At 56.6% G+C, this 47,245-nt stretch carries 46 protein-coding genes and 1 tRNA gene; 26 read left to right on the forward strand and 21 right to left on the reverse strand.

Features of this window, described 5'->3' with window-relative positions:
- Positions 1-287: 287 nt before the first annotated feature.
- The 4 genes from Q0O33_RS07085 to tldD form a co-directional block, all read right to left on the reverse strand.
- Complete coding sequence (locus tag Q0O33_RS07085; protein ID WP_295497693.1) at positions 288-1,778, reverse strand: ammonium transporter; 1,491 nt, start codon at positions 1,776-1,778, stop codon at positions 288-290.
- A 31-nt stretch (positions 1,779-1,809) separates the two neighbouring features.
- Positions 1,810-2,148 (reverse strand): P-II family nitrogen regulator, encoded by a 339-nt coding sequence (locus Q0O33_RS07090; RefSeq protein ID WP_295445030.1) that lies wholly within the window; start codon positions 2,146-2,148, stop codon positions 1,810-1,812.
- 170 nt (positions 2,149-2,318) lie between these two features.
- Complete coding sequence (locus Q0O33_RS07095) at positions 2,319-3,023, reverse strand: endonuclease/exonuclease/phosphatase family protein (RefSeq protein ID WP_295497695.1); 705 nt, start codon at positions 3,021-3,023, stop codon at positions 2,319-2,321.
- Between the two features lie 56 nt (positions 3,024-3,079).
- Positions 3,080-4,507 carry a metalloprotease TldD gene (gene tldD / locus Q0O33_RS07100; RefSeq protein WP_295497697.1) on the reverse strand — a complete coding sequence of 476 codons (1,428 nt, stop codon included), beginning with the start codon at positions 4,505-4,507 and terminating at the stop codon, positions 3,080-3,082.
- A gap of 144 nt (positions 4,508-4,651) precedes the next feature.
- On the opposite strand from tldD, the gene tgt reads away from it, so the two are divergent.
- The 7 genes from tgt to Q0O33_RS07135 all read left to right on the forward strand — a co-directional run bounded on the left by tgt (position 4,652) and on the right by Q0O33_RS07135 (position 11,808).
- On the forward strand, positions 4,652-5,779 hold the full coding sequence (tgt, locus tag Q0O33_RS07105) for a tRNA guanosine(34) transglycosylase Tgt (protein ID WP_295497699.1): 1,128 nt from the start codon (positions 4,652-4,654) through the stop codon (positions 5,777-5,779).
- Entirely contained in the window at positions 5,776-8,466 is a 2,691-nt protein-coding gene (gene glnE, locus Q0O33_RS07110; protein WP_295497701.1) for a bifunctional [glutamate--ammonia ligase]-adenylyl-L-tyrosine phosphorylase/[glutamate--ammonia-ligase] adenylyltransferase, read from the forward strand. Before tgt ends, glnE begins: the two co-directional genes overlap by 4 nt.
- Before the next feature lie 13 nt (positions 8,467-8,479).
- The gene (locus tag Q0O33_RS07115) at positions 8,480-8,938 is read left to right on the forward strand and encodes a peroxiredoxin (RefSeq protein WP_295497703.1); all 459 of its coding nucleotides are present in this window, start codon (positions 8,480-8,482) and stop codon (positions 8,936-8,938) included.
- Between the two features lie 322 nt (positions 8,939-9,260).
- Positions 9,261-9,992 (forward strand): M23 family metallopeptidase, encoded by a 732-nt coding sequence (locus Q0O33_RS07120; RefSeq protein ID WP_295497705.1) that lies wholly within the window; start codon positions 9,261-9,263, stop codon positions 9,990-9,992.
- 108 nt (positions 9,993-10,100) lie between these two features.
- The gene (locus tag Q0O33_RS07125; RefSeq protein WP_295497707.1) at positions 10,101-10,436 is read left to right on the forward strand and encodes an iron-sulfur cluster assembly accessory protein; all 336 of its coding nucleotides are present in this window, start codon (positions 10,101-10,103) and stop codon (positions 10,434-10,436) included.
- Between the two features lie 183 nt (positions 10,437-10,619).
- Entirely contained in the window at positions 10,620-11,393 is a 774-nt protein-coding gene (gene xth, locus Q0O33_RS07130; protein WP_295497709.1) for an exodeoxyribonuclease III, read from the forward strand.
- A 64-nt stretch (positions 11,394-11,457) separates the two neighbouring features.
- Positions 11,458-11,808 (forward strand): hypothetical protein, encoded by a 351-nt coding sequence (locus Q0O33_RS07135; protein ID WP_295497711.1) that lies wholly within the window; start codon positions 11,458-11,460, stop codon positions 11,806-11,808.
- On the opposite strand, the gene Q0O33_RS07140 is transcribed toward Q0O33_RS07135, so the two are convergent.
- Positions 11,805-12,422 carry a TetR/AcrR family transcriptional regulator gene (locus Q0O33_RS07140; protein ID WP_295497713.1) on the reverse strand — a complete coding sequence of 206 codons (618 nt, stop codon included), beginning with the start codon at positions 12,420-12,422 and terminating at the stop codon, positions 11,805-11,807. The two genes, Q0O33_RS07135 and Q0O33_RS07140, sit on opposite strands and share 4 nt — an antisense overlap.
- Between Q0O33_RS07140 and guaA the strand changes: the two genes are divergently transcribed.
- The 8 genes from guaA (at position 12,402) to der (ending at position 20,209) form a co-directional block, all read left to right on the forward strand.
- Complete coding sequence (gene guaA, locus Q0O33_RS07145) at positions 12,402-13,976, forward strand: glutamine-hydrolyzing GMP synthase (RefSeq protein ID WP_295497715.1); 1,575 nt, start codon at positions 12,402-12,404, stop codon at positions 13,974-13,976. The two genes, Q0O33_RS07140 and guaA, sit on opposite strands and share 21 nt — an antisense overlap.
- Positions 13,977-13,989: 13 nt before the next feature.
- Entirely contained in the window at positions 13,990-14,199 is a 210-nt protein-coding gene (locus Q0O33_RS07150) for a DUF2805 domain-containing protein (protein ID WP_295497717.1), read from the forward strand.
- Positions 14,200-14,227: 28 nt separating this feature from the next.
- Positions 14,228-14,581 (forward strand): ArsC family reductase, encoded by a 354-nt coding sequence (locus tag Q0O33_RS07155; protein ID WP_295497719.1) that lies wholly within the window; start codon positions 14,228-14,230, stop codon positions 14,579-14,581.
- Positions 14,582-14,606: 25 nt separating this feature from the next.
- Positions 14,607-15,674 (forward strand): glycerophosphodiester phosphodiesterase, encoded by a 1,068-nt coding sequence (locus tag Q0O33_RS07160; RefSeq protein WP_295497721.1) that lies wholly within the window; start codon positions 14,607-14,609, stop codon positions 15,672-15,674.
- 55 nt (positions 15,675-15,729) lie between these two features.
- On the forward strand, positions 15,730-16,596 hold the full coding sequence (gene panB, locus Q0O33_RS07165) for a 3-methyl-2-oxobutanoate hydroxymethyltransferase (protein WP_295497723.1): 867 nt from the start codon (positions 15,730-15,732) through the stop codon (positions 16,594-16,596).
- 77 nt (positions 16,597-16,673) lie between these two features.
- Complete coding sequence (locus tag Q0O33_RS07170; RefSeq protein WP_295497725.1) at positions 16,674-17,438, forward strand: tetratricopeptide repeat protein; 765 nt, start codon at positions 16,674-16,676, stop codon at positions 17,436-17,438.
- The gene (locus Q0O33_RS07175; RefSeq protein WP_295497727.1) at positions 17,435-18,784 is read left to right on the forward strand and encodes a PQQ-binding-like beta-propeller repeat protein; all 1,350 of its coding nucleotides are present in this window, start codon (positions 17,435-17,437) and stop codon (positions 18,782-18,784) included. Before Q0O33_RS07170 ends, Q0O33_RS07175 begins: the two co-directional genes overlap by 4 nt.
- Before the next feature lie 21 nt (positions 18,785-18,805).
- Positions 18,806-20,209 (forward strand): ribosome biogenesis GTPase Der, encoded by a 1,404-nt coding sequence (gene der / locus Q0O33_RS07180; RefSeq protein ID WP_295497729.1) that lies wholly within the window; start codon positions 18,806-18,808, stop codon positions 20,207-20,209.
- Between the two features lie 18 nt (positions 20,210-20,227).
- Here the strand turns inward: der and bfr are convergent, their stop codons facing one another.
- From bfr to Q0O33_RS07195, 3 genes are all read right to left on the reverse strand, one after another.
- Positions 20,228-20,707 carry a bacterioferritin gene (bfr, locus tag Q0O33_RS07185; protein WP_295497731.1) on the reverse strand — a complete coding sequence of 160 codons (480 nt, stop codon included), beginning with the start codon at positions 20,705-20,707 and terminating at the stop codon, positions 20,228-20,230.
- A 100-nt stretch (positions 20,708-20,807) separates the two neighbouring features.
- Positions 20,808-20,978 (reverse strand): (2Fe-2S)-binding protein, encoded by a 171-nt coding sequence (locus Q0O33_RS07190; RefSeq protein ID WP_295497733.1) that lies wholly within the window; start codon positions 20,976-20,978, stop codon positions 20,808-20,810.
- A 54-nt stretch (positions 20,979-21,032) separates the two neighbouring features.
- On the reverse strand, positions 21,033-22,262 hold the full coding sequence (locus tag Q0O33_RS07195; protein ID WP_295497735.1) for a DUF418 domain-containing protein: 1,230 nt from the start codon (positions 22,260-22,262) through the stop codon (positions 21,033-21,035).
- Between the two features lie 127 nt (positions 22,263-22,389).
- On the opposite strand from Q0O33_RS07195, the gene Q0O33_RS07200 reads away from it, so the two are divergent.
- Positions 22,390-23,166, forward strand: a complete 777-nt coding sequence (locus Q0O33_RS07200; RefSeq protein WP_295497736.1) for a Coq4 family protein — start codon at positions 22,390-22,392, stop codon at positions 23,164-23,166.
- A gap of 45 nt (positions 23,167-23,211) precedes the next feature.
- Here Q0O33_RS07200 and purL read toward each other — a convergent pair whose 3' ends face one another.
- The 4 genes from purL to Q0O33_RS07220 all read right to left on the reverse strand — a co-directional run bounded on the left by purL (position 23,212) and on the right by Q0O33_RS07220 (position 29,351).
- Positions 23,212-25,410, reverse strand: a complete 2,199-nt coding sequence (gene purL / locus Q0O33_RS07205; protein ID WP_295497738.1) for a phosphoribosylformylglycinamidine synthase subunit PurL — start codon at positions 25,408-25,410, stop codon at positions 23,212-23,214.
- A 725-nt stretch (positions 25,411-26,135) separates the two neighbouring features.
- Positions 26,136-26,930, reverse strand: a complete 795-nt coding sequence (locus Q0O33_RS07210; RefSeq protein ID WP_295497740.1) for an SDR family NAD(P)-dependent oxidoreductase — start codon at positions 26,928-26,930, stop codon at positions 26,136-26,138.
- Positions 26,931-26,943: 13 nt separating this feature from the next.
- The gene (locus Q0O33_RS07215) at positions 26,944-28,080 is read right to left on the reverse strand and encodes an acyl-CoA dehydrogenase family protein (protein ID WP_295497742.1); all 1,137 of its coding nucleotides are present in this window, start codon (positions 28,078-28,080) and stop codon (positions 26,944-26,946) included.
- Positions 28,081-28,190: 110 nt separating this feature from the next.
- Positions 28,191-29,351, reverse strand: a complete 1,161-nt coding sequence (locus Q0O33_RS07220) for an acyl-CoA dehydrogenase family protein (protein ID WP_295497744.1) — start codon at positions 29,349-29,351, stop codon at positions 28,191-28,193.
- A gap of 211 nt (positions 29,352-29,562) precedes the next feature.
- Here Q0O33_RS07220 and Q0O33_RS07225 point away from each other — a divergent pair, with 211 nt between their 5' ends.
- From Q0O33_RS07225 to Q0O33_RS07255, 7 genes are read left to right on the forward strand one after another with little or no spacing between them, the layout of a single operon-like run.
- Positions 29,563-30,978 (forward strand): MFS transporter, encoded by a 1,416-nt coding sequence (locus tag Q0O33_RS07225; RefSeq protein ID WP_295497746.1) that lies wholly within the window; start codon positions 29,563-29,565, stop codon positions 30,976-30,978.
- A 32-nt stretch (positions 30,979-31,010) separates the two neighbouring features.
- Entirely contained in the window at positions 31,011-32,294 is a 1,284-nt protein-coding gene (locus tag Q0O33_RS07230; protein WP_295497748.1) for an acyl-CoA dehydrogenase family protein, read from the forward strand.
- Positions 32,291-33,379 (forward strand): Zn-dependent alcohol dehydrogenase, encoded by a 1,089-nt coding sequence (locus Q0O33_RS07235; RefSeq protein WP_295497750.1) that lies wholly within the window; start codon positions 32,291-32,293, stop codon positions 33,377-33,379. Before Q0O33_RS07230 ends, Q0O33_RS07235 begins: the two co-directional genes overlap by 4 nt.
- Positions 33,376-34,458 carry a phosphotransferase family protein gene (locus Q0O33_RS07240; RefSeq protein WP_295497753.1) on the forward strand — a complete coding sequence of 361 codons (1,083 nt, stop codon included), beginning with the start codon at positions 33,376-33,378 and terminating at the stop codon, positions 34,456-34,458. Before Q0O33_RS07235 ends, Q0O33_RS07240 begins: the two co-directional genes overlap by 4 nt.
- 23 nt (positions 34,459-34,481) lie before the next feature.
- Positions 34,482-35,264, forward strand: a complete 783-nt coding sequence (locus tag Q0O33_RS07245; protein WP_295497755.1) for an SDR family oxidoreductase — start codon at positions 34,482-34,484, stop codon at positions 35,262-35,264.
- Positions 35,264-36,058: an SDR family oxidoreductase gene (locus Q0O33_RS07250; protein ID WP_295497757.1), complete on the forward strand. Its 795-nt coding sequence runs from the start codon at positions 35,264-35,266 to the stop codon at positions 36,056-36,058. Before Q0O33_RS07245 ends, Q0O33_RS07250 begins: the two co-directional genes overlap by 1 nt.
- Entirely contained in the window at positions 36,055-37,245 is a 1,191-nt protein-coding gene (locus Q0O33_RS07255) for a serine hydrolase domain-containing protein (protein ID WP_295497759.1), read from the forward strand. The genes Q0O33_RS07250 and Q0O33_RS07255 overlap by 4 nt, the downstream gene beginning before the upstream one ends.
- A gap of 156 nt (positions 37,246-37,401) precedes the next feature.
- Here the strand turns inward: Q0O33_RS07255 and Q0O33_RS07260 are convergent, their stop codons facing one another.
- The 4 genes from Q0O33_RS07260 to bla all read right to left on the reverse strand — a co-directional run bounded on the left by Q0O33_RS07260 (position 37,402) and on the right by bla (position 40,928).
- Complete coding sequence (locus tag Q0O33_RS07260; RefSeq protein ID WP_295497761.1) at positions 37,402-38,304, reverse strand: DMT family transporter; 903 nt, start codon at positions 38,302-38,304, stop codon at positions 37,402-37,404.
- Positions 38,305-38,306: 2 nt separating this feature from the next.
- Entirely contained in the window at positions 38,307-38,792 is a 486-nt protein-coding gene (locus Q0O33_RS07265; RefSeq protein ID WP_295497763.1) for a GNAT family N-acetyltransferase, read from the reverse strand.
- Complete coding sequence (gene ispG, locus Q0O33_RS07270) at positions 38,789-39,928, reverse strand: flavodoxin-dependent (E)-4-hydroxy-3-methylbut-2-enyl-diphosphate synthase (RefSeq protein ID WP_295497778.1); 1,140 nt, start codon at positions 39,926-39,928, stop codon at positions 38,789-38,791. Before ispG ends, Q0O33_RS07265 begins: the two co-directional genes overlap by 4 nt.
- Before the next feature lie 76 nt (positions 39,929-40,004).
- Positions 40,005-40,928 carry a class A beta-lactamase gene (gene bla / locus Q0O33_RS07275; RefSeq protein ID WP_295497765.1) on the reverse strand — a complete coding sequence of 308 codons (924 nt, stop codon included), beginning with the start codon at positions 40,926-40,928 and terminating at the stop codon, positions 40,005-40,007.
- Positions 40,929-41,022: 94 nt separating this feature from the next.
- On the opposite strand from bla, the gene Q0O33_RS07280 reads away from it, so the two are divergent.
- On the forward strand, positions 41,023-41,859 hold the full coding sequence (locus tag Q0O33_RS07280) for a S1/P1 nuclease (RefSeq protein WP_295497767.1): 837 nt from the start codon (positions 41,023-41,025) through the stop codon (positions 41,857-41,859).
- 3 nt (positions 41,860-41,862) lie between these two features.
- Here Q0O33_RS07280 and Q0O33_RS07285 read toward each other — a convergent pair whose 3' ends face one another.
- Genes Q0O33_RS07285 through Q0O33_RS07295 form a run of 3 tightly spaced genes read right to left on the reverse strand, consistent with a single transcriptional unit; the run spans position 41,863 to position 43,315 of the window.
- Positions 41,863-42,204 carry a hypothetical protein gene (locus tag Q0O33_RS07285; protein WP_295497769.1) on the reverse strand — a complete coding sequence of 114 codons (342 nt, stop codon included), beginning with the start codon at positions 42,202-42,204 and terminating at the stop codon, positions 41,863-41,865.
- Position 42,205: 1 nt separating this feature from the next.
- Positions 42,206-42,406 (reverse strand): toxin-antitoxin system HicB family antitoxin, encoded by a 201-nt coding sequence (locus tag Q0O33_RS07290; protein ID WP_295497770.1) that lies wholly within the window; start codon positions 42,404-42,406, stop codon positions 42,206-42,208.
- A gap of 9 nt (positions 42,407-42,415) precedes the next feature.
- A complete protein-coding gene (locus Q0O33_RS07295; protein WP_295497772.1) occupies positions 42,416-43,315 on the reverse strand; it encodes an SPFH domain-containing protein in 900 nt (299 codons plus the stop codon).
- 249 nt (positions 43,316-43,564) lie between these two features.
- Here Q0O33_RS07295 and Q0O33_RS10720 point away from each other — a divergent pair, with 249 nt between their 5' ends.
- Entirely contained in the window at positions 43,565-43,705 is a 141-nt protein-coding gene (locus Q0O33_RS10720) for a hypothetical protein (RefSeq protein WP_366048415.1), read from the forward strand.
- Between the two features lie 49 nt (positions 43,706-43,754).
- Positions 43,755-43,830, forward strand: a tRNA-Val gene (locus Q0O33_RS07305).
- Positions 43,831-44,097: 267 nt separating this feature from the next.
- On the opposite strand, the gene Q0O33_RS07310 is transcribed toward Q0O33_RS07305, so the two are convergent.
- The gene (locus tag Q0O33_RS07310) at positions 44,098-46,098 is read right to left on the reverse strand and encodes a 3-hydroxyacyl-CoA dehydrogenase NAD-binding domain-containing protein (protein WP_295497774.1); all 2,001 of its coding nucleotides are present in this window, start codon (positions 46,096-46,098) and stop codon (positions 44,098-44,100) included.
- Between the two features lie 131 nt (positions 46,099-46,229).
- Entirely contained in the window at positions 46,230-47,111 is an 882-nt protein-coding gene (gene mmsB / locus Q0O33_RS07315) for a 3-hydroxyisobutyrate dehydrogenase (protein WP_295497776.1), read from the reverse strand.
- Positions 47,112-47,245: the final 134 nt, after the last annotated feature.

Raw genomic sequence — 47,245 nt, forward strand, 5'->3', positions numbered from 1 at the left:
GGCCCTTTTAAAAGGCAGAAGCAAACACCCTATCGCGCCGGCCGTGCCAGCATGTTTCCACGCCAGCGTTCCCATCATCCCGACCCACGTTCTAGACCGCAGCCTGCATGACGCGAATCAGATAACCTATCTGGTTATTTGTAGGAAAGCAGTTTTTGCGCGGCGCATGAAAAAGGCCCGAACCATTGCGGGTCCGGGCCATGAGTTGGATGTTCGCGGGAGGAACATCGGGAGGCGGCGGGGCGTAAAAGGAGAGGAGAGAACGCCCCGCCGCCAAGTCGTAAAACTCAATAGTTGTAAGCCCGCTCACCATGCTCGGTGATGTCGAGGCCTTCACGCTCGGCGTCTTCGGTTGGACGAAGGCCAGTGGTGAATTTCAATCCGTAGAACAGAACAGCGGAAACTATAGCGGTCCACAAAACTGTGGTCCCCACAGCCCAAAGCTGGGTGATGACTTGGCCAGCCATATCATATTCGCCGGGGATCGCCGGGAACACAGTATAGTCGATCCAACCCTGACCGCCCAAGGCCGGATCCGCCACAATGCCGACGCCAATTGCACCGACAATACCGCCAATGCCGTGGACGCCAAAGACGTCTAGCGTATCGTCATAGCCAAGCTTGTTCTTCACATAAGCGACGAACACATAGCACAGGCCCGATGCCGCAAAGCCAAGCAGGATGGAGGTCATGGGCGCAGCAAATCCGCTGGCCGGCGTAATGGCGACAAGGCCCGCAACGGCGCCGGTGACTGCGCCCAGCAAGGATGGCTTACCATGGTGGAATTGTTCAATCAGGCACCATGCCACCGCAGCCGCAGCCGTCGCAACAAAAGTGTTAATGAACGCCAGAGCGGCCAGGCCATTGGCTTCCAAATTGGAACCAGCGTTAAAGCCGAACCAGCCCACCCACAAAAGCGACGCGCCAATCATCGTCATCGTCATCGAATGTGGCGGTGTGGCTTCTTTGCCATGGCCAACGCGCTTGCCGATGATAAGGCAGCCGACAAGCCCCGCGATACCCGCGTTGATGTGCACGACAGTACCGCCCGCAAAATCCAGCGCGCCCCAGCCCCACAACAGGCCCATATCCGTTGGTGCGTCGACCAAGAAGTCGGGCCCTGCCCAATACCAAACCATATGCGCGATCGGGAAATAAGCGAATGTTAGCCACAAAACCGTGAAGATCATCAACGGTGTGAACTTGATCCGCTCTGCAAATGCGCCAACGATCAACGCCGGCGTGATGCAGGCAAAGGTCATCTGGAACACCACAAAGGCATATTCGGGGATGTAGACATTGTTGCTAAACGTCGCCGCATATGTCGTCGCATCGACCCCTTGCAGAAATAGCTTAGAGAAGCCGCCAATGAAGGCATTGCCGCTGGTGAAGGACAGGCTGTAGCCATAAGTGACCCAGACAAGCGCTGCGACCGACACGATCATGAATACCTGCATTAACAGGCTCAACATATTCTTTGTGCGGACAAGGCCGCCGTAAAATAATGCCAAGGCTGGGATCGACATCAGCAGTACCAAAGCGGAGCTGATCAGCATCCAGGTCGTATCGCCCTTGTCGACCATGCCAGCCATTTGTTCGACCGTTGGGGCCTTAATCGGGCCGTCGGCAACAGCGGCTATGGTCGCAACTTCCGCCACAGCAGCGCCAGCCGCCGCCGCGCCGTCGGCTGCTTTCTCTACAGCCTCCTGCGCAAAGGAGGGCAAGGCGGCGAACATTGTCGCCCCCGCCGCGCCCAAAAATTTCAGTGTCTTTGACATTATCTGGTTCCCCTAGCTTGATGTGATCGCGTCAAAGCGCGGTTTCGTTGGTATCGCCGGTGCGGATGCGTAAGGCACCCGCAAGATCGAATTCGAAAATTTTGCCATCGCCAATCGCGCCCGTTTCGGCGGCATGCTGAATGGCCTCAATGACCGCAGGGGCTTGATCAGACGCGCATGCGACCTCAATCTTTACCTTGGGCACCATATTGGTTGCATATTCGGCCCCACGGTAGATTTCGGTCTGACCCTTTTGCCGACCAAAACCCTTAACCTCGGTCACGGTCATGCCCGACACGCCCAGCGCCGTCAGCGCCTCGCGAACCGGATCCAGCTTGTGCGGTTTAATCACGGCGATAATATATTTCATGCAGAACCCCCTGATGTTATTGCAGTGCAATATGCAAACGCCGTGCCAGAACGCGAAAATAACGCAAAAGCGACGGTCTTGGAGCATTTGGGTCATAATGCCGCGCGCCGCGGACATGATATATGCCTATTATTTAATCAGTGTTTTTTGACTGCTTAATAATTAGGCAATTAACCAATCTGCATGCTGGCCCATATCGGCAGATGATCCGACGCCTGTTTCGACAAGGCCGAAATATGACAATCGGCAGCGGTGACCGTGACCTCATGGCTGACAATGATGCGGTCAAGACATGCCACGGGGCGCGACGTGTGAAAGCTTTTGGGCGTTTGCACCAATCGGTGATGGTGAAAGGCCAACTCGCTCAGCGCGCCTTTGTCCGACCATTGGTTGAAATCACCCATCATGACCGTGGGCATATGTCGCGGGCTGGCATCAATGGCGGCCAATAAAGCGCGAATTTGCTTACGCCGCCACAGGCCCGACAAGTCAAGATGCACACCAATCACGCGCAAGCTATGCCCGTTTACGGACAGTTCCGCCATCACTGCGCCGCGCGGTTCCAGCGTGGGCATGTCGATGGGCTGGGCATGACGCACCTCAATGCCCTTGCGCAATAATATCGCATTGCCGTGCCAGCCAATGGCGGCGGGGCGAAAGTTCAACGGCACGGGCACATAAGGCGAATCCGCCTCCAGCATCGCCAAGGGTATCGCGCTGACGCGCGCGCCAAAGCGGCGGTCCACCTCTTGCAACGCAACGATATCCGCGTCGATTTCATTGAGCACTGACAGTATGCGCGCCGGATTGCGGCGTTGATCCAACCCCACCGCCTTGCGGATATTATAGGTCGCAACCTTGAACGCGTGGCTCATATCCGGATCATAGTGTTGGTCCGGCCATAGAGGTTTGCGGGCCGCATAAGCACCGATTAACCAGCCGTCCCGCCCACCGTCAACGCGCTGACCAATGTGGTGGGTTGCCCGACACCCGCAGGCACGCTTTGCCCCGCCTTACCGCAGACGCCAACGCCTTCATCCAGCGCCATGTCATTGCCAAGGCCAATGACCTTATTAAGCGCAGTTGGGCCATCGCCAATCAACGTCGCGCCCTTGATCGGGTCGCCCAGCTTGCCGTTCTTGACCAAATAGGCCTCGGTGCAGCTAAATACGAATTTGCCCGACACAATGTCCACCTGCCCACCGCCAAAGCTTTTGGCGAAAATGCCATTTTTGACGCGGCTCAGCAGTTCGGCGGGATCATCATTGCCGCTGCGCATGAAGGTGTTGGTCATGCGCGGCATCGGGGCATGGGCGAAACTTTCCCGGCGGCCATTGCCTGTGGGCTCCACGCCCATCAGGCGGGCATTCATGCGGTCCTGCATATAGGCGCGCAATATGCCGTCTTCGATCAGGACATTTTCCTGAGTCGGCGTGCCTTCGTCATCAATCGACAGGGAACCGCGCCGGTTTTGCATCGTGCCGTCATCGACCACTGTAACGCCGGGCGCGGCGACGCGCTGCCCGATTTTACCGGAGAATGCGCTGCTACCCTTGCGGTTGAAATCACCCTCCAGGCCATGGCCAACTGCCTCATGCAGCAAGACGCCCGGCCAGCCAGGCCCAAGCAACACGGTCATTTCACCAGCAGGTGCCGCGACCGAACGCAAATTGGTCAGCGCCTGCGCCAATGCGACGTCAATCGCATGTTCCCATTCCTGTTCTTCAAATAATTTGTCGTACAGATAGCGCCCGCCAAAACCGTAGTTTCCGGTTTCGCGGCGTTCGCCATCTTGCGCGACGATGCCAACATTGAGACGCACCAAGGGCCGGACATCAGTGGCGACAAAGCCATCGGCGCGGACGATTTCGACGACGCTCCAGCTACCCGACAGGCTGACGCTGACTTGCGCGACACGCGGGTCACGCGCACGCGCGGCGGCGTCGATTTGTTGGCACAGAGCCACCTTTTGCGCGAAAGGCACCAGCTCCAACGGGTTGCCATCGGTGTATAAATGCCGGTTGTTCTGGCGCGGTGGCGGCGCGGGTTGATCCTTAGTGGGATCAAGCAGCTTCAACGTCTCACCCGCACGGCGGATTGCGGCCTCGCTCATGTCATTGGCGTGGCTGAACCCTGTCATCTCGCCCGAAACGCCGCGCAAGCCGAAACCCGATCCGGTCGAATAATCCGCCATTTTCAGACGGCCATCGTCAAAACCAAAGCTCTCGGTCGCGCTATATTGAAGGTAAAGCTCGCCATCATCGCAGGCTTTCAACGCATCCCGTGTAATGCGCTGCGCCGCGTCGGGGTCCAGCAGGCCAGGTTGGTAAAGATAAGAACGTGGGTCTGTATAAGTCATGGCACCTATATGGGCTGGTGCGGCGGCGGTTGAAAGGGCAATTTGTATATTTGCACACCAATTCCTTCCCAGATGGTATCAAACACAATCCGCCACCCCGAAGGCAGGAATGACAAATCGGTTATCAGCCCCTAAAGCCTCCCCATGACCAAGCGATTCCAGTTTTCGATTTCCGCCAAGGATGGCAAAGCCCGCACAGGCAGCATTCAAATGCTGCGCGGCGAAATTCGTACGCCGGCCTTTATGCCCGTGGGCACCGCCGCCACGGTTAAGGCGATGCGCCCTGCCGAAGTGCGGGCGACGGGTGCGGACATCATATTGGGCAATACCTATCATCTGATGCTGCGTCCGGGCGCGGAGCGGGTGGCGCGATTGGGCGGCTTGCATCAATTTTCGGGCTGGGACCGGCCGATCCTGACCGATAGCGGCGGGTATCAGGTGATGAGCCTGTCGGCCTTACGCAAAATCACCGAAGAGGGCGTATCATTCCAAAGCCATTTGGACGGGTCGAAACATATGCTGTCACCCGAACGCTCCATGGAAATTCAGCGTCTATTGGGGTCCGACATCGTCATGGCGTTTGACGAATGTCCCGCCAATGGCGTGTCGCGGGACGAAGCCATCAAATCAATGGAGCTTTCGATGCGCTGGGCCAAAAGATCACGCGACGGCTTTGACAGCGGCGGCGAACATGCAGCGCGCGCGGCTTTGTTCGGCATTCAACAAGGGTCATTGGACGAAGAATTGCGCAAGCGGTCCGCCGATGCGCTGATCGACATTGGCTTTGACGGTTATGCCATAGGCGGCCTTGCGGTGGGTGAAGGGCAAGAGGCGATGTTCGGTTGTCTCGATTATGCGCCTGACCAATTGCCCGCCGACCGGCCACGCTATTTGATGGGCGTTGGCAAGCCCGACGATTTAGTCGGCGCGGTGGAGCGCGGTATCGATATGTTCGATTGCGTGCTGCCGACCCGTTCTGGCCGCAATGGGCAAGCCTTTACCCATCATGGCCCCATCAACATCCGCAACGCCAAATTTGCCGAAGACCAAGGGCCGATTGATGACCGCTGCACGTGCCCCGTATGCGCCACATGGACGCGGGCTTATGTCCATCATTTGATCCGTTCGGGCGAGATATTGGGCGCGATGCTGATGACGCAGCACAATCTGCATTATTACCAGATGCTGATGGCCGACATGCGCGCGGCCATTTCGGAAGGACGCTTTGCCTCGTTCGCGCACGATTTCCGGCGGGATTATCTCAAAGCATGAGCGCTGCGTCGATCAACGATGCACTGAAACGCGCGCAAACCCATAGCCCGTTCTTGGCTGGCCTGATGGATCGTAACGCGGACCTTATGCCGCTCATCCACGCGGGCGATTTTGACGCGGCGCTCGCAAACGCCCTCGCCCGCAGCGCTGTGTCTGTTGGCACGGCATTGCGGAAGCAGCGCCAAGGCGTTGCGCTTGTGACGGCCATCGCCGACCTTGCCGGAATTTGGGACCTGACGCGCGTGACGCGCATCCTCTCCGACTTTGCTGACCATGCGCTCGATCAAGCTATCGCCGCCGCGATTGAAGAACGCTTGCCGGGTGCGCCAAACCAAGGCTTTGCTGTCATCGCATTGGGCAAGCATGGCGGGCGGGAGTTAAATTATTCGTCGGATATTGACCCGATATTCCTGTTCGACCCCAAAACCCTGCCCCACCGCGAACGCGATGATGTGGCGGAGGCAGCGGTGCGTTATGGCAGGCGGGTGATTGAACTGCTCTCCGCGCTGGACGGGGATGGTTATGTCTTTCGCGTCGACATGCGGTTGCGTCCGTCGCCGGAAGTCAGCCCTATCGTTCTGCCGGTGGAGGCAGCTATCGGCTATTATGAATCGTCCGCCTTGGCGTGGGAGCAAGCGGCCTTCATCCGGTCACGGGTCAGCGCAGGCGACCGCGCGTTGGGCGATTATTTCCTAAATGCTATACAGCCGTTCATCTGGCGCAAATCGCTCGATTTTGGGCAGTTGAAGAATATCACCGCGATGACCGCGCAAATCCGCGACCATTATGCCAAGGGGCAGAAAATGGGCCTCGGCTTTGATCTGAAACGTGGTCATGGCGGCATAAGGGAATGCGAATTTTTTGCCCAAGCGCATCAGCTTATCCATGGTGGCCGCGACCCTGTGTTGCGAATCGCAGACACGCGTGCGGCCTTATCGGTGCTGGCAGCGGCTGGACCGATCAGCGCGCAAGAGGCGGAGATCTTGTCCTCGGCTTATACCCAGTTGCGGATGTTCGAACATCGCTTGCAAATGCACAGCGACCGGCAAACGCATGAGATACCCGCCAATCGCGACACCGCCGATGCTGTTGCGCGATTACATGGCCTAGCCGATGCCGACGCGTTGATTGCGGCGATTGCGCCGATCACGGCGCAGGTGGCAGCCATCTATGACCGCATGGTCGATGCAGGGGGTAGCGAGGGGCCGCGTTTGGCGGACGAAGGTCTACCGCTGGAGGAACAGCTCACTGATCTCGGCTATGCCGACCCTGCCGCTGTGATGCAGCGATTGGCCCGATGGCGCAGCGGCAAAATCCGCGCGATTCGTAGCCCATCGGCGCGCGATGCCTTTGAGGCCGTGTTGCCCGCGATCATGGCGGCATTGGCGCAAGCACCCGATTCGGACCGCGCCATCGCCCGTTTCGACAATATGATTGAGGCGATGCCCAGCGCGATAAACGTCTTCCGCTTGCTGGAGGCGCGACCCGGCCTTGTGCAACTGGTCGCGGATATCTTAAGCTACGCGCCGACTTTGGCCGACGATCTGGGCCGTCAAAGCCGCTATCTCGATGCGTTGATTGATACCAGCGCCATGCATTTGCCCGGCGACGTATCGGCATTGCAGGACGCGATGCAGCGCCGGATTGGCACCGCCGATTATCAATCCACCCTCGACATCGTCCGCGATTATGTCGGCGAAAAACGCTTTGCGCTGGGCGTGCAGTTGATTGAGGGACGCAGCGATGCGCTCGACATATCCCGTAGCTATGCCCATCTGGCCGAAGCATCTTTGCAGATGTTGACGGCCGCAACAGTGACCGAATTTGAAAAAGCACATGGCACAATAAAGGGCAGCGAACTCATCATTCTCGCTTTAGGCAGGCTGGGTGGTGAAGCGTTAACGCACGCATCGGACTTAGACATCATCCTGCTGTTCACGGGCAACCATCTGGCAGAATCGGATGGGCCGCGCAGTCTTGGCGCAACGCAATATTTCAACCGGCTGGCGCAACGGGTGATTGCGGCAATGTCCGTGGCAACCGCTTCGGGTGCCTTATATGAGATTGATACACGCCTTCGGCCATCGGGTGCAGATGGGCTATTGTGCGCGTCGGTCAAAAGCTTCGATCAATATCAACGCGAGAACGCATGGACGTGGGAGCATATGGCGCTCACTCGGGCACGCGTACTTTTTGGATCAGCCGGCGCGCGCGGCCAAGTCGCCGACATCATCCGCGATGTTTTGCATACACCGCGCGACACCGAGAAGTTGCGCCAGGATATTGCAACGATGCGCAAGGACATGGCCGCGCACAAGCCGCCAAAAGGTGCGCTGGATGTAAAGCTGTTGCCCGGCGGATTGGTAGATATGGAGTTCATCATCCACGCGCTGCAGTTGGAAACGCATGATGGCATGCAACCCCAGCTTGGCTCCGCGATTGATGCGTTGGTCGCAGCGGGGCACCTGCACGCTGACTTTGTCAAAGCCTTTGCCTTGATGGCGCGGTTGTTGGTCATGGTGCGCCTGATCGCGCCGGATTGCGCAGCGCCGCCCGAGGCGGCACAAAAGCTGATTGCGCACAGCTTAGGCTTTGACGATTGTGATGGATTGATGGACGCACTTAGGGATTATCGCGGGGTTGTCATGACCCAATGGCAGAGCCTATTTGGCCCACGCGATTTTTGAAAAGGAACGACACATGACCGATGTTAACGACACGCTGCCCAACGTGACCGTCGCCGATAGCGCAGGCAATCCGGTCAATCTGGCCGAGCTTTCCGGGCCGTTCGTGCTCTATTTCTACCCTAAGGCGGACACGCCCGGTTGCACCAATGAGGCGAAGGATTTTACAGAATTAGCAGCTGAATTTGCGGCGCTGAACTGCCCCATTTACGGCATGTCAAAGGACAAGCCTGCGAAGCTCGCCAAATTTGCCGCGAAATATGCGCTAAAGGTTGATTTGCTATCGGACGAAGCGAGTGATGCCACTGAACAAATGGGCGCTTGGGTCGAAAAATCCATGTACGGCAAACTCTATATGGGCATTGACCGGTCGACCTATCTGGTCGGTAAGGACAGCAAAGTGGCGCAGGTCTGGCGCAAGGTGAAGGTCAAAGACCATGCAGCGGAAGTCTTGGCTGCGGCGAAGGCTTTATAGGGTCACGCCCCCGAAAGGGACTTCGAACATGCAGCACGCATAAGCCGAATCCCTTTCATCACCTGCGGCGCGGCCGGAACAAATCGGCGCTGGCCGCGTTAAAAACATCGATAAACCGTCATTTTGTCAGGCGCCATAGCCTCAATTCAACGACTCAACGCGTTTGAGCGGCGGCTTGTCCCGCGATTATTCCACAGAACTTGCATTCATGTGAGCCATCGGACACCACCCTTTTATTAAGAAGTGGGCAGATTATCTGCCTTGGGTAATTTCGGGGCTGCGCCAAAATCGGTGCGGATCGCAACAAAAGGTAACGAAACACATGGTATCCAGCGCTTTGGCTTCGTGCCAATCACTGATCCTGAAAGCTGCCTCTGCGATTGGCATCTTGGTCGCTGTTGCCGCCGCAACGCCTGCTGTTGCAAATTCGTCCGCCGCTTCCTCCGACACTTTCCGCATTTCCCCCGAAGATTTGAAGGCAAACCAAACCGCGCTCGGCGTTTCGGACCCTGAATTTCGCGCATTGAACGACAGCTGGGGCAGCATCAACGGTGCCGTTAACAAGGTTGTCGTTGCCGTTCCTTCGATCAACCCTGTTGAGACCATGAAATTCTCCAGCGGTTTCGGCTTTCGTAATGCCCCCACACGTGGCGCCAGCCGCAACCATAAGGGCATCGACATTCCTGGTCCTGTGGGCACGCCCATTTTTGCGACCGAAGACGGCATCATCGGCCGCGCCGAATGGGTTGGTGGCTATGGCAAATTTGTTGAAGTCAACCATGGCAACGCGGTGCAGACCCGTTATGGCCATTTGTCGGCGATGAACGTGACCCCCGGCCAACGCATCCGCAAGGGCGACATTTTGGGCTATATGGGTTCAACTGGTCGCTCCACCGGAAGCCATCTGCATTATGAAGTGCGCATCGCTGGTGAAGCGATCAACCCAATTGCCTTCCTCGCTCCACAGCCATCAGACCCAACTGGCGCAAAATTCTTGCTTGCCTCAAAAACTGCTGATAGCAAAGCCATTGGCGGTCCTGCTGAAGGTGAGTAAGCGGACAGGCTAACGCATCACCTTTGGGAGAGGGTGTAATCTTGGGGGCTGGCATGGGATACTTTGCCGCCCCTTTTCTTTATGTGCGGCATGGCCTACATGAGCTTTATGACCGATACTGAAGTCATCTCGATGACCCCCAACGCCGCGCGCCGCGTGGCCGAAATTGCCACCAAATTGGGCAAAGATCCTGTGCTGCGCCTGTCGGTTGAAGGGGGCGGCTGTTCGGGCTTTCAATATCGCTTTGGTTTGGCCGACTCGATTGAGGCCGACGACATTCAAGCGCAAGGTGACGGTGCATCGCTGGTTATCGATCCCATGAGCCTTGATCTCGTGCGCGGGTCTGCTGTGGACTTCGTAGAATCGCTTGGCGGCAAAAGCTTCAAGGTGACCAACCCGCAAGCCCAAGCGGGTTGTGGCTGCGGATCCAGCTTTTCAGTTTAGGCGGGCGTGGCCCATTAACGCCACAGTTAACTCCACACACAACTTCACCCTGAACTCGTTTCAGGGTCCATTTCGCCGATCAGCTCAGGTCTTTGCTGCACAATGGATGCTGAAACAAGTTCAGCATGACGTAAGGGTGAGAAAGTAGGTTCAGTGTGAAAGCGTATTGCGCTACGAGGCCTCATGCGTATTGCGACTTACAATATTAACGGCGTCAAGGCGCGCCTGCCCCGATTGCTCGAATGGCTGGAGGAAACGCAGCCCGACATTGCCTGTTTGCAAGAGGTGAAGTCGCAAGATGAGGGCTTTCCCATCGCCGACTTTGAACGCGCTGGCTATGGCGCGATCTGGCATGGGCAAAAATCGTTCAATGGCGTCGCCATCCTCGCCAAAGGCGCGCAACCGATTGAGGCGCAGCGCACTTTGCCCGGCGATCCCTTGGACGAGCATGCCCGTTATTTGGAGGCCGATATTTTTGGCATCCGCGTCGCGAGCATTTATTTGCCCAATGGCAACCCGCAACCCGGCCCCAAATTTGACTATAAGCTGGCATGGATGCAGCGGTTATTTGCCCGAGGGGCAGAATTGCTGGCGGCGGAAATCCCTATGGTTCTGGCAGGTGACTATAATGTCATCCCACATGCACATGATATCTGGGCGCCGGCTGCGATGTTGGACGATGCGCTGCGTCAGCCTGAGAGCATAGCCGCCTATCGCGCATTGCTTGGTCAAGGCTGGACCGATGCGCTCGCCACACATTATCCGCATGGCGGCGTGTGGACCTTCTGGGATTTTCAGGCCGGCGCATGGCAACGCGACCATGGCTTTCGCATCGACCATCTGTTGTTAAGCCCCGCCATAGCCGACCGCCTCCATAGCTGCGGCGTCGACAAGGAGCATCGCGGACGGGAAAAGGCGAGCGACCATGCCCCGACTTGGGTGGAACTGGCAGATTAAAACGGATATTGTAGCACTCGCTACATTTTCTTATAAGGACGCTTCCAGATTTAGGAGCCGAACCATGACTTTGTTCCGTATATTTCTTGTCACCATCATTGCCGTTATCGGTGCCTACACCGGCATTGTCATCACGAACCATGGCATGGGGCTATATCCAATATTTTTCGGCGACATTGCGGATATGACATGGCGCGGGCAGTTTAACCTCGACTTTTTGGGCTTCCTTATCATGTCTGGCGCCTGGGTCGCGTGGCGGCATGCATTTTCGGTGGGCGGTCTAATTTTGGGATTTGCGGCGTTCAACCTTGGCGCACCGTTTTTGGCGGCTTACCTGCTTGTCGAAAGCATCCGAAATAAAGGCGACAGCGCCGCCATTTTATTGGGCAAAGCACGGGCCGCAAACCGGCGTTAAAGCGCCTTGGCGTTTACGTCATCCAACCCAATGCTTTTCAGAAACAGCATGCCTTCCATGCTGACCAGCAGGCGCGCGGCATCTACTTCCAGTTGCTCCGCGCTGTCCGCTTTTAACTGCATTTTGCCCCAGTCCAGAAAACCACGGCCAATCTGTTCGCCGACGCCACGATAAAAGGCATCCCCCATCGCCGCACGCGCCGCAACCTGAAGCCAGATGCGCATATACGGCCATAACGCGTCCTCAAACAAAAGCGCGGATAATTGGCGGCGCAGTTCCTCCAGCGGCAATGGCGCAGACGCGGTCCGTTCGGACATCAGCGCCACCAACCGCGCCGAAATTTGCTCTAGCACCGCGGTGATAATCTCCGCCTTGTCGGTAAAATAATAGAGCAGCATCCGGTCGCTCGTCCCCGCCGCCTTAGCCAATGGACGCAGGCTCGCCGCCGACAATCCCTCTGTCAGGACATAATCGGTCAATCGCTGGATAATCTCCGCGCGGCGGGTGTCGTTTTTGGTCACGCGCACAGCATAGCGCGTCAAAGGCAAAGGTGGCAACTGGACAGCACGCGCCAGTATCTCTATCGGCAGACCATGCCAGAATCCAAAACACAAGCGCGCCCTTCGGACTCCATCCTGATCATCGATTTCGGATCGCAAGTCACACAGCTTATCGCCCGCCGCGTGCGTGAAGCCGGCGTCTATTCCGAAATCGCCCCATTCAATAATGCCGAGGCGGCGTTCGCGCGGATGCAGCCAAAGGGCATCATCTTGTCGGGTGGCCCAGCGTCCACCACGCAGGCCGGCTCGCCGCGCGCGCCGCAAGTCGTGTTCGACAGCGGCCTCCCCATTCTTGGCATTTGCTATGGCCAGCAAACGATGATGATGCAGCTCGGCGGTCATGTTAGCGAAGGTGATGGGGGCGAATTTGGCCGTGCGTTTATTGAGGTCGAAAAACCTTGCGCCTTGTTCGATGGCCTTTGGCAGACGGACGAAAAGCATCAGGTATGGATGAGCCATGGCGACAAGGTGACCAGCCTTGCCCCGGGCTTTGAAGTTGTCGCCACCAGCGATGGCGCGCCTTATGCCTTTATCGCCGACGAAGCGCGGCAATATTATGGCATTCAATTCCACCCCGAAGTCGTGCACACCCCCGATGGGGCAAAGCTGATCTCCAACTTTGTGCATAAGGTCTGCGGGCTGGCTGGCGATTGGACGATGGCGGAATTCCGCGCAACGAAAATCGCCGAGATCCGCGCGCAGGTCGGCTCCGGCCGCGTTATTTGCGGTCTTTCGGGCGGCGTCGATAGCTCGGTCGCCGCGATCCTGATACATGAAGCCATTGGCGATCAACTCACCTGCGTCTTCGTCGACCATGGCTTGCTGCGCATGAACGAACGCGCACAGGTCGAAACGCTGTTTCGCGACCATTATAATATCCCGCTTGTTGTTGTGGACGCCGAAGAACGCTTTATGGCGGGCCTATCCGGCGTCACGGACCCCGAAAAGAAACGCAAATTCATCGGCGGCGAATTCATCAACGTCTTTGAAGAAGAAGCGAAGAAAATCGGCGGCGCGGATTTCTTGGCGCAAGGCACGCTCTACCCCGATGTGATCGAAAGCGTCAGCTTCACCGGCGGGCCATCGGTCACGATCAAAAGCCACCATAATGTCGGCGGCTTGCCCGCGCGGATGAATATGCAACTGGTCGAACCCTTGCGCGAATTGTTCAAGGATGAAGTCCGCGTTCTGGGCCGTGAGCTTGGCCTGAACGACCAGTTCGTCGGCCGCCACCCCTTCCCTGGCCCTGGCCTTGCGATCCGCATTCCGGGCGAAGTGACCAAGGAACGTTGCGACGTGTTGCGCAAGGCGGACGCGGTCTATCTCGAAGAAATCCGCAATGCGGGTCTATATGACGCGATTTGGCAGGCATTCGCCGTTCTCCTCCCCGTCCGCACCGTGGGCGTGATGGGCGATGGCCGCACCTATGACAATGTTTGCGCCTTGCGCGCGGTGACCTCCAGCGACGGCATGACGGCGGACATTTATCCGTTCGAAAGTGCCTTCCTAAGCCGTGTCTCTACGCGCATCATCAATGAGGTGAAGGGCATCAACCGCGTGGTGTATGATTACACGTCGAAGCCACCCGGAACGATTGAGTGGGAATAAGCGGTAAACCGAAATGCCTAGCCCGCTGTCACCCGCGCAGATAAGCGAGATCGTCGAAATGGCGCTGTCCGACCATATCAGCTTCACCCAGATTTCGGCGCAGCACGGAGTCACGCCCGACGAGATTAAAGTCATCATGCGCACCGAATTAAAAACCGGAAGCTATCGCGCATGGCGCAAGCGTGTCCGCGATTTCGGTGACCGACGCGCGCATTATAAATGATATCCATGGCACATAACGGACCCAGCAAATGACCTTAACTCTCTACGGCATCCCCAATTGCGACACTGTCAAAAAGGCACGCAATTATCTTGAGGCGCGCGGCCTGAGCTATCAGTTCCACGATTATAAAAAGGCGGGGGTGACGGCGGCGGACTTGGAACGCTGGAGCGACGTTGTTGGCTGGGAAAAGCTGCTCAACAAGGCGGGCACCACGTTTAAGAAGCTGTCCGATGCCGATAAGGCCGACATAGATGCGGCCAAGGCGATTGCGTTGATGGTCGCCAACCCGTCGATGATCAAACGGCCGGTAGTTGAGGGCAGCAAGACTTTGCTCGTCGGCTTTAATCCAACCGAATGGGACGCGCTTTTGTCGCAGAATTGAAACGTCGCGGGAGCAAAGGGGCATTATGAGACACCTACACACCCTCTTGATCGCCACCCTCTTATTGTCGCCCTTCTCCATTTCGGAAAGCCACGCCATGGAACAACCGCTTGAAGGCAACGTCATCGTCATCGCCCATCGCGGCGCGAGTGGCGAGCGGCCCGAACATACGCTGGCCAGCTACCGCCTCGCGATTGAACAGGGCGCCGATTATATTGAGCCGGACTTGGTGCTGACCAAGGATGGCGTTTTGGTCGCGCGGCATGAGAATGAGATTTCGGAAACCACCGACGTTGCGGACAAGGCGAAATTTGCCGACCGCAAAACCACCAAGACCATTGATGGCCAGAAAATAACGGGCTGGTTTACCGAAGACTTTACCCTCGCCGAATTGAAGACGCTGCGCGCGAAAGAACGTCTGCCGCAATTGCGTAAGGCCAACATGGCCTTTGACGGGCAGTTTGAGATACCGACCTTTGACGAAGTCCTGGCGCTGGCCAAAGAGGCAAGCGGCACGACGGGTCGGACGATTGGCGTCTATCCTGAAACCAAGCATCCCAGCTATTTCACCGCTATTGGCTTGCCGCATGAGGGCCCGTTATTGGCAGCGCTCGCCAAATATGGCCATGTCGCAAAAAGCGCGCCTGTGTTCATTCAATCGTTCGAGGTCGATAATCTGAAGGCTTTGCGACCCAAGACGAAATTGCGCCTGATCCAGCTGATGGCGGAAACAGGCAGCCCGCCCGACCGCAGCGACCTGACCTATGCCGCGATGGCGACGGCAGAGGGTTTGAAAATTGTCGCAACTTATGCCGATGGCATCGGCCCCAATAAGGCACTCGTCATCCCGCGCACTGTACTCGGTAATCTGGGCGATCCGACGCCCCTTGTCGCGGATGCACATAAGGTCGGTCTTGCGGTCCACCCCTGGACATTCCGCCGCGAAAATTACTTCCTGCCATTGGCCCAAAAATCCGGCATCGATCCGCATGGGACAGGCGATTTGGACACAGAGATAAAAGCCTTCTTGGCCACCGGTGTCGACGGCATTTTCAGCGACAATGTGACAGAGGCGGTCGCAGCGCGTCAATAAGGCGGGGACTCTATTTGCTTTTGCCCACGGCGTTTAGCGGCTAAGCCATTGCGCTATGTCTACACATCCTAAAACGCTCACTTTCGATACCTCCACCAGCCGTGCGAACCCGACGCCGTCGCCTATGAAGCGCCTGACGGTGCCGCGCATCCGGCAGCAAAAGGGCAAGGAACCGCTGGTGATGTTGACGGCCTATACTGTCCGCATGGCGCAGTTGATGGACCCGCATTGCGACATGCTGCTGGTTGGTGATTCGCTGGGGCAAGTGATTTACGGCCTGCCGCACACGGTTGCGGTGACGATGGAAATGATGGCGGCGCATGGCGCGGCGGTTGTGCGCGGCAGCTATCACGCCGCTGTCATCGTCGATATGCCCTTTGGCTCCTATGAAGCCTCGCCGGAGCAGGCATTTGTTAACGCATCGCGGCTATTGAAAGAAACCGGCGCGGCAGCGGTGAAGCTAGAGGGCGGCAAAGTGCTCGCGCCCACGGTGGAATTCCTGACCTCCCGCGGCATTCCGGTGATGGCGCATGTGGGGTTGACCCCACAGGCAGTGAACATATTGGGCGGCTATGGCGTGCGCGGCAAAAGCCCGGAAGAAGCGAAATCGATTGTCGATGATGCGGTTGCCATGTCGGACGCGGGTGCTTTTGCGATGGTTATTGAAGGCGTGCTGGAACATATCGCCATCGAAATCACGCAGAAAATCGTCTGCCCAACCATTGGTATTGGCGCATCGGCACAATGCGACGGCCAAGTATTGGTGGCCGAAGACATGCTGGGCCTGTTTGACCGCGTGCCGAAATTCGTCAAAAAATTCGGTGAGATGGGTGTTGGCGTCGAAGACGCCGTGCGCGCTTATGCCGCTGGCGTCCGTGACCGCAGCTTCCCCGGACCCGACCAGCTGTATCAGCCTGTATAAAGCAGGCTGGCCTATCGGTCCGAGTCGGGCTAAGGACGGCTCTAACCAGTTTTGACTAAACAAATTCGGAGGCCCTTTTGGCTTTGACACCGACTGAAAAGCCCGCGGATAAAGACCGGAGCGGCAGTGACGAGGCATTTTTGCGTGAGGTGGACGATGCCGTCCGCGCAAGTGACCTCAGCAGTTTTTGGACACGTTATGGCCGCTGGCTTGTGGCGGCGGTGGCGGCCGGGCTTTTGGCTTTTGCTGGCTGGATCGTCTATCAGAACCAAGTGCAGGCCGCCGCAGACTTACAAAGCGAAGAATTTGTCGACGCGATGGACAAGTTGCGCGCCGGGCAAGAAAAAGAGGCGCGCGCCAAATTGGCAGTGCTCGCCAAAGCCGATCAAGCCGGATATCGCGCGATGGCGCAATTGGTGGAGGCAAATCTTCTGGGCGAAGATGGCGAAACCAAGAAGGCCATTGCCATTTATGCAAAGGTTGCAGGCGACGACAGCCTACCACAGACGTTCCGCGATCTGGCCCTTATCCGCCAAGTGAGCGCAGAGTTTGATGCGATCCCGCCGCAGCAAGTGATCGACCGGCTGAAGCCCTTGGCCACCGCTGGCCACCCTTTTTTCGGCAGCGCAGGCGAATTAACCGCCTTAGCCTATATGAAAATGGGTAAGGACAATTTGGCTGGCCCCATTTTTGCGCAGATCGCAAAGCAGGAAGACGCGCCGCAAACCTTGCGCAGCCGTGCACAGCAAATGGCAGGTGCGCTTGGTATTGATACCGTTCAGCTTGACGCAAACCGCAATGCGACATCGAAGGCTGGCGCTACCGCGGCCAAAGGAGAGTGACTTTGAAGACCCTATCCAAATTGCTTCTGGCGCTCGCCGTGACAACTTCGCTTGGTGGCTGCGCCGTCCTTGACGGTGTGCGTGGTGATGCCGGTAAGAAAAACAACACACCAACCGTCGGCGCACGCGTTAGCATCTTGGGTACAGAGCGTGACACCGAAGTCGATGCGTCCTTGGTGGATGTAGCCGTCACCTTACCGCCCGCGTCGGTTAACGAAGCATGGGCACAGCCCGGCGGTAATGCATCAAAATCGCCCGGCCATGTCGCACTTGGTCAAAACCTGACGCGCATTTGGACCGCAGATGTAACCGGCGCCAACCCGCGCGCACGCCTTGCAGCGAGCCCGGTGATGAGCGATGGCCGCGTCTATGTGGTCGACACCACCGCCCGCGTTACGGCATTTGATGCGAACACGGGCGCACAAATATGGTCGAACGCGCTTGAGGTTGACAGCGACGGCAAGCCTTCCCGTTATGGTGGCGGCGTGAGTGCCACCAGCAACAATGTTTTTGCCACCAATGGCGTCGGCGATGTCGCCGCGCTTGCGGCGGACACTGGCGCGCTTGTGTGGAAAAAGCGGCCAGCTGGCCCATTGCGTGGTGCCCCGACATTGTCCAACGGCAACCTATATGTGATGACGCAGGACAACCAGATTTACGCGCTGCGCCAAAGCGATGGTGAGCCACAATGGAAAGAAGCCGGTCCTGTGGCGGCATCGGGCATATTCGGCGTTGGCGCCCCTGCCGCGGCGCAAGGCACGGTCATCGCTGGCTATTCCAGTGGTGAGCTGGCCGCCTATCGCTATGAAAATGGCCGCAGCCTGTGGAATGATACCTTGTCGCGCACCGCGATGTCGACATCGGTGTCGACGCTGACCGATATTGATGCCGACCCTGTCATCGACCGCGGCCGCGTCTTCGCATTGGGCAAAGGCGGACGCATGGCGTCCTATGAGCTGGTAACTGGCCAGCGCATTTGGGAAATCAACATTGCGGGCATTTCGACACCCGTGACGGCGGGCGAATGGGTATTCGTCATGACCGACGAAGCACGGTTGCTGAGCGTATCCCGTTCCAGCGGTAAAATCCGCTGGATTGCGAAGCTGCAGCGTTACAATAATGAAAAGAAGAAAAAGGGCCCGATGAGCTGGTATGGCCCGATACTCGCAGGCGGTCGTTTGATTATTGCCAATTCGCGTGGCGCAATCTGGACGGTGGCGCCGGAAGATGGCACCGCGACTGAGGTTGCCGACCTGAAATCCGATGTGTCGCTTGCGCCAATTGTCGCGAACAACACCTTATATATTCTGGATGATTCGGGCCGTATTTCTGCGTTTCGCGGCTAAGCCCTAAAGGAGAGTGCCGGCATGTTGCCGACGGTAGCCATTATTGGTCGGCCTAATGTCGGCAAGTCGACTTTGTTCAACCGGCTGGTTGGCAAGAAACTCGCGCTGGTAGATGACACGCCGGGCGTCACGCGGGATCGTCGTGAAGGCGAAGGCCGCTTGTTCGATTTGGAATTCACCATCGTCGATACGGCGGGTTATGAGGATGAAGATCCTGACACCCTGCCCGGCAGAATGCGGATGCAAACGGAAGCGGCAATTTCGGGCGCGCAAGTTGCCTTGTTCCTGATCGACGGCCGCGTTGGCGTGACCCCGCTTGATGAAGAAATCGCCCGCTGGTTGCGGAGCAGCTCAACACCGGTCGTACTTGCGGTCAATAAGGCCGAAGGCAAGCAGGGCGATAATGGCATATTGGAAAGCTACGCGCTTGGCTTTGGTGACCCCATTGCCATCAGCGGCGAGCATGGCGAAGGCATGGCCGACCTGTTTCAATCTTTGCTGCCGCATATTGACGGCGGCGCTTTCGAAGTGCCTGACCCCGAAGCGCCCGACGCCATTTTAAAGCTGGCGATTGTGGGGCGCCCTAATGCCGGTAAGTCGACGCTGATCAACAAATTATTGGGCGAAAACCGCCTGATTACCGGCCCTGAAGCCGGCATTACCCGCGACAGTATTTCGGTGGACTGGATCTGGGCAGACCCAAGTCCCAAGCAAGGCGAGCCCGATGAAGAGGGCAATATTCCGCCATTGCTAACCGAGCGCCGCGTGCGCTTGATTGATACCGCCGGTATGCGCAAGCGCGCCAAGGTGCAGGACAAGTTGGAAAAGCTTTCAGTCGCCGACGCGCGCCATGCGATCGACTTTGCCGAAGTGGTCGTGCTGCTGCTCGATGCGACCAAGGGTTTGGAAGTGCAGGATCTGAAAATCGCCGACCATGTTATTCAAGAGGGCCGCGCGCTGATCATCGCGATCAACAAATGGGATGTTGCGGTTGATGGCAGCGGGCTGTTCAAAGGCATTCGTGCTGCGTTGGAAGAAGGCCTATCGCAGTTGAAGGGCGTTCCGATGATCGCTGTCTCGGCCTTGACGGGCAAAGGCCTAGACCAAATGATTTCCGCCGCGTTCGATGCGCGGGAGGCTTGGAACAAGCGCGTGCCAACGGGCATATTGAACCGCTGGTTCGAAGCCGCAATTTCGGCAAATCCGCCACCGGCCCCTGGCGGTAAACGCATTAAGCTGCGGTACATGACGCAAGCGCGTAACCGTCCGCCGACCTTTGTCATCTTTGGCAACCGGACCGACGAACTGCCCGCCAGCTATGCGCGCTATTTGCTCAACGGTATCCGCCGCGATTTGGATTTTGGCGCTGTTCCTGTGCGGATCAACTTCCGCTCGTCGAAGAATCCTTTTGCCGACAATGGCTAACCGTGCCCCGATTTAAGTTCAGTCCTCTATAGGTTTTGACTGCAGCTGGACGTAGTTCTCGATGCCCATGCGCGCAATCAAGTCGAACTGCTTTTCCAGCATATCGACATGCTCTTCTTCGCTTTCCAATATGGACGCAAACAGATCGCGACTGACATAGTCGCGAACGCTTTCGCTGTGCGCTATGGCATCCTTCAACAGAGGTAGCGCTTCATATTCGAGCTCAAGGTCGGCTTTCAGGATTTCCTCAACGGTCTCGCCAATGCGCAAACGACCAAGCAATTGGAAATTGGGCAAGCCATCCAGAAATAAGATGCGCTCCGACAATTTGTCGGCATGCTTCATCTCGTCAATTGATTCGTGCCGTTCAAAATGTGCCAGACGCGAGACGCCCCAATTGTCGAGCATGCGGTAATGCAGCCAATATTGATTGACCGCAGTCAGTTCATTCTTGAGCGCCTCGTTCAAAAATTCGATGACTTTTGCATCACCCTTCATCGCCATGTCCTTTAGGTTAGGTGCGCCTATGTTAGCGCGTTAATGAATGACCGTGAAGGCGGAAAATGGCTGAAAAGCTTATTTTTTCGACGCGCTATTGCTAAGCGGTTGCAGGTCCAGAGCTGATAATGTTTCGCGCGAACGTCAGGCACTGGCCGCATTTTGGCTTACGCCCAAGGCGCGCATATACGTCATTCGGACGTTCCGAGACACAACGCACCGCAGCGCGAAGGTCTTTTTCCTTGATAGCATTACAGATGCAAACGACCATGGATTAACTCCTATGGCATAGCCTTACCGTTAATGCGAACTGATTGCAATGGCATTAACGACGCATAGCTTGAATTTTTCCACGCGCTAAGCTCCGCCACAGCCATTCCAACGGGCCGTAATGAAATGTCATCAAACATTGTTTTGACCACAGCAACATCACGGCCCACGCGCCCAGCACAAACAGCCACAATCCTGCACGGCCAACATTGCCAAAAAGGCCAAAGCCATAGCCATAGAAAATTGTTGTCATGGCGATACTGGTGCCGAGATAGTTGCTGAACGCGGCGCGGCCAGCTGCGGCGACCCGCGCGAGCATCGGATGGTTGCGATAGTGATCAATGAGCAGAAGCAAGAGCGCCGCATAGCCAATCGTCAGCAACATACGCGGTATCCCGCCCCAAAAGTAAAAAATCGCCAGCGCAGTGATCCGGTCAAAGTCAACCGCGACCATCCAAACGGCCAGGGCCAGCGTCAGCAGCAACCCAACTGGGACCATCCGCATAGCCCAGCGCCGGTAATCGGCCACAGCCCACGCACCGGTCAGGAAGCCGCTTTTTTGCATCGCCATTCCGATCATCATCAGCGGCAAAGTTTCACTCGCCGACTGAACCACCAAAAGGAGTGGCTCGGCCCAATCGGCGAGCTTGCTCATTGTTATCGCGGCATAGCTGCCCCGATGCAAGGCGAGGTCAGGCGCAACATTAAACGCAAGGTCCGCACTGTCCATCAGCTCGCGAAACTGGCGGGCCATGTCTGCGCTCGCATCGGCCCGTGTTGCGAAATATTGAAAGAGCTGCAGCCCGCCAAATTGTAAGCCCCAAAGCGCCAGCCCAAGCACAAAGATTATGAGAGCAACCTTGATCAGCTTTGCTGGCGCCCAATTTCGGAAGCGAAAGGCGATCATGCCAATGATTGCATAGAGAAACAGGATGTCACCGAACCAGATGAAGAAATAATGCGCGAGACCAAATAAAGCGAGCCACGCCATGCGGCGATAATGAATCTGCGCCGCACTCTCCCCCTTTGCCGCGGCGCGGTCGATGATGAGCATCATACTCGCGCCGAACAAAAGCGAGAATAGCCCACGCATTTTGCCGTCTATAAGGACGAACGAAAATGCCCATGCAATTTTGTCAGCCAAGGTGTCGGTGCCATAGGCCGCGGGCGAGATATAGGCCCATTCGGGCATCGCAAAGCCGATGATGTTCATCGCCAATATGCCCATCACCGCAAAGCCGCGCATCGCGTCCAAGCTGATGTGCCGTTGTTCTGAATTCTGCATGGCCAACTCCCTGAATTACAATATTAATACAGGGGGTTGGCATGCACGTCCAGTGCGTTTAATGTTTCTTATTGACACTGGTGTAGGTAGTTTTTATCTCAAACTTAACTCTAGTGTTGGATTTGACATGACTGAACTATATTTTTCGCACCCTGACCGCCCGACCGCCAAAATGCAGCCGCTAAAAGCGTGGCGTCATTTTCGCAAGCTTATAGCCAATAAAGAAGACACTGAGCAGGTCTTTCACATCATTGCGGCCTTAAGCGGCCGCAAGTTCGCAAAGATGGCGCAGAAATTTTGGCAAACGCCCAAGGGCAGAGCGTTGCTTGAAAGCAATGAGCGCCTGATTGACATGCTCGATGATCATGACAGCATTAAGAAGCTTCCCGCGGATACGGTTGGCCGCGCTTATGTTGAGTTCATGGAGCGCGAAGGTCTGAGCGCTGCGGGTCTTGAGGCCGAATATGCCCAGTTCCGGACGACCTATCCTGTGTTTGGCGATGTGGTTGAACGCTATGGCGACCGCTTGCGCGACACGCATGATATGCTGCACATCCTCACCGGCTATGGCCGCGACGCGCTGGGCGAACAATGTGTGCTGGGCTTTACCTATGCGCAGAACCACAATCTTGGCGTCGGCTTCATCGCCTATGCTGGGGGATTAGAGTTGAAATACCGCGTTACGAAATCGGCGCCGATTATGAAAGCAGTACACGAAGGCTATCGTATCGGCAAAGCGGCGAAGAACATCGCTCAGGAAGACATCGCAGCCTTATTGCGCGAACCGCTGGTCGATGCACGCAAGCGCTTGGGGATTGCCGAACCAGTGACCTACAAAGCGGCCCATGCCGCGATGCGGTCCGAAGGTATCGATCCGTATAATTTGCTGGCTGCGGCGGCATAAAAGCAAGGTTTAAAAGCCTTCGTCGCCTGCGGCGGGGGCTTGCCCTTAGCTTTCCATCCAGTCCTTGAAGAAGCTTTCATGCGCCGCGCGTAATTCCGCGACGGCGACGGAAAACCGGGGTCCAGCGACAGCGTCACCGCTTACGGTACCGATGCGTGTCATTGGAATGCCCGCCGCCTGAATGTGATCGGCATGCGCGCTGGTGACAACATAGCGCGCCTGATCTTCACCAAAGGCCGTAAAGGCATCGCCGATTTCCTGAAGCACGCAGCCACGACCGCTAGCGAGCGCCATTTCAGTGAGCGCAACCAGCAAGCCGCCATCGGCAACATCATGCACAGCGTTCACCTTGCCGTCCTGAATAAGGCGGCGGACGAGTTCTGCATGCGCGCGCTCTTTGGCGAGATCGACAGGCGGCGGCGCGCCGTCTTCGCGGCCATGTAATTCACGCAGCCATAAGGATTGGCCGAGATGCCCGTTGCTATCGCCAATGACGAAAATGCCGTCGCCTTCGTTCTTGAACGCGATTGTCGCCATCTTGCTGACATCTTCCAGCACACCCACGCCGCCAATAGCAGGCGTTGGCAAAATCGCACTGCCACCGCCGGTGGCCTTGCTTTCATTGTATAAAGACACATTGCCCGAGACGATGGGGTAATCGAGCGCGCGGCAGGCGTCGCCCATGCCGTCCAAACAGCCAACAATCTGCGCCATGATTTCGGGGCGCTGCGGGTTGGCGAAGTTCAGGCAGTTGGTGATTGCCAGTGGCGTTGCACCAACCGCGCTGATGTTACGATAGGTTTCGGCAACTGCTTGCTTGCCGCCTTCATATGGATCGGCATAGCAATAACGCGGCGTGCAATCTGTGCTCATCGCTAGTGCGCGGTTGGTGCCATGAATACGCACCACGGCGGCGTCCCCGCCCGAAAGCTGCGCCGTGTCGCCCCCGACTTGGCTATCATATTGCTGCCAGATCCAAGCGCGGCTCGCAAGATCCGGGCAGGCCATGAGCTTGAGCAAATCCGCGCCAAGGTCATGGCTGGCGGGAACGTCACTCAGTGGCTGAACCTTGGCCCATGCCTTATATTCATCCTTTGACGCGGCGGGACGGTCATACAAAGGCGCGTCTTCCGCCAATGGCCCAAGCGGGATGTCGCATACAATTTCGCCCTTCCACATTAGAACCATATGACCCGTGTCGGTGACTTCGCCGATGACCGCGAAATCCAGTTCCCATTTGTCGAAAATTGCCTTGGCAAATTCTTCACGGCCGGGCTTGAGCACCATGAGCATACGCTCCTGGCTTTCGGATAGCATCATTTCATAGGGCGTCATGCCTTCCTCGCGGCACGGCACCTTGTCCATGTCGAGGATGATACCCGCCTTGCCATTGGTCGCCATTTCGACACTGGAGGACGTCAAGCCCGCCGCGCCCATATCCTGAATCGCAACGATGGCGTCCGACGCCATCAGTTCAAGGCACGCCTCAATCAGCAACTTTTCCGTGAAGGGGTCGCCCACCTGCACCGTTGGCCGCTTCTCCTCAATATCCGCGCCAAAATCCGCAGATGCCATTGTCGCGCCATGAATACCGTCGCGACCGGTCTTTGACCCGACATAGACGATGGGGTTGCCGAGGCCCGTGGCCGCAGAATAAAAAATCTTATCTTGGTCCGCGACGCCAACGGTCATTGCGTTCACGAGGATGTTACCATCATAAGCTGGGTGGAAATTGGTCTCACCACCAACGGTCGGCACGCCTACGCAATTGCCATAGCCGCCAATGCCCGCAACGACGCCTTGCACCAAATGCTTCATCTTCGGATGGTCGGGCCGTCCGAAACGCAGCGCATTCATATTGGCTACGGGCCGCGCGCCCATGGTGAACACGTCGCGCAATATACCGCCCACGCCCGTCGCCGCGCCTTGATAGGGTTCAATGTAAGACGGGTGATTATGCGATTCCATTTTGAAGATAGCGGCAAGCTTGGTGCCATTTGGACCGTCACCAATGTCGATCACGCCGGCATTTTCGCCGGGACCGCAAATGACCCAAGGGGCCTCAGTCGGCAATTTCTTCAGATGGATGCGTGAAGATTTATAAGAGCAATGCTCCGACCACATCACGGAAAATATACCAAGCTCTATTATGTTGGGCTCGCGCCCCACGGCGCGCAAGATGCGCGCATATTCTTCTTCATTTAGACCATGGTCGGCGACGATTTGGGGCGTGATTTCGGACATCAGAGGGCTTTAGCGAGACCGCGGTTTGTACGCCACATAAAATAAATGGGCGCTGGCATCGCTACCAGCGCCCACTGCGTCTGACTTTGGAAATCCGTGGCCACAGGGACCATTTTTTCCTCTATCTGACGTCCAGCTCCCCAATGTCACCCGAGGGTTTCTTTGGTTTGCCTTGGTACCTTGGGTATCCTATCCGGCGTTGCGTCACTTGCGTGATGCCGCACTCGATATTCGTTTTCTTCGTACCCACCATCTTGGCTACATCTCCTGTCTTGCGACCGGCTGCCATCCAATTTGGCGATCCTGCTTTCTGTCTCCTCCGCTCCGCTTTCCCGTTTCCGGTCTGGCTTTGCTTCAAAGCATTCCTGCCTGATGCGTTGAAGGTCTCATAACTTTCGAGTCGCGCAAAGCGTGATTTGCTGAGTTATCCACAGAAGGCATATTTCGTGGTGGACAAAATGGAGGACAAGTTTGGAGCCCAAAACGATACGGCCCCCATGCAGTGCATGGAGGCCGTAAAAATTGTCCGGGGGCGAGGGAGAGAGGAGGAGAGAGCCGCCCGGTCAATGAGTTTCGGCAATCACTTGCCGTTGACGTCCAAATAGAGACAGGACAAAAATGCTGCAATTGCGAAAAGAAAAGGGCCAGTTGCGCGTTTTGCAACTAGCCCTATTTCTGTTGGAAACGCGTTAATTGCGGTTCCAAATCATACCAAAACTTGTCAATTAAGGCGCAATTCCATTACCTGGCAGCGACGCATTGACGATGCCGCCATCGCAGGCGATGGTTTCGCCCACAATATAATCGCCAGCGCGCGCCGCGAGGAAGACAGCAAGCCCAGCCATATCCGCCGGCGTTCCGACCCGTGGAAACGGGATATTCTTGCCCACCGCTTCTGCATGGTCGCGGGCATCCTTGTTCATGTCCGACTGGAATGCGCCCGGCGCAATGCTCGAAACCAAGATATTGTCTTTGACGAGCTCAGCGGCCAGGCGGCGCGTCAATTGGATGACCGCGGCTTTCGAGGCCTGATAGCTATAGGTTTGCCACGGGTTGATGCGCAGGCCATCGATCGATGCAATGTTAATGACCTTACCGGGACGATCAAAGGTTGCGGCCGCCTTCAACTGCGGGTGCAAAGCTTGCGTCAAAAAGAACAAAGATTTGACGTTCAGATCCATCACACGGTCCCAACCGCTTTCGGGAAACTGACCAAATTCCGCACCCCATGCGGCCCCGGCATTATTCACCAGAATGTCCAACTTTTCCTCACGCGCCGCAATTTGTTCGGCAAGCGACAGGCAGCCGTCCACAGTCGACAAGTCGCAAGGCAGACCGATGACCTGATTGCCGAATTCAGCGACGGTTTCCTCAATCTGGTCGATCTTACGCGCGCTGATATACACGCGTGCTGCGCCAGCCTTGAGATAGCCTTCGACGATCATCTTGCCGATGCCGCGCGATCCACCGGTGACCAACGCCACGCGGCCATTGAGGTTGAATAAGGTTTGAATGTCCATTTGCGGTTTCCTTTTAATAACCGTTCATCGTCGCCACGCGGTCTGCGTGGTAATAAGCATCGCCGAAAAACTCGTTCAAGCTGCGGTCGCGCTTCATATACAGGCCGATGTCATATTCATCGGTCATGCCAATACCGCCATGCATTTGCACGCCTTCCCGCACCGAAAGATTGCAGGCAAGTCCAGCTTTCGCCTTGGCCGCAGCGACATAAAGTTCGGCTTTTGCATGGCCTTCGTCCATTAAGGATTGCGCCTTCAGCACAATCGAACGCGCGCCTTCCATTTCACCATAAAGATGCGCAGCGCGGTGTTGAAGCGCCTGAAATTCGCCAATGACGCGGTCGAATTGCTTGCGCGTCTTGAGATATTCAAAAGTCATGTCCATCGCGCCCGTGCCAACACCGACCATTTCGGCGGCAGCGCCCACGCGTCCGGCGTCGAGCATCTTGGACAACACCGCCCAGCCGCCATCGACTTCGCCAATCACGGCGTCGGCATCCACCTGAACACCGTCCAAATTCACATGTGCAGCGACTGCAGAATCGACAAGCCGCGCCGCCTCCATCGATAGGCCCGCCGCGTCCTTGTCCACCGCGAACAAGGTCAGGCCATCGGTTTCGCCAGCGGCGCCAGCGGTACGCGCCGCGACAATGAGCATGTCCGATGATGCGCCTTGCACAACAAATTGCTTTTGGCCTGTCAGCTTAAAGCCATTGCCGCTGCGTTCCGCAACGCAGGCGATTTTCTCGGGCCGGTGCTTGACGCCTTCTTCGATCGCGATGCCGATCACGGTTTCGCCCGCCAAGATGCCGGGGAACCAGCGGTCACGCATCGCCTTGTCCGCCAGCTTCAACGCCTCAACGGCCGCCACTGCTGTGGTCAGGAAAGGGGATGGCGACAAGTTACGGCCAATTTCTTCCAGCACGATTCCCGCCTCAATCTGCCCCATGCCCATGCCGCCATCGGCCTCGGGAATCAGAATTCCGGTGAAGCCCAATTCGGCGAATTGCTTCCACAAGCCATGGCTGAAACCGTCCTTGCACCCCATGTCACGAAATTTGCGGAAATGGGTGACGGGCGCTTCGCTCGCCATGAAATCGCGCGCGGTGTCACGTAGCATATTTTGGTCATCGGTTAAGGTCATTGCCATGTTAAATACCCTTATTCATATCCTCGCCCCAGCGCAGGCTGGGGCCTATGTCGTCTCTCGGTCACGACTAAAATGCGTGATGGGCTCCAGCCTCAGCCGGAGCGACGATATCAACCGCCCGGCATCTCAAGAATGCGCTTCGACACGACGTTCAGCATCACTTCGCTGGTCCCGCCCTCAATCGAGTTCGCCTTAGTCCGCAGCCAATTGCGTGCCTTTGACCCGCCATTGGTGCGTTCGCTTTCCCACTCAAGCGCTTGGCTGCCGCCGATCGACATGACCAGTTCATTGCGTTTTTTGTTCAATTCGGTCCCGACATATTTCATCAGGTTGGAATAAGCGGGGTGCGCCTTACCCGTTTTCCATTCGTCCATGAAACGTTCGCCATGGGCGCGGAAGGTCAGGTTATCGACATCGAACAACGCCATTTGCGCGCGCAGCACCGGTTCTTCGGCCAAGGTCGCCTTCATCGCCGCGCCAATCGAGGTGACGCCGCCATCCCCGCCCATGCCGGAGATCATCTCGCGCTCATGACCAAGCAGATATTTCGCCACATCCCAGCCACGATTGATTTCGCCAACAACTTGATCCTTCGGCACGACCACATTGTCGAAAAATGTTTCGCAGAAGGGCGAGTTGCCCGAAATCAGCTTAATTGGTTTTGTGGAGACACCGGGCGTTTCCATGTCGAACAACAGGAAGCTGATGCCGTGATATTTGTTCGCCTTGTCTGTGCGGACCAAGCAGAAAATCCAGTCGGCCTTGTCAGCGTAAGACGTCCAGATTTTCTGGCCGTTGACGACCCAATGGTCACCTTTGTCTTCGCCAAAGGTCTGCATCGACACAAGGTCGCTGCCTGAGCCTGGCTCGGAGTATCCCTGACACCAGCGGATTTCGCCCCGCGCGATCTGGCCCATATAATGTACTTTTTGTTCTTCAGTGCCAAATTTCAGCAGGGCCGGGCCAAGCATCCAGATGCCGAAACTGTTGAGCGGCGAGCGGCAGCCAAGCTTTGCCATTTCCTGACGCAGTATTTTTGTTTCCTGCGGGGAAAGACCAGCGCCGCCATACGCCTTGGGCCAATCAGGCACGGTGTAGCCCTTTGCGACGCAGCGTTCTAGCCAGACCTTCTGCGCTTCGGATTGAAAAACAAAATTGCGTCCGCCCCAGCAGACGTCTTCGTCACCTTTGGCCGGTATGCGCATTTCGGCGGGGCAGTTTTCCTCCAGCCAAGTGCGCGCCTCGGCGCGGAATGTTTCAAGGTCGGACATGACGCTCTCCTGTTTAATTGCTTGATGAATTTTTGGGCGGTCACGCACCGAAACGCAAGTCTTTATCGGTGAGCGATGCATGCCGTAACGTCATTTGCATCCCGATTGACAGGCTGGGTAGCGCGCCTAGCATAAGGGTGGGATATAGGAGAGAAACATCGTGCGATTCGCCGGAAAACACGCCTTTTCGCATTTTGTGATTTAACCCGATATGGCACCCGTCGTCGCGCTTCCCCGATCGTTAAAAGTCATGCACGGCCTTGGCTCGGTTGCCTATGGCGTAAAGGACAATGGCTTTTCCGTATTTCTGCTGATTTTTTATAATCAGGTGCTTGGGATTGATGCGGGAATCGTTGGCACCGTCATCATGGCCGCGCTGATATTCGATGCCTTTGCCGACCCGATTATTGGCGAATTGTCCGACCGCACACAAAGCAAATGGGGCAGGCGCCTGCCATGGCTATACGCCGCCGCCATTCCACTTGGCATTATCTGGCTGCTGCTGTGGCATCCGCCCGCAATGGGCCAGACAGGCACAATCATCTGGCTGTTCTGCACAGCGGTCTTGGCGCGCACCTTGGTAGCGATGTGTGAAGTGCCGTCCATCGCTCTCGTGCCCGAGCTGACCGGCGATTATGACGAACGCACGCGGTTGATGCGCTATCGTTTCCTGTTTGGCTGGGCGGGTGGATTGCTCATGCTGATCTTTGCCTATGGCATTTTCTTCACGGGCGAAAAGGGCGTGAGCGACCCTGCGGGGTATGATTCCTATTCTGTGTGGGGCGCGCTGATGATGAGCGGCGCAGTACTCATCTCCGCGCTTGGGCAACATCGGCACATCGCTAAGCCATCCCCCCCTGCCCCGCGTGGTGCTGGCCTTGGTCATGCTTTTGCTGAAGTTAAAGCGACGCTCTCCAATCGTGCGTTTCTGTGGCTCGTCTCCGCGGCTTTATTCGGGCTCATCAACCAAGGGATGACCTTTGCGCTCACCAATTACCAGCTCGCCTTTCTTTGGCAGCTGCAACAGATGGAAATGCTCTATTATGCGTTAACTCTATTTTCGACGGTCATCATTGCTTTCATCATTGTTCCCCCTGTCTCGGCGCGATTGGGCAAGAAGCGCGCTGCGATCCTATTCGCGATTATCTCGCTGACCTTCACGGCGGCATTATACGGTAGCTGGCTGCTCGACCTTGTGCCCGGGGCGCCAGCGGACCCTTCAATCCTGTTCATGTTTGGCTTAATGACCATCGCCAATAGCGCGGCGGTGAGTATGATGATGCTGACATCCTCGATGATGGCCGATGTGGTGGAGGCATCGCAGCAGGAAACCGGTAGGCGTTCGGAAGGGCTATTCTTTGCGGGCTATTTCTTCATGCAGAAATGTGCCGTTGGCATCGGCACCTTTGCCGCCGGTATGATCCTGAGCTTTGCCCGTTTTCCACAAGATGCCGCGCCCGGCGAAGTCGATGTCGCCGTCCTCGATGGGCTGGCGCTTTATTATATGGGCACGGTGGTAGTCATTGGCATTATCGGTATTCTGATCCTGCGCCATTTCCCGATTTCGCGCGAAAGTCACAATGAACGCTTGCGCGCCTTGAACACGATGACAGAGTCTGCCAGTTAACCAGTCAATTAAATTTGAAAGAGGAATGTGTCATGGATTTCGATCTCAACGATAAGCAAACATATTGGCGGGACCGTATCCGCGACCATAATGAACGCTTCTTGCGTCCACGCGTTGCCGATTATTATGCCGAGCAGGCAGTAGGCGACCGATGGAAAGTGCTGCAAGTCGTTGAAGAGGAAAAGGCACGGGCCAAGGCTGCAGGCCTTTGGAATCTCTTCATGCCGCCAACGTCGGGCCGCGTGCATGTCGATGACAGCGTGCATTTTGATGGCCCGGGCCTCACCAACATGGAATATGCCCTGTGCGCCGAAGAAATGGGCCGCATCGGCTTTGCATCCGAAGTCTATAATTGTTCGGCACCGGACACGGGCAATATGGAAGTGTTCCTGCGCTATGGCACGGCGGAACAAAAAGAAAAATGGATGATCCCGTTAATGAACGGCGAAATCCGTTCAGCATTTTTGATGACGGAGCCCGCGGTTGCGTCATCTGATGCCACCAACATCGAAACCTCGATTCGTCGTGAAGGCGATGAATATGTCCTCAACGGCGTGAAATGGTGGTCATCCGGTGCAGGCGACCCGCGCTGCAAAATCGCGATTGTCATGGGCAAGACCGATTTTGAAGCCAAGCGCCATGCGCAGCAATCGATGGTGCTGATGGAGCTGGATTCCCCCGGCGTGAAAATTCTGCGCCATCTGCCGGTCTTTGGTTATGACGACGCGCCGCATGGTCATATGGAAATCGCATTGAAGGATGTCCGTATTCCAGCATCGAACATGTTGCTGGGCGAGGGTCGCGGGTTCGAGATCGCGCAAGGCCGCCTTGGACCAGGCCGCATCCACCATTGCATGCGCACCATCGGTGTTGCCGAAGAAGCACTGGAGAAAATGTGCAAGCGCCTGCAATCGCGCGTCGCCTTTGGCAAGACCGTTGCCGAGCATAGCGTCTGGGAAGAGCGCATTGCCCGTGCCCGTATCGACATTGAAATGACCCGTCTGCTCTGCCTGAAGGCAGCAGATATGATGGACAAGGTCGGTAACAAGGCGGCGGCGGCGGAAATCGCGATGATCAAGGTGCAGGCACCTAATATGGCCTTGAGCATCATCGACAATGCTATCCAAGCCCATGGCGGCGGCGGCGTGTCCGACGATTTCGGTCTCGCCTCGGCTTGGGCGCATCAGCGCACCTTGCGTCTGGCCGATGGCCCCGACGAAGTGCACGCCCGCGCCATCGCACGCATGGAATTGGGCAAGCATGGCGGCCGTGGCAAAGACGGCATGTCCAGCGGCGATATGGGGGCAACACGGTGAAGGCTGCCGTCCTGATTGAAGCGGGCAAACCGCTTCAGATTGAGCAAATCCATATCGCCAATCCCGGGCCGCATGAGGTGCTGATCCGCACTGCGGCCTGCGGATTGTGCCATAGCGACTTGCACTTTATCGAAGGCACCTATCCGCACCCCCTTCCCGCGATCCCCGGGCATGAGGCGGCAGGTATTGTCGAAGCCGTGGGCAGTGAAGTGCGCACGGTGAAGGTGGGCGATGCCGTTGTCACCTGCCTCAGCGCTTTTTGTGGCCATTGCGAATATTGCGTCACTGGGCGCATGTCCTTGTGCCTTGGCGGCGACACACGGCGCAAAGCAGGTGAGGCTCCGCGTCTCACGCGGCCCGATGGTAGCATCGTCAATCAGATGCTCAACCTATCGGCTTATGCCGAAATGATGTTGGTGCACGAACATGCCTGCGTCGCGATCCATCCGGATATGCCATTGCCACAAGCGTCCGTTATCGGCTGCGCGGTGACCACGGGTGCAGGCACAATTTTCAACGCATGCAAAGTAACGCCCGGTGAAACCGTTGCCGTTATCGGCTGCGGCGGTGTTGGCCTTGCCACGATCAATGCGGCCAAAATTGCTGGCGCTGGCCGCATCATTGCTGCTGATCCAATGCCGGAAAAGCGGGCGCTTGCAATGAAGCTGGGTGCGACGGATGTTATCGATCCAATGGATGCTGATGCAGCCAAGCAAATTCAGGAATTGACAAAAGGCGGTGTCGATCATGCGATTGAGGCTGTAGGTCGTCCCGCGTCGGGCGAGCTTGCTGTCAAGTCGCTGAAGCGCGGCGGGACAGCCACAATCCTTGGTATGATGCCTTTACAGCATTCGGTTGGCCTATCTGCGATGGACCTGTTGTCGGGTAAGAAATTGCAAGGCGCGATCATGGGTGGCAACCGCTTCCCTGTGGATATTCCGCGTCTTGTGGATTTTTATATGCGTGGCCTTTTGGACCTCGACACCATCATTTCGGAGACCATTCCGCTGGAGCGGATTAACGAGGGCTTTGAACAAATGAAGCGCGGCGATTCGGCGCGTTCGGTCATCGTTTTTGATCAATGAGCGCAGCCCCCACCCCGATTGACGCGCAAAGGGCCTTTACCGGCACCGTTGCGCCGACCGGAACCGACATCCTCGACGCCGAAAAATTGGCGGCATGGATGTCGGATAACGTCACAGGCTTCGAAGGCCCGGTCGAGGTTCTGAAATTCGCCGGTGGGCAGTCAAACCCGACCTATCGGTTGAACGCCAAAAGCGGTTCCTACGTCCTGCGCCGTAAGCCGTTTGGCGTGCTATTGCCTAGCGCGCACGCGGTTGACCGTGAGTATAAAGTCATTGCTAGCCTATATCCCACGGGTTTCCCGGTAGCCAAGCCCTTTGGCCTGTGCACCGACGACAATGTCGCGGGTTCCATGTTCTACATCATGGACATGGTTGAGGGTCGCACTATTTGGGACGGCGCCATGCCCGGGTCAAACCCGCCTGAGCGCCGCGCCACTTATGAGGCGATGATTGATACCCTCGCGGCATTACATAATGTCGATGTCGAAGGTGCTGGCTTGTCCGACTTTGGCAAACCCGGCAATTATTTCGGGCGGCAGGTGGAACGCTGGACGAAGCAATATCAGCTCGCCGAAACCGAGACGATGCCCGAAATGGAGCGGCTGATCGAATGGTTGCCGAAGACTTTGCCCGAGCAAACACGGACTAGCGTCGTGCATGGTGATTATCGCATCGACAACATGATCTTCGATGCCAAAGAGGCAAAGGTCGTCGCGGTGTTGGATTGGGAATTGTCCACCTTGGGCGACCCGCTGGCCGATTTCACTTATGTCGCAATGGCATGGGTGACACAAAATGAAGGCCGGTCGGGCGTTATGGATTTAGACCGCGCCGCTTTGGGTATTCCCGAACTCGATGCGATGGTGGAACGTTATTGTGCTGCCACAGGTCGCGACGGCGTGCCCGACATGAACTGGTATTTTGCCTATAATTTCTTCCGCCTCGCGGGGATTATTCAGGGCATTAAAAAACGCGTCATCGACGGCACCGCAAGTTCGTCCCATGCGCAAGCCATGGCCGAGCGCGTTTTCCCGTTGGCGGAATCGGCATGGAAGTTTGCCGAGAAGGCCGGGGCGTAAGTTAGCTTAAATGGGGGAGTGCGATGTCGTTATTTGACATGAGAGGGCAGGTCGCGGTTATCACCGGATCATCGCGCGGCATCGGCAAGGCAATCGCCGAAGAAATGGCCGAGCAGGGCGCGAAGGTGGTCATATCCAGCCGCAAGCTTGATGTGTGCGATGAAGTTGCCGCAGCGCTTAATGCGAAATATGGGGAAGGCACAGCAGTCGCTATGGCCGCCAATATTTCGTCCAAGGAAAGTCTGCAGGCTTTGGTTGATGGCAGTCGCAAGGCATTTGGTAAAATTACTGCTTTGGTCTGCAATGCGGCCTCAAACCCTTATTACGGTCCGATGGCGGACATTGGCGATGATGCGTTCAGCAAGATCCTGACCAACAATATCGTCGCCAACAACTGGCTCATTTCGATGGTTGTGCCAGAGATGATCGAACGCGGCGAAGGGTCAGTTACGATTATATCTTCAATCGGCGGCCTGAAAGGATCGTCAGTCATTGGCGCTTATTGCATTTCCAAAGCAGTGGACATGCAGCTGGCACGCAATCTGGCGGACGAATATGGACCAAAAGGTGTGCGTGTGAACTGCATCGCGCCAGGGTTGATCAAGACCGATTTTGCAAAAGCACTGTGGGACAACCCGGAAACATTGAAACGCTCGACATCGACCGCATCGCTAAAGCGTATTGGTCAGCCCCACGAAATTGCAGGCGCAGCAGTATTTCTAGCTTCTCAGGCTGGCGGGTTTATGACGGGGCAGACAATGGTAATTGACGGCGGCGTAACAAGCGGCGGCGGAGGAGTGGGTTAATGAGCGCATTAACAGGCAAAGTAGCGATCATCACCGGCGCTGGCTCAGGCATTGGCCGTGCATCCGCCATCCGCTTTGCGGCCGAGGGTGCCAAGGTCGTTTTGGGCGACATGGCCGCTTCCGTCCATGACACCGCCGCGATGATCGGTGATGCGGCTACCGCCGTGCAAATGGACGCAGGCGATGAGGCTGATGTCGCGGCTTTGGTCGCCAAGGCCATCACGCTACATGGCCATCTCGACATCGCTTTTGCCAATGCGGGCATTTCCGGCGGCATGGAGGGGATTTTCGACAACACCGTGGAAAATTTCACCAGCGTCCTGCGCGTCAACCTCATCGGCCCATGGCTGATGGTGAAACATGCCGGCAAGGTCATGGCCGATGCAGGCAAGGGCGGTTCGATCATCCTGACGGCAAGCGTTGCTGGCATCCGTTCAGGGGCCGGCGGTCCGCCTTATTCGGCGTCAAAGGCGGGCGTCATCAATCTGGCGCAGGTCAGCGCGCAGCAATTGTCGGGCACGAATGTCCGGTGCAACGCGATTTGCCCGGGCCTGACCGAAACTGGCATGACCAAGCCGACTTTCGATTATGCCCGCGAAAAGGGCGTGACAGAAAAAATCGGTCGCCTGAATCCCTTGCGCCGCGGCGCACAGCCGGAGGAACTGGCGAATGTCGCCTTGTTCCTCGCCAGCGACCAAGCCTCTTATGTCAACGGCCAAGCCATTGCCGTTGACGGCGGGCTGTCGAGCTCGCACCCGGTAACGCGTCAGCTAACAGGACAAACCGCAGTATGAGTGCCAAAGACCTAGGTTTCGTTCCCGACCGCCTCGCGCGGATACCCGCATTTATTCAGGCCAATTATCTCGACAATGGCAAATTGCCCTTTGCGTCGGTGCTCGTTGGGCGTGGCGACGATATCGCGTTGCAATGGAGCTCGGGCGTTGCCGAAGATGCTATCTTCCGTATCGCGTCAATGACCAAGCCGATCACTTCAGTCGCGTTCATGCAGTTGGTGGAACAGGGCAAGGTCGCGCTGACCGATCCGGTCGCCAAATATATTCCTGAATTTGCGAAATTGGGTGTGTTTGTGGGCGGCGGCGGCAATGTGCCGTTTATGACGCGCGCACCATCCACCCAAATGCGGGTGGTTGACTTGTTGCGGCATACAGCCGGATTCACCTATAGCTTTCAGGAACAAGGCAATATCGATGCGGCCTATCGCAAGACCGATGTTGAAAGCTGGACCAAAAATACATCGCAAAGCGTGATTAATACACTCGCGCAAATCCCGCTGGAATTCGACCCGGGCACGCAGTGGAATTATTCAGTTGCCACTGACATAGTCGGCATATTGGTAGAACGGATTAGCGGACTATCCCTGCCCGAATATTTCCAGACACATATTTTTGCACCCATGGGCATGATCGATACATTTTTCCACGTGCCCGCCGACAAGGCAGCACGAATCCCCGAAGGCTTTGGCTTTGACCCCGAAGCGAAAATGAAACTGCTCGACAAGGCCGGAGCCGACAGCATGTGGGCAAAGGGCTGGTCATTTAACTCCGGCGGTGGCGGCCTTGCGTCGAGCGTTGCGGACTATCATCGTTTCTGCCGGATGCTGCTGAACGGCGGCGCGCTTGATGGGGCACAAATCCTCAGCCCCAAGACGATAGAATTGATGACCGCCAACCATATTCCAGGCGGCCAAGACCTGACGCAAATGTCGAAATCTTTGTTCAGCGAGGCCGAAATGGCCGGCATTGGCTTTGGCCTTGGCTTTGCCACGACGATCGACAGCGCCGCGACACTTGCGCCTTGCTCCAACGGCGATTTTTATTGGGGCGGCATGTATTCCACCGCCTTTTTCGTCGATCCAGTTGAGGACATCATCATGATTTTCATGACGCAATTGCTGCCGTCAACCACCTACCCCGTGCGCCGCGAGATCAAGACGATGATTTATTCCGCGCTGGCGGCGTAGACTAACGGTTCTGCACATAAACCACGTCATGCTGAACTTGGTTCAGCATCCATCGTGCCACGCGAGCCGAAGGGTCTAGAGGTAAAATGGACCCTGAAACAAGTTCAGGGTGACGCAGCCATGGGTTAGCAAAAAAGCTTTCGGCACACCCCCGCTCTAAACCGTCGCAATCTCCACCTGCTTGACGGGCTCCGGCTTTGCTCGTGCCGCAATCAGGCTTCCGGCTACGATCAATGCCGTGCCCAAAAGCACAGGCCATGTCACTGGTTCGGCAAAAAACAACCAGCCGAAAAATGCAGCCCAGACAAAGCCGGTATATTCGACCGGAATCAAAATCTGTGCTTCCGCGCGGGCATAGGCCCAGCTCAGGAACAATAACGATATAATCGCCAAGGCAGCCGCGCCGCCAATCATCGGGGCATCGGTCAGGCCGATGGGCTGCAAAAACCATGGCGCGACAAGGCCAAGCGTTGCCGCCACAAACAGATTCTGGAAAAAGGCGATTTCAATGGGCCCAGCAACCTGCGCCTGCCGCCGTGCCAAAATCAGATTATACGCAAACACCACGGCCGAAAATAACACCGCCGCAGCGCCCCAGAGATGCCCGCTGGTATAATGTCCGCTCAACCGGCCAGCCATGATGATGGCGACCCCACCAAGCCCCGCCAGCGACGCCCAGATGGCCGGACGGCCGATCGTTTCCCCCAGCATAACGGCGGCGAGATATAGCGCGATAACAGGTGCGATGAAACTCAGCCCAATGGCCTCGGCCAGTGGCAATTGCGTCAACGACCAGAAAAAGCTGACCGCCATGATCGACACGATTATGCTGCGCCATATATGCATTTTAAGGATATTGACTGGCGGCCATTTCTGCCGCGTTCCGACAAACAATAGCGCCATGAATAATGTGCCCAAGCAATTGCGCCACATCACCGCGTTATAGGCCCCAAGCGATAAAGCGATGTCTTTCATCATCGCATCCATCAGGGAAAATGTAGCAATGCCTGCCGCCGCCATCATGAACGGGATGAACGGACGCGGATGCAGTTCAGCCATGCTTACACGCTATGCGTGGCAAGGGTTTTGAGCGCCGCGTTGTCAACGCGATAGACGGTCCATTCGTCCATCGGTACAGCCCCCAGCGCCTTATAAAAATCAATCGCGGGTGTATTCCAGTCCAGCACTGACCATTCGAGCCGCGCACAATCACGCTCAACCGCAAGCGCCGCAAGCTTACCCAGCAACGCCTTGCCAAGCCCCGAGCCGCGTGCATCGGGCCGGACAAACAAATCCTCGAGATAGATGCCCGGCCGTCCTTCGAAGGTTGAGAAATTGTGGAAGAACAAGGCAAACCCTTGCGCTTCGCCGTCAATCTCGCCAATCAAAACCTCGGCATAAGGCCGCGGCCCAAACAGCTTTTGCGCCATCACCGCTTCATCAAAACGCACGGCATGGGCCAGCTTTTCATATTCCGCGAGGTCGCGGATGAACTGGCCAATGAGCGAGATGTCCGCTGGCGTTGCCGCCCGTATCGAGAGGCTCAAGCCGCTTTCCCGTGCAGCGTATCCATGCTGACGCTGGTGCCCGCGTCAATCTCTGCGGCTTTGGCTTCGACCAGACGCACGATGTGGCTTATCATGTCGTCATCCTCGACATGATGGTCGGTGACGCCCGACAGATAGACCATATGCTTACCATTGCCGCCACCCGTGATTCCGATGTCGGTCTCGCGCGCTTCGCCGGGGCCATTGACGACGCAGCCAAGGACCGAGAGCGACATGGGTGTCTTGATATGGCCAAGCGCATCCTCCAGCTTTTGCACCGTGCGGATGACGTCAAAGCCTTGGCGGGCGCAGCTTGGGCAGCTGACGACGCGGACGCCGCGTGTGCGCAAGCCCAGCGCTTTTAAAATTTCATAGCCGACGCGGACTTCTTCTTCAGGCTCGGCAGACAGGCTGACGCGGATAGTGTCGCCAATCCCTGCCCACAACAAATTGCCCATGCCGATCGAGGATTTGACGGTTCCGCCAATCAACCCGCCCGCTTCGGTGATGCCCAAATGCAAAGGGCAATCAACGGCGTCGGCCAAGCCCATATAGGCGGCAACAGCCAAGAAGACGTCAGACGCCTTCACCGCGACTTTAAATTCGTGGAAATCATGATCCTGCAACAGCTTGATATGGTCAAGCGCGCTTTCAATCAGCGCCTCTGGGCAGGGTTCGCCATATTTTTCGAGCAGGTCTTTTTCTAAGCTGCCGGCATTCACGCCGATCCGGATGGCACAGCCATTGGCTTTGGCGGCGTTGACAACTTCCTTCACACGTTCCGATGAACCGATATTGCCGGGGTTGATCCGCAAGCACGCCGCGCCTGCATCCGCCGCCTCAAGTGCGCGTTTATAATGAAAATGAATATCGGCGACGATGGGTACATTGGCCGCGCGGACAATCTGTTTCAGCGCCGCTGTGCTCTCCACATCGGGGCAGGATACGCGGATGATATTGACACCCGCATCCTCACACCGGCGGATCTGGTCAATCGTAGCAGCAGCATCGCTGGTCAGCGTATTGGTCATGGTTTGCACCGAGATCGGGGCATTGCCACCGACAGGGACTTTACCGACCATGATCTGGCGGGACTGACGGCGCGCAATGTCGCGCCAAGGGCGAATAGAAGACATGAAGGTGATATAGGCGGCTTGGGATTTTCCCGCAATCATCATCCTGCACTGTTTTTAGGACGACGCTATACCTTAATCAGTCCAGACCGCCGAACCACGCCAGCGCTTGCGCTGCGGCGATACTCCCTACCTCGGCTAGCACAGCCTGATCGGCGTCGCGGGTCTGTTCATATTTTCCGTCCGCTTCATAAAAGGCCGTCACAATGACCGGAGGCCGCGCGGATGGCCAGAAAATGGCAACATCATTAATCTTGTTGTTGAAATATGCGCTGTTGGCGGTTCCGGTTTTATCGCCACTTTTCCAAGAGGCGGGGATGCCGCCTCGAATCCGCTTCATGCCGGTAGCGGTATCGACCATCCATTGGATCAACAAATCACGCGACGCCGGTTTCAATAAACGGTCTCCGGTCAAAAGCGCTGCCATCGTCCGCGCAAATGCGCGCGGCGTGGTCGTATCGCGAACCTCACCGGGCGGGACATTGTTCAAATCCGGCTCGTACCGGTCAAGGCGCGTGACGTCATCGCCCCAACTACGGAAAATGGCGGTAATGGCGGCTGGTCCGCCCAGATGTTTAATCAAAAGATTGGCCGCCACATTATCGCTGGTCTTTTGCGTAGCTTCGGCCAAATCGATGATGCGCATCGCACCTTTTGCCAAATTCGGCCCTGTGATGGGGGCATGCGCAACCATATCCGCTTGCGAATAAGGCAACGCCGCATCAAGTTTCAGCCTGCCTTGATCCGCCTGTTGCAGAACAGCTGCGGCGAGCGCGAGCTTGAAGGTGGAACACATGGCAAAGGCTTCATCATAATGATGCCCCGTCATACGCCCCGATGCCGTGTCGAGCACCAACGCCCCTAGCCGCCCAGCAACGCGCGCCTCCAGTGCCGCCAACGCAGCATTGGCGGAAACGGACGGGATCACTTGCCGCGGCCCAGCGCAGCCTGCGATCGTCAACGCCGCAGCACCTGCCATGAGCCCGCGTCTATCAATATCCATCGCCCGCCTCCCAATGTTTTCGCTAGTGGCACCAAATCGCAATGCATGCGCCTACCGCTTTGATTTACGCATGGATACAAACTAAGACGCACTTATGAAACGCTTCCTTATTTCGATCGCCCTTTTGTTCGCACCATTGGCGCCTGCCCAGGCATATTGGGAATATGGCCATGAAACAGTGGCGCACATTGCCCAAGCCAACATGTCGTCCAAAGCACGCGCGCATATGCAGCGCCTGTTGCGCGCGGCACCGATGCTTGGCACACCGAAATGCCCAATGCGCAATATCGCGGACGCGAGCGTTTGGGCGGATTGTATCAAGGGCGACAGAGTTCGCTGGGGCTACACCAACAGCTGGCATTACCAAAATGTCGACATCTGCAAGCCGTTCGATTTGAAAAGCGCCTGTGCCGATGGCAATTGCGTTTCCGCGCAGATTGACCGCAACTTCGCCCTTTTATCAAACAAGGCGCTGCCTGCGCATGTCCGGTTGGAGGCGCTTGCCTTCCTGATCCATTTTGTCGGCGACATACATCAGCCATTACATGCTGGTGACCGCGCCGATCGCGGCGGAAATGACCTAAAAACCACTTATGGGGTGATGCCAGGATATAATCTCCATTCGGTGTGGGACGGGCTTTTGGCGGACCGTGCACTGTCCGGAGCGCCTGCTATTGTCCGCCCATTTTCGCCCGCGGAGAAAGCCGCAATCGCACAAGGCAATGTGCGCAGCTGGAGTGAGGAGAATTGGGCCGTATCAAAGAACCTTGCCTATCCGCGCGCTATGGATAGCGACGCCTGTGGCGCGAAACCAACCACAGCCGTCGTCATTGACGAAGCCGACGTTGCGGCGTCGCGTGGGGCGTTGCGGCAACAGGTCGAACGCGGTGGTATTCGTTTGGCCCGGTTGTTGGAGCAAGCTTTGAGCTAAGCCTTAAACTTGGCCTCTGCGTCTCTTCTTGGCCTCTTGCGCGCGCTTTAGTTTTAAAAGACTGTCCATATCGACAATCTCGCTTCGCGCTTTCATATACCGGATCATGGCAAAAACCCAAATGGCGGTCACAAGCAAAAATGGCAAAGTAAGAAATAGTAGTATTTTGCTATCTCCCCAACCCGCACTGTCAGCGGCAACAGTCACCCAAACAAAAATGCCCGTTGCACCAAAGAATGCAACCATCCAGACAGCAAATGCCCGCCAGCCAGCGGCGTTGCGTGGGGATATTTTAAAGCCAGATCCCGTCTTGTAATAGACAAAGGGCTTATCTTCATCGCGCATTTCAACTCTCCTTCGGTGGTCGCCCGCGTTTTGGCGTTTCGCTGACCCCGACCTTCACGCCGCGCTTGGCCAATGCCTCCCGCAACAGCACCTCAATTTCGGCATTAGCGCTCCGGAAATCGGCAGCCGCGCACCGTTCGATGCAGGCAAATAATGCCGGATCGAGACGGAGCGGAAAAGCCTTTTTCGATGGAGCGGTCACGCCGGCGACCTAGCTGTACAATGTACCGGCGTTGACCACTGGCTGCGTATCGCGTTCACCGCACAGGACCACCATGAGGTTGGAGACCATCGCCGCGCGGCGTTCGTCGTCCAGTTCAACCACATTTTTCGCCGACAGCATTTCGAGCGCCATTTCGACCATGCCAACGGCGCCCTCGACTAAGGTCTTGCGCGCCGCGACCACTGCCTCTGCCTGTTGGCGGCGGAGCATGGCACCCGCTATTTCCTGCGCATATGCCAAATGGGTGAAGCCGCATTCGTCGACGGTAATGCCCGCAACGCGCAAGCGCTCCATCAACTCCAGACGCAATTCGCCACCGACTTGATCGTGATTGCCGCGCAGCGTCACTTCCTGATGCGTAAAGTCATCATAAGGGTAGCGTGCGCCGATGGTGCGAACCGCTGCCTCGATTTGCGCAAGCACGAATGCCTTATAATCATCGACATCAAACAAAGCCTGCGCCGTATCCGTCACACGCCAGACCACTTGCGCGGCCATCTCAATTGGGTTGCCGCGCAGATCGTTGACCTTAATTTTTTCGGAGATCAAATTGTTTGCGCGCAGCGACACCTTGGCTTTGCCCATCCATGGCCATGCCCAGCGCAGCCCTTCATTCCGGTCTGTGCCTTTATAGGCCCCGAACAAGGTCAACGCGACGCCTTGGTTTGGCTGCAGCATATAAAAGCCTGCGGAAACAAATGTGAAAATGGCGATACTCAGGCCCATACCGAGGAAATCAGCATTTGGACCACCGGGTATGACCGAGGTCATCGCCCAACCGAACCACAACATGCTGCCCAAAATCACAAGTAACATCAAATAGCCGTTGAAACTGCGCGCTGCAATTTCTCGGCTCGCATTGAGTAGGTTATTCGAATCGTCTGTCATTAAGACCTCCATAAAATATGATATCATATTTATATCTTATTTGACGCAAGTCAACAAAAAGAGCGGCGCAGATTATTGCCTGCGCCGCTCCCTTTTTGATGCAATTACAGTGTCTTATTCGCCGATCCGGCATGGGATATCCTGCTTGATCTCAAGGCGGCGGCGCAAGAGGGGCAGCGCGTATCGGTATCCAGCCTCTGTATCGCCGCTGCGGTGCCGCCGACGACGGCTTTGCGATGGATTTCTGCCATGACCGAAAGCGGCATGCTCTTGCGTCGGCAGGACCCAGCCGACGCACGGCGCGTGTTTATTGAGCTTTCCTCCGAAACTTCCGCAAAAATGGATGATTATTTTGCAGCGATCAGCACCCGTTTTGCGCCAATCATCTAAATGGCCTTGCCAAATGTGATTCGGTTTGGCAAAGGCCCGTCTCCCGAGAGGGCGCTTAGCTCAGTTGGTAGAGCATCTCGTTTACACCGAGAGGGTCAGCGGTTCGAGCCCGTTAGCGCCCACCATATTTTCAATGGCGTAACTGCCATTATCTGCGCAATTCGCAGCGAAATTTCATTTTTAGCAATAATCATGCAAGGCGCCCGCCATCTTTTGATACGGCTATGATTTGACGTCACGGCTTTGGTCGCTCGGCGTCACGCCGATTCGCGTTCCCATATCTTAGCCAGCGCAGCGTTCCGGTTCAGCTTTGCGTTGCCTTAGGTCGGACACCTTGCAGCTCAAAACGCCGCCCGGCGCATCGTGCGGCGCCGGGTGTGTTACCGCAAATATCAGGTTTTGGCTTTCAAGCTCTCTGCGGCTGCGACCCCATGCCGCTCAAGCGCTTCAACGATTTTGCCTGCGCCTTCCAACTCGCCCCAAAACATGGGGCCGCCGCGATAAATCGGCCAGCCATAGCCATAGATCCACACCACATCGATGTCAGACGCGCGCTGGGCTTTGCCTTCTTCGAGAATTTTATAGCCTTCATTGACCATAGGATAGAGCGTGCGTTCGACGATTTCCTGATCGCTGATCTCGCGCTTGGGCAGGTTTGAGGTGGCGCGAAATTCCTCAATGATCGCCAATGCTTCGGCACTAGGCGTACCCACACGCTTTTCATCATAATCGTAAAAGCCCTTGCTGTTCTTCTGACCAAAACGGCCAGCGGCACACAGCGCATCGCGGATGGTCTCGACCTTTGCCGGGTCACGGTGCCAGCCAATGTCGAGGCCAGCCAAATCGCTCATCTGGAACGGGCCCATGGGCATGCCGAAATCGGTATGCACCTTGTCAATCTGCGCAGGTGCTGCACCCTCCAACAGCAATTGCATCGCTGGCTGCTGCCGCGTGGACAGCATCCGGTTGCCGATAAAGCCATGGCAAACACCAGCGACCACAGCCACCTTGCCGATTTTCTTGCCAATCGCCATGGCCGTAGCGAGCACATCCGGCGCGGTTTTGTCGCCGCGCACGACCTCCAGCAATTTCATGACATTGGCAGGCGAGAAGAAATGCATACCGACCACATCTTGCGGACGCGCGGTGCTCGCGGCAATTTCGTCAATGTCGAGATAGGATGTGTTCGAAGCCAAAATTGCGCCGGGCTTACAAATGGCGTCCAGCTTTCCAAACACCTCTTTTTTGACGTCCATGCTTTCATAGACCGCTTCGATGACCAGATCGCAGTCGGCGAGATCATCCAGTGTCAACGACGGCGTCAGCAAAGCCATCATTCCCTCGACGTGTTCTAGCGAGAAGCGGCCCTTCGCGGCGCTATTTTCGTAATTTTTGCGGATAACGCCAATGCCGCGGTCCAGATTTTCCTGCACCATTTCGACGATGGTCACAGGGATACCCTTGGACAGAAAATTCATCGAAATCCCGCCGCCCATAGTGCCCGCACCAATCACGCCGACCTTCTTAATGTCGCGCAGCGCAATGTCTTTGGCCAATCCATCAATCTTTGCAGCCTGACGTTCGGCAAAGAACATGTGACGCTGGGCCGCTGATTGTGATCCGCCCATCAGCTTCACAAACTCTGCGCGTTCAAACTTCATGCCTTCTTCAAAGGGCAACCGCGTTGCCGCCTCAACACAGGCAAGATTGGCATAAGGCGCGTCAAAGCCTTTCCACTTCTTGGCATTGGCCGCCTTCAATTGTTCAATGATCCCGATATCACCACCCAGCGGACGATCCCGCGTTGGCCGTGGGCCAATAGCGATCAATTCGCGTGCATAGGCAATGGCGTCGTCAGCCAGGCTGTCTTCACCTGCCAAACGGTCGACCAAACCAATCGACGCCGCCTTCGTCGCCGACAAAGGTTCGCCAAGCGCACACATTGTAGCAGCGGCCTCGATACCCACGACGCGCGGCAGCCTTTGCGTCCCTCCAGCGCCCGGCAAAAGGCCAAGCTTGACCTCTGGCACGCCAAGCCGCGCGGACGGCACAGCAATGCGGTAATGGCACACCAAGGCGGTTTCCAGACCGCCACCCAGCGCCGTGCCATGAATGGCAGCGACAACGGGTTTGCCGGCAGCTTCAATCATGTTCAACACGGCGTTGAAATCCGGACCTTGCGGCGGCTTGCCAAATTCGGTGATGTCGGCACCTGCGATGAAGGTCGACCCTGCACAGCGCAGCACAATGGCCTTTACGCTTTCGTCCGATAGTCCCTGTTCAAAACTGTCGTTCAACCCCTGACGGACATGCCAAGACAAAGCGTTGACGGGGGGATTGTCGACAAGCACCACAAGGACGTCGTTAAATTTCTGCGTGGTTACTGATTGCACGGGCAACTCCTAATTTTTAAGGTTCGGCGCGTTTGCCGGTTGTCGAGTGATGAAGGAACTGGCGGCAGTTCTAATATGTTTTCTGCAGGCTTTGCAATCCTGCTGCTCCAAGCTTTCCGGCGTTGTGCGTTTTACGCCTGGTCTTTAAGGGTTTGGATGATTGCCGAAAAATCAAGGGTGCCGTTTCCAGCTTCGTCAAATTGCGCATATAATTCTGCCGCGCGTGCACCCATCGGCACGTCGGCATGCACCGATATCGCGGCCTCCATCGCCAATTTCAAATCCTTGAGCATCAAAGCTGTGGCAAAGCCGCCTTGATAAGCATTATCCGCAGGGGTCGTTGGCCCAACGCCGGGAACCGGGCAATAGCTGGTCATCGACCAGTTCTGACCCGACGCCTTTGATGAAATATCGTAAAAGGTTTGGAGGTCCAGCCCCAGCTTTTCGGCCATGGCAAAAGTCTCGCAGGTCGCAATCATCGACGCGCCAAGCAGCATATTGTTGCAAATTTTGGCCGCCTGGCCTGCGCCGGATGTGCCGGCATGAATAACCGCCTTGCCCATATCGGACAATATCGGTTCCGCGCGGGCAAAGGCGGCGTCCGTGCCGCCCACCATGAAGGTCAACGTGCCTGCATTTGCCGCGGCGATGCCGCCCGAAACGGGTGCATCGACCATGGCATAGCCAGCAGCGACAGCATCCGCCGTCACCTGCCGCGCGGCACCAACGTCAATCGTTGAACAGTCCAACAATATCGCGCCTTGCGGAGCTTGCCCCAAAACGTCGTCGGCAAAAACACGCGCGACAATTTCACCATTGGGCAACATCGATACCACGGCGTCGACGCCAGCCACAGCGTCGCGCACAGAGGTAAACATGGCGCAGCCGCTTTCCTGCGCGCGAGACAGAGCCTCGGCAGACAGGTCAAAGGCGTTGACCGCATGCCCCGCCCTGACAAGGTTTGCGGCCATGCCGCCGCCCATATTGCCAAGTCCGATAAATGCGATCTTCATCTGGCTTATCCCATAGTCGGAATGACGAAGGCGTTGCCGCCGTCGGGCGATCCGTCCGGCCAACGTTGCGTGATTGTCTTGACCTTGGTCCAGAATTTGACACCTTCCATGCCATGCTGGTTGGTGTCGCCAAA

Origin of the sequence: Sphingorhabdus sp. EL138 (genome assembly GCF_945862485.1) — a bacterium.
Lineage (GTDB): Bacteria > Pseudomonadota > Alphaproteobacteria > Sphingomonadales > Sphingomonadaceae > Sphingorhabdus_B.

Excerpts from the sequence above, each read along its gene's own strand:
- Q0O33_RS07230 (WP_295497748.1), top strand. The coding sequence starts at position 31,011 with ATGGATTTCGATCTCAACGATAAGCAAACATATTGGCGGGACCGTATC.
- Q0O33_RS07120 (WP_295497705.1), top strand. The coding sequence starts at position 9,261 with ATGGTATCCAGCGCTTTGGCTTCGTGCCAATCACTGATCCTGAAAGCT.
- Q0O33_RS07160 (WP_295497721.1), top strand. The coding sequence starts at position 14,607 with ATGAGACACCTACACACCCTCTTGATCGCCACCCTCTTATTGTCGCCC.
- Q0O33_RS07220 (WP_295497744.1), bottom strand. The coding sequence starts at position 29,351 with ATGTCCGACCTTGAAACATTCCGCGCCGAGGCGCGCACTTGGCTGGAG.
- Q0O33_RS07200 (WP_295497736.1), top strand. The coding sequence starts at position 22,390 with ATGACTGAACTATATTTTTCGCACCCTGACCGCCCGACCGCCAAAATG.
- tldD (WP_295497697.1), bottom strand. The coding sequence starts at position 4,507 with ATGACTTATACAGACCCACGTTCTTATCTTTACCAACCTGGCCTGCTG.
- der (WP_295497729.1), top strand. The coding sequence starts at position 18,806 with ATGTTGCCGACGGTAGCCATTATTGGTCGGCCTAATGTCGGCAAGTCG.
- Q0O33_RS07285 (WP_295497769.1), bottom strand. The coding sequence starts at position 42,204 with ATGCGCGATGAAGATAAGCCCTTTGTCTATTACAAGACGGGATCTGGC.
- Q0O33_RS07215 (WP_295497742.1), bottom strand. The coding sequence starts at position 28,080 with ATGGCAATGACCTTAACCGATGACCAAAATATGCTACGTGACACCGCG.
- glnE (WP_295497701.1), top strand. The coding sequence starts at position 5,776 with ATGAGCGCTGCGTCGATCAACGATGCACTGAAACGCGCGCAAACCCAT.
- Q0O33_RS07095 (WP_295497695.1), bottom strand. The coding sequence starts at position 3,023 with ATGAGCCACGCGTTCAAGGTTGCGACCTATAATATCCGCAAGGCGGTG.
- Q0O33_RS07190 (WP_295497733.1), bottom strand. The coding sequence starts at position 20,978 with ATGGTCGTTTGCATCTGTAATGCTATCAAGGAAAAAGACCTTCGCGCT.
- purL (WP_295497738.1), bottom strand. The coding sequence starts at position 25,410 with ATGTCCGAAATCACGCCCCAAATCGTCGCCGACCATGGTCTAAATGAA.
- Q0O33_RS07250 (WP_295497757.1), top strand. The coding sequence starts at position 35,264 with ATGAGCGCATTAACAGGCAAAGTAGCGATCATCACCGGCGCTGGCTCA.
- Q0O33_RS07295 (WP_295497772.1), bottom strand. The coding sequence starts at position 43,315 with ATGACAGACGATTCGAATAACCTACTCAATGCGAGCCGAGAAATTGCA.
- bfr (WP_295497731.1), bottom strand. The coding sequence starts at position 20,707 with ATGAAGGGTGATGCAAAAGTCATCGAATTTTTGAACGAGGCGCTCAAG.
- Q0O33_RS07125 (WP_295497707.1), top strand. The coding sequence starts at position 10,101 with ATGACCGATACTGAAGTCATCTCGATGACCCCCAACGCCGCGCGCCGC.
- Q0O33_RS07210 (WP_295497740.1), bottom strand. The coding sequence starts at position 26,930 with ATGGACATTCAAACCTTATTCAACCTCAATGGCCGCGTGGCGTTGGTC.
- Q0O33_RS07240 (WP_295497753.1), top strand. The coding sequence starts at position 33,376 with ATGAGCGCAGCCCCCACCCCGATTGACGCGCAAAGGGCCTTTACCGGC.
- guaA (WP_295497715.1), top strand. The coding sequence starts at position 12,402 with ATGCCAGAATCCAAAACACAAGCGCGCCCTTCGGACTCCATCCTGATC.
- tgt (WP_295497699.1), top strand. The coding sequence starts at position 4,652 with ATGACCAAGCGATTCCAGTTTTCGATTTCCGCCAAGGATGGCAAAGCC.
- Q0O33_RS07225 (WP_295497746.1), top strand. The coding sequence starts at position 29,563 with ATGGCACCCGTCGTCGCGCTTCCCCGATCGTTAAAAGTCATGCACGGC.
- Q0O33_RS07090 (WP_295445030.1), bottom strand. The coding sequence starts at position 2,148 with ATGAAATATATTATCGCCGTGATTAAACCGCACAAGCTGGATCCGGTT.
- Q0O33_RS07115 (WP_295497703.1), top strand. The coding sequence starts at position 8,480 with ATGACCGATGTTAACGACACGCTGCCCAACGTGACCGTCGCCGATAGC.
- Q0O33_RS07150 (WP_295497717.1), top strand. The coding sequence starts at position 13,990 with ATGCCTAGCCCGCTGTCACCCGCGCAGATAAGCGAGATCGTCGAAATG.
- Q0O33_RS07255 (WP_295497759.1), top strand. The coding sequence starts at position 36,055 with ATGAGTGCCAAAGACCTAGGTTTCGTTCCCGACCGCCTCGCGCGGATA.
- xth (WP_295497709.1), top strand. The coding sequence starts at position 10,620 with ATGCGTATTGCGACTTACAATATTAACGGCGTCAAGGCGCGCCTGCCC.
- Q0O33_RS07195 (WP_295497735.1), bottom strand. The coding sequence starts at position 22,262 with ATGCAGAATTCAGAACAACGGCACATCAGCTTGGACGCGATGCGCGGC.
- Q0O33_RS07085 (WP_295497693.1), bottom strand. The coding sequence starts at position 1,778 with ATGTCAAAGACACTGAAATTTTTGGGCGCGGCGGGGGCGACAATGTTC.
- Q0O33_RS07280 (WP_295497767.1), top strand. The coding sequence starts at position 41,023 with ATGAAACGCTTCCTTATTTCGATCGCCCTTTTGTTCGCACCATTGGCG.
- Q0O33_RS07135 (WP_295497711.1), top strand. The coding sequence starts at position 11,458 with ATGACTTTGTTCCGTATATTTCTTGTCACCATCATTGCCGTTATCGGT.
- Q0O33_RS07245 (WP_295497755.1), top strand. The coding sequence starts at position 34,482 with ATGTCGTTATTTGACATGAGAGGGCAGGTCGCGGTTATCACCGGATCA.
- panB (WP_295497723.1), top strand. The coding sequence starts at position 15,730 with ATGTCTACACATCCTAAAACGCTCACTTTCGATACCTCCACCAGCCGT.
- mmsB (WP_295497776.1), bottom strand. The coding sequence starts at position 47,111 with ATGAAGATCGCATTTATCGGACTTGGCAATATGGGCGGCGGCATGGCC.
- Q0O33_RS07155 (WP_295497719.1), top strand. The coding sequence starts at position 14,228 with ATGACCTTAACTCTCTACGGCATCCCCAATTGCGACACTGTCAAAAAG.
- Q0O33_RS07260 (WP_295497761.1), bottom strand. The coding sequence starts at position 38,304 with ATGGCTGAACTGCATCCGCGTCCGTTCATCCCGTTCATGATGGCGGCG.
- Q0O33_RS10720 (WP_366048415.1), top strand. The coding sequence starts at position 43,565 with ATGACCGAAAGCGGCATGCTCTTGCGTCGGCAGGACCCAGCCGACGCA.
- bla (WP_295497765.1), bottom strand. The coding sequence starts at position 40,928 with ATGGATATTGATAGACGCGGGCTCATGGCAGGTGCTGCGGCGTTGACG.
- ispG (WP_295497778.1), bottom strand. The coding sequence starts at position 39,928 with ATGTCTTCTATTCGCCCTTGGCGCGACATTGCGCGCCGTCAGTCCCGC.